Annotated in this window: 56 protein-coding genes, 1 tRNA gene and 3 pseudogenes (2 of these 60 cut by a window edge); 42 read left to right on the top strand and 18 right to left on the bottom strand. The window is 63.9% G+C overall.

Features of this window, described 5'->3' with window-relative positions:
• From FE851_RS10430 to FE851_RS10420, 3 genes and pseudogenes are all read left to right on the top strand, one after another.
• Positions 1-134: pseudogene (locus tag FE851_RS10430) on the top strand (transposase zinc-binding domain-containing protein) (its annotated part extends 316 nt beyond the left edge of the window); the annotation flags it as partial.
• 75 nt (positions 135-209) lie between these two features.
• On the top strand, positions 210-1,256 hold the full coding sequence (locus tag FE851_RS10425) for an IS110 family transposase (protein ID WP_066521554.1): 1,047 nt from the start codon (positions 210-212) through the stop codon (positions 1,254-1,256).
• Positions 1,257-1,521: 265 nt separating this feature from the next.
• Positions 1,522-2,277 (top strand): annotated as a pseudogene (locus tag FE851_RS10420) (transposase); the annotation flags it as partial.
• 983 nt (positions 2,278-3,260) lie between these two features.
• Here the strand turns inward: FE851_RS10420 and FE851_RS10415 are convergent.
• The 3 genes from FE851_RS10415 to FE851_RS10405 all read right to left on the bottom strand — a co-directional run bounded on the left by FE851_RS10415 (position 3,261) and on the right by FE851_RS10405 (position 5,235).
• Entirely contained in the window at positions 3,261-3,548 is a 288-nt protein-coding gene (locus FE851_RS10415; RefSeq protein WP_130752241.1) for a hypothetical protein, read from the bottom strand.
• Positions 3,549-3,762: 214 nt separating this feature from the next.
• Positions 3,763-4,731 carry a diacylglycerol/lipid kinase family protein gene (locus tag FE851_RS10410; protein ID WP_017181533.1) on the bottom strand — a complete coding sequence of 323 codons (969 nt, stop codon included), beginning with the start codon at positions 4,729-4,731 and terminating at the stop codon, positions 3,763-3,765.
• 9 nt (positions 4,732-4,740) lie between these two features.
• A complete protein-coding gene (locus FE851_RS10405) occupies positions 4,741-5,235 on the bottom strand; it encodes a DUF2141 domain-containing protein (RefSeq protein WP_130752078.1) in 495 nt (164 codons plus the stop codon).
• 128 nt (positions 5,236-5,363) lie between these two features.
• Between FE851_RS10405 and lptF the strand changes: the two genes are divergently transcribed.
• Positions 5,364-6,575, top strand: a complete 1,212-nt coding sequence (gene lptF / locus FE851_RS10400; RefSeq protein ID WP_017181531.1) for an LPS export ABC transporter permease LptF — start codon at positions 5,364-5,366, stop codon at positions 6,573-6,575.
• 3 nt (positions 6,576-6,578) lie between these two features.
• Positions 6,579-7,679, top strand: coding sequence for an LPS export ABC transporter permease LptG (gene lptG / locus FE851_RS10395; RefSeq protein ID WP_145202208.1), 1,101 nt, complete (start codon positions 6,579-6,581; stop codon positions 7,677-7,679).
• Between the two features lies 1 nt (position 7,680).
• Here the strand turns inward: lptG and FE851_RS10390 are convergent, their stop codons facing one another.
• A complete protein-coding gene (locus FE851_RS10390; RefSeq protein ID WP_145202205.1) occupies positions 7,681-8,748 on the bottom strand; it encodes a fatty acid desaturase family protein in 1,068 nt (355 codons plus the stop codon).
• Positions 8,749-8,892: 144 nt separating this feature from the next.
• Between FE851_RS10390 and FE851_RS10385 the strand changes: the two genes are divergently transcribed.
• Positions 8,893-10,050, top strand: a complete 1,158-nt coding sequence (locus tag FE851_RS10385; RefSeq protein WP_145202202.1) for an N-acetyltransferase — start codon at positions 8,893-8,895, stop codon at positions 10,048-10,050.
• On the opposite strand, the gene FE851_RS10380 is transcribed toward FE851_RS10385, so the two are convergent.
• Entirely contained in the window at positions 10,051-10,959 is a 909-nt protein-coding gene (locus tag FE851_RS10380) for a diacylglycerol/lipid kinase family protein (RefSeq protein ID WP_145202199.1), read from the bottom strand.
• 68 nt (positions 10,960-11,027) lie between these two features.
• Between FE851_RS10380 and FE851_RS10375 the strand changes: the two genes are divergently transcribed.
• Both FE851_RS10375 and FE851_RS10370 read left to right on the top strand, forming a co-directional pair.
• A complete protein-coding gene (locus FE851_RS10375) occupies positions 11,028-11,891 on the top strand; it encodes a metallophosphoesterase family protein (RefSeq protein WP_107125476.1) in 864 nt (287 codons plus the stop codon).
• 76 nt (positions 11,892-11,967) lie between these two features.
• Positions 11,968-12,747 carry a helix-turn-helix domain-containing protein gene (locus FE851_RS10370; RefSeq protein ID WP_261370982.1) on the top strand — a complete coding sequence of 260 codons (780 nt, stop codon included), beginning with the start codon at positions 11,968-11,970 and terminating at the stop codon, positions 12,745-12,747.
• Between the two features lie 20 nt (positions 12,748-12,767).
• On the opposite strand, the gene FE851_RS10365 is transcribed toward FE851_RS10370, so the two are convergent.
• Positions 12,768-13,619: a class I SAM-dependent methyltransferase gene (locus tag FE851_RS10365; RefSeq protein WP_145202196.1), complete on the bottom strand. Its 852-nt coding sequence runs from the start codon at positions 13,617-13,619 to the stop codon at positions 12,768-12,770.
• A 41-nt stretch (positions 13,620-13,660) separates the two neighbouring features.
• Here FE851_RS10365 and FE851_RS10360 point away from each other — a divergent pair.
• The 5 genes and pseudogenes from FE851_RS10360 to FE851_RS10340 all read left to right on the top strand — a co-directional run bounded on the left by FE851_RS10360 (position 13,661) and on the right by FE851_RS10340 (position 16,209).
• Positions 13,661-14,469 (top strand): annotated as a pseudogene (locus FE851_RS10360) (ComF family protein).
• Between the two features lie 51 nt (positions 14,470-14,520).
• On the top strand, positions 14,521-14,778 hold the full coding sequence (gene grxC, locus FE851_RS10355; RefSeq protein ID WP_017181522.1) for a glutaredoxin 3: 258 nt from the start codon (positions 14,521-14,523) through the stop codon (positions 14,776-14,778).
• A 5-nt stretch (positions 14,779-14,783) separates the two neighbouring features.
• Complete coding sequence (locus tag FE851_RS10350) at positions 14,784-15,614, top strand: carbon-nitrogen hydrolase family protein (RefSeq protein WP_145204322.1); 831 nt, start codon at positions 14,784-14,786, stop codon at positions 15,612-15,614.
• Positions 15,611-16,096: a DUF1178 family protein gene (locus FE851_RS10345; RefSeq protein WP_145202193.1), complete on the top strand. Its 486-nt coding sequence runs from the start codon at positions 15,611-15,613 to the stop codon at positions 16,094-16,096. Before FE851_RS10350 ends, FE851_RS10345 begins: the two co-directional genes overlap by 4 nt.
• A 36-nt stretch (positions 16,097-16,132) precedes the next feature.
• Positions 16,133-16,209: transfer RNA gene (locus FE851_RS10340), tRNA-Arg, on the top strand.
• 43 nt (positions 16,210-16,252) lie between these two features.
• Here FE851_RS10340 and FE851_RS10335 read toward each other — a convergent pair.
• Together FE851_RS10335 and FE851_RS10330 are read right to left on the bottom strand one after the other, a co-directional pair.
• Positions 16,253-16,474 carry a hypothetical protein gene (locus tag FE851_RS10335; protein ID WP_145202190.1) on the bottom strand — a complete coding sequence of 74 codons (222 nt, stop codon included), beginning with the start codon at positions 16,472-16,474 and terminating at the stop codon, positions 16,253-16,255.
• On the bottom strand, positions 16,465-17,433 hold the full coding sequence (locus tag FE851_RS10330; RefSeq protein WP_145202187.1) for a magnesium and cobalt transport protein CorA: 969 nt from the start codon (positions 17,431-17,433) through the stop codon (positions 16,465-16,467). The genes FE851_RS10335 and FE851_RS10330 overlap by 10 nt, the downstream gene beginning before the upstream one ends.
• A gap of 178 nt (positions 17,434-17,611) precedes the next feature.
• Here FE851_RS10330 and FE851_RS10325 point away from each other — a divergent pair, with 178 nt between their 5' ends.
• The 7 genes from FE851_RS10325 (at position 17,612) to FE851_RS10295 (ending at position 24,680) form a co-directional block, all read left to right on the top strand.
• Positions 17,612-18,142, top strand: a complete 531-nt coding sequence (locus tag FE851_RS10325) for a hypothetical protein (protein WP_145202183.1) — start codon at positions 17,612-17,614, stop codon at positions 18,140-18,142.
• 163 nt (positions 18,143-18,305) lie between these two features.
• Positions 18,306-19,022, top strand: a complete 717-nt coding sequence (locus FE851_RS10320; protein ID WP_145202180.1) for a response regulator — start codon at positions 18,306-18,308, stop codon at positions 19,020-19,022.
• Between the two features lie 144 nt (positions 19,023-19,166).
• The gene (locus FE851_RS10315; protein ID WP_017182201.1) at positions 19,167-19,865 is read left to right on the top strand and encodes a carbonic anhydrase; all 699 of its coding nucleotides are present in this window, start codon (positions 19,167-19,169) and stop codon (positions 19,863-19,865) included.
• Between the two features lie 3 nt (positions 19,866-19,868).
• Positions 19,869-21,365, top strand: coding sequence for a SulP family inorganic anion transporter (locus FE851_RS10310; RefSeq protein WP_145202177.1), 1,497 nt, complete (start codon positions 19,869-19,871; stop codon positions 21,363-21,365).
• A gap of 266 nt (positions 21,366-21,631) precedes the next feature.
• On the top strand, positions 21,632-22,462 hold the full coding sequence (locus tag FE851_RS10305; RefSeq protein WP_107123749.1) for a TorF family putative porin: 831 nt from the start codon (positions 21,632-21,634) through the stop codon (positions 22,460-22,462).
• 188 nt (positions 22,463-22,650) lie between these two features.
• On the top strand, positions 22,651-23,361 hold the full coding sequence (locus FE851_RS10300) for a response regulator (RefSeq protein WP_006961535.1): 711 nt from the start codon (positions 22,651-22,653) through the stop codon (positions 23,359-23,361).
• Complete coding sequence (locus tag FE851_RS10295) at positions 23,358-24,680, top strand: ATP-binding protein (RefSeq protein ID WP_019051561.1); 1,323 nt, start codon at positions 23,358-23,360, stop codon at positions 24,678-24,680. Before FE851_RS10300 ends, FE851_RS10295 begins: the two co-directional genes overlap by 4 nt.
• Before the next feature lie 60 nt (positions 24,681-24,740).
• Here the strand turns inward: FE851_RS10295 and FE851_RS10290 are convergent, their stop codons facing one another.
• Positions 24,741-26,369, bottom strand: coding sequence for an alkaline phosphatase family protein (locus FE851_RS10290; RefSeq protein WP_145202174.1), 1,629 nt, complete (start codon positions 26,367-26,369; stop codon positions 24,741-24,743).
• A gap of 76 nt (positions 26,370-26,445) precedes the next feature.
• Here FE851_RS10290 and FE851_RS10285 point away from each other — a divergent pair, with 76 nt between their 5' ends.
• From FE851_RS10285 to FE851_RS10240, 10 genes are all read left to right on the top strand, one after another.
• On the top strand, positions 26,446-28,470 hold the full coding sequence (locus FE851_RS10285; protein ID WP_145202171.1) for a protein-disulfide reductase DsbD family protein: 2,025 nt from the start codon (positions 26,446-26,448) through the stop codon (positions 28,468-28,470).
• Complete coding sequence (locus FE851_RS10280) at positions 28,470-29,207, top strand: TlyA family RNA methyltransferase (protein WP_145202168.1); 738 nt, start codon at positions 28,470-28,472, stop codon at positions 29,205-29,207. Before FE851_RS10285 ends, FE851_RS10280 begins: the two co-directional genes overlap by 1 nt.
• Before the next feature lie 89 nt (positions 29,208-29,296).
• A complete protein-coding gene (locus tag FE851_RS10275) occupies positions 29,297-30,340 on the top strand; it encodes an efflux RND transporter periplasmic adaptor subunit (RefSeq protein ID WP_017182194.1) in 1,044 nt (347 codons plus the stop codon).
• Positions 30,341-30,349: 9 nt separating this feature from the next.
• Positions 30,350-30,520, top strand: a complete 171-nt coding sequence (locus FE851_RS10270) for an efflux RND transporter permease subunit (RefSeq protein WP_145202165.1) — start codon at positions 30,350-30,352, stop codon at positions 30,518-30,520.
• A 16-nt stretch (positions 30,521-30,536) separates the two neighbouring features.
• Complete coding sequence (locus FE851_RS10265) at positions 30,537-33,635, top strand: efflux RND transporter permease subunit (protein WP_145202161.1); 3,099 nt, start codon at positions 30,537-30,539, stop codon at positions 33,633-33,635.
• A 24-nt stretch (positions 33,636-33,659) separates the two neighbouring features.
• The gene (locus tag FE851_RS10260; protein WP_145202158.1) at positions 33,660-34,208 is read left to right on the top strand and encodes a TspO/MBR family protein; all 549 of its coding nucleotides are present in this window, start codon (positions 33,660-33,662) and stop codon (positions 34,206-34,208) included.
• Positions 34,209-34,250: 42 nt separating this feature from the next.
• Positions 34,251-34,550 (top strand): accessory factor UbiK family protein, encoded by a 300-nt coding sequence (locus FE851_RS10255; protein ID WP_026149389.1) that lies wholly within the window; start codon positions 34,251-34,253, stop codon positions 34,548-34,550.
• Between the two features lie 42 nt (positions 34,551-34,592).
• Positions 34,593-35,099, top strand: coding sequence for a YbjN domain-containing protein (locus FE851_RS10250; protein ID WP_017182190.1), 507 nt, complete (start codon positions 34,593-34,595; stop codon positions 35,097-35,099).
• A 7-nt stretch (positions 35,100-35,106) separates the two neighbouring features.
• Positions 35,107-35,919 (top strand): pyrroline-5-carboxylate reductase family protein, encoded by an 813-nt coding sequence (locus FE851_RS10245; protein ID WP_145202154.1) that lies wholly within the window; start codon positions 35,107-35,109, stop codon positions 35,917-35,919.
• A gap of 17 nt (positions 35,920-35,936) precedes the next feature.
• Positions 35,937-36,440 (top strand): asparaginase domain-containing protein, encoded by a 504-nt coding sequence (locus FE851_RS10240; protein ID WP_017182188.1) that lies wholly within the window; start codon positions 35,937-35,939, stop codon positions 36,438-36,440.
• Positions 36,441-36,510: 70 nt separating this feature from the next.
• On the opposite strand, the gene FE851_RS10235 is transcribed toward FE851_RS10240, so the two are convergent.
• Positions 36,511-37,457 (bottom strand): IS630 family transposase gene (locus FE851_RS10235; RefSeq protein ID WP_145202151.1). Its coding sequence is split into 2 segments (ribosomal slippage): positions 36,511-37,121 and positions 37,121-37,457, totalling 948 coding nucleotides; the frame shifts between segments, so codons are not numbered across the junction.
• Positions 37,458-37,569: 112 nt separating this feature from the next.
• Here FE851_RS10235 and FE851_RS10230 point away from each other — a divergent pair.
• The gene (locus tag FE851_RS10230) at positions 37,570-37,809 is read left to right on the top strand and encodes a hypothetical protein (protein WP_145202147.1); all 240 of its coding nucleotides are present in this window, start codon (positions 37,570-37,572) and stop codon (positions 37,807-37,809) included.
• 73 nt (positions 37,810-37,882) lie between these two features.
• Here the strand turns inward: FE851_RS10230 and FE851_RS10225 are convergent, their stop codons facing one another.
• The 4 genes from FE851_RS10225 to FE851_RS10210 form a co-directional block, all read right to left on the bottom strand.
• The gene (locus tag FE851_RS10225) at positions 37,883-38,410 is read right to left on the bottom strand and encodes a CarD family transcriptional regulator (RefSeq protein ID WP_017182186.1); all 528 of its coding nucleotides are present in this window, start codon (positions 38,408-38,410) and stop codon (positions 37,883-37,885) included.
• Between the two features lie 245 nt (positions 38,411-38,655).
• A complete protein-coding gene (fdxA, locus tag FE851_RS10220; RefSeq protein WP_145202144.1) occupies positions 38,656-38,994 on the bottom strand; it encodes a ferredoxin FdxA in 339 nt (112 codons plus the stop codon).
• 95 nt (positions 38,995-39,089) lie between these two features.
• Positions 39,090-39,386, bottom strand: coding sequence for an RNA-binding S4 domain-containing protein (locus tag FE851_RS10215; protein WP_145202141.1), 297 nt, complete (start codon positions 39,384-39,386; stop codon positions 39,090-39,092).
• Positions 39,379-42,027, bottom strand: a complete 2,649-nt coding sequence (locus FE851_RS10210) for a helicase-related protein (RefSeq protein WP_145202138.1) — start codon at positions 42,025-42,027, stop codon at positions 39,379-39,381. The genes FE851_RS10215 and FE851_RS10210 overlap by 8 nt, the downstream gene beginning before the upstream one ends.
• A gap of 223 nt (positions 42,028-42,250) precedes the next feature.
• Between FE851_RS10210 and FE851_RS10205 the strand changes: the two genes are divergently transcribed.
• Together FE851_RS10205 and FE851_RS10200 are read left to right on the top strand one after the other, a co-directional pair.
• Positions 42,251-43,780, top strand: coding sequence for a M23 family metallopeptidase (locus FE851_RS10205; RefSeq protein WP_145202135.1), 1,530 nt, complete (start codon positions 42,251-42,253; stop codon positions 43,778-43,780).
• A gap of 40 nt (positions 43,781-43,820) precedes the next feature.
• The gene (locus FE851_RS10200) at positions 43,821-44,606 is read left to right on the top strand and encodes a molybdenum cofactor guanylyltransferase (protein ID WP_145202132.1); all 786 of its coding nucleotides are present in this window, start codon (positions 43,821-43,823) and stop codon (positions 44,604-44,606) included.
• Positions 44,607-44,644: 38 nt separating this feature from the next.
• Here the strand turns inward: FE851_RS10200 and FE851_RS10195 are convergent, their stop codons facing one another.
• Together FE851_RS10195 and FE851_RS10190 are read right to left on the bottom strand one after the other, a co-directional pair.
• A complete protein-coding gene (locus tag FE851_RS10195) occupies positions 44,645-46,957 on the bottom strand; it encodes a putative bifunctional diguanylate cyclase/phosphodiesterase (RefSeq protein ID WP_145202129.1) in 2,313 nt (770 codons plus the stop codon).
• On the bottom strand, positions 46,954-47,568 hold the full coding sequence (locus FE851_RS10190) for a methylamine utilization protein (protein WP_145202126.1): 615 nt from the start codon (positions 47,566-47,568) through the stop codon (positions 46,954-46,956). Before FE851_RS10190 ends, FE851_RS10195 begins: the two co-directional genes overlap by 4 nt.
• Positions 47,569-47,713: 145 nt before the next feature.
• Here FE851_RS10190 and FE851_RS10185 point away from each other — a divergent pair, with 145 nt between their 5' ends.
• The 3 genes from FE851_RS10185 (at position 47,714) to FE851_RS10175 (ending at position 49,301) form a co-directional block, all read left to right on the top strand.
• Positions 47,714-48,556 (top strand): DUF3034 family protein, encoded by an 843-nt coding sequence (locus tag FE851_RS10185; RefSeq protein ID WP_186378852.1) that lies wholly within the window; start codon positions 47,714-47,716, stop codon positions 48,554-48,556.
• A 7-nt stretch (positions 48,557-48,563) separates the two neighbouring features.
• The gene (locus FE851_RS10180; RefSeq protein WP_145202121.1) at positions 48,564-49,040 is read left to right on the top strand and encodes a group I truncated hemoglobin; all 477 of its coding nucleotides are present in this window, start codon (positions 48,564-48,566) and stop codon (positions 49,038-49,040) included.
• A 78-nt stretch (positions 49,041-49,118) separates the two neighbouring features.
• Positions 49,119-49,301 (top strand): CsbD family protein, encoded by a 183-nt coding sequence (locus FE851_RS10175; RefSeq protein WP_017182177.1) that lies wholly within the window; start codon positions 49,119-49,121, stop codon positions 49,299-49,301.
• 36 nt (positions 49,302-49,337) lie between these two features.
• Here the strand turns inward: FE851_RS10175 and FE851_RS10170 are convergent, their stop codons facing one another.
• A complete protein-coding gene (locus FE851_RS10170) occupies positions 49,338-50,717 on the bottom strand; it encodes an alanine/glycine:cation symporter family protein (RefSeq protein ID WP_145204319.1) in 1,380 nt (459 codons plus the stop codon).
• Positions 50,718-50,840: 123 nt separating this feature from the next.
• Between FE851_RS10170 and glmM the strand changes: the two genes are divergently transcribed.
• The 5 genes from glmM to FE851_RS10145 all read left to right on the top strand — a co-directional run bounded on the left by glmM (position 50,841) and on the right by FE851_RS10145 (position 54,747).
• Positions 50,841-52,181: a phosphoglucosamine mutase gene (gene glmM, locus FE851_RS10165; protein ID WP_017182175.1), complete on the top strand. Its 1,341-nt coding sequence runs from the start codon at positions 50,841-50,843 to the stop codon at positions 52,179-52,181.
• A 114-nt stretch (positions 52,182-52,295) separates the two neighbouring features.
• Positions 52,296-52,520, top strand: a complete 225-nt coding sequence (locus tag FE851_RS10160) for a DUF1272 domain-containing protein (protein ID WP_017182174.1) — start codon at positions 52,296-52,298, stop codon at positions 52,518-52,520.
• Positions 52,517-53,284, top strand: coding sequence for a bifunctional hydroxymethylpyrimidine kinase/phosphomethylpyrimidine kinase (gene thiD / locus FE851_RS10155; RefSeq protein WP_017182173.1), 768 nt, complete (start codon positions 52,517-52,519; stop codon positions 53,282-53,284). Before FE851_RS10160 ends, thiD begins: the two co-directional genes overlap by 4 nt.
• On the top strand, positions 53,277-53,876 hold the full coding sequence (locus tag FE851_RS10150) for a ribonuclease HII (protein ID WP_186378797.1): 600 nt from the start codon (positions 53,277-53,279) through the stop codon (positions 53,874-53,876). The genes thiD and FE851_RS10150 overlap by 8 nt, the downstream gene beginning before the upstream one ends.
• A 223-nt stretch (positions 53,877-54,099) precedes the next feature.
• On the top strand, positions 54,100-54,747 hold the full coding sequence (locus FE851_RS10145) for a L,D-transpeptidase family protein (RefSeq protein WP_145202115.1): 648 nt from the start codon (positions 54,100-54,102) through the stop codon (positions 54,745-54,747).
• A gap of 193 nt (positions 54,748-54,940) precedes the next feature.
• On the opposite strand, the gene FE851_RS27270 is transcribed toward FE851_RS10145, so the two are convergent.
• Positions 54,941-55,276: a flotillin domain-containing protein gene (locus FE851_RS27270; RefSeq protein WP_409994482.1), complete on the bottom strand. Its 336-nt coding sequence runs from the start codon at positions 55,274-55,276 to the stop codon at positions 54,941-54,943.
• A 352-nt stretch (positions 55,277-55,628) separates the two neighbouring features.
• Here FE851_RS27270 and FE851_RS10140 point away from each other — a divergent pair, with 352 nt between their 5' ends.
• Positions 55,629-55,761 carry the 5' end (the start) of a hypothetical protein gene (locus tag FE851_RS10140; protein WP_145202110.1) on the top strand. Its footprint extends 179 nt past the window's final position, so only the first 133 of its 312 coding nucleotides appear in the window; its start codon is at positions 55,629-55,631; the stop codon falls past the right edge of the window.

Below are 55,761 nucleotides of genomic sequence, written 5' to 3'. Positions count from 1 at the left end.
GTGCCATCGCCTTTTACAACAAGGCGCTGATCTACGATCTGCTGTTCCGCGCAGCGTCGGAGACGATGCAGATCATCGCCGCGGACCCGAAGCATCTCGGCGCACGGATCGGCATCACCGCCGTGCTCCACACCTGTTGGAGTGGACGACCCCCAGCGGCATCGAATGTGCCAGAATGAGTTGTCAACGCTCAAACAAGGGAGCCGCCCGTGGAACAGCTTATCAGAATCGGAATGGATACGTCGAAGAGTGTTTTTCAGCTTCATGGAGTGAATGCGGCCGAGGAGGTCGTTCTTCGTCGCAAGCTGCGTCGGAAGGACATGGTGACGTTCTTCGAAAAACTGCCGCCGACCGTCGTGGCGATCGAGGCGTGCGGTGCCTCGCATCACTGGGCGCGCCTGCTCACCTCATTCGGTCACGAGGTGAAGCTGATAGCCGCACAGCTGGTTAAGCCGTACGTCAAGCGTGGGAAGAATGACGCAGCCGACGCCGAGGCCCTGTGCGAAGCAATGAGCCGACCGACTATGCGGTTTGTGCCAGTAAAGACGGCCGATCAGCAGGCCGTGTTGATGCTGATGGGTGTGCGTGACCGGTTGATCCGCAACCAGACGCAGCTCTCGAACGCTATCCGCGGCTTTGCTGCAGAGTTCGGGCTGACGGCCGCCCGGGGTATCGATCATCTCGGTCGATTGCTTGATCAGCTGCAAGCCGACAACAGCCTTCCTTCATTGGCCCGCGAATTGTTCGCGGCCCACGCGGAAGAATATAAGCAGCTTCAGGCAAAAATCGCGGAGGTCGATGCCAAGCTGGCAGCCTGGCAGAAAACTGAGCCTCACTGCAATCGCCTAGCGAAGATCCCCGGTATCGCAGCGATCGGCGCCGCATTGCTCGTGATGAAGACGCCGGCACCAGAGAGGTTTGCCTCAGGGCGCCAGTTCGCTGCCTGGATCGGCCTGACACCGAAAGATCACTCCACCGCCGGCAAAGTCAGGCATGGCGGCATCACCCGCGCAGGCGATGAAGGGTTGCGCAGCGTCCTGGTGGCGGGCGCCACAGCGGTCGTCAGGCACGTCGCCGCGGGCACCAGCAAAAATGCCTTCGCGCCTTGGGTGGAACAGTTGCTCAAGCGCAAGGCTCCCAAACTCGTCGCCGTTGCTCTCGCCAACAAGATGGCTCGCATAGCCTGGAAGCTGATGGTTACCGGCCAAAGCTACGCCGGCAAGACTGCACCGGTCGAGATAGCCGTCGCCGCATAGAGGTCAGCCAACGCGGGGAGCAAAGAGATGCAACCGCGCTGAGCCGATGCCCGAACTTGCAAGGAAAAAGCAGATGGTGTGATCGATCGATCCCGACGTAGGAAAATCCGGTAGCCCCAATGGCCTTCGAGGTCGCACACTTGGCTGGAACCGACGTCGCGGAAACCATCTTGGCCAGCGTTCACTCGAGCGCGCAAAAAGGCCGGACATATGGAAGCAAGCGATCTGATCAAATTAATGCCCAAGAAAGACCTTGTAAGAGGGGGTCGTCCACATATGGGGCTCGGCGCTAACCCACCACCCGCACATCCACATGATTGTCCCCGGCGGCGGCATCGCGCTCGACGGCACGCGTTGGGTCTCGGCGCGTCCGGCGTTCCTGTTGCCGGTACGTGTGCTCGGCGCGCTGTTCCGCCGCCTGTTCCTCACACGACTGCTCGCGCTCTACGATGCCGGACAGCTCGCCTTCTTCGGCAGCATGGCGCATCTCACCGAACGGCGCGCATTCCTGCGCCACCTGTCGCCGGTCCGCAAAAAGCGCTGGGTGGTCTATGCCAAGCCGCCATTCGCCGGGCCCGAAGCGGTCCTCGCCTATCTGTCGCGCTACACTCACCGCGTCGCCATCTCGAACAGCCGCCTTCTCCGCTTCGACGAGGACGGCGTTACCTTCCGCTACAAGGACTATCGCCGCGGCGGCGCCGACCGGCAGCAGGTGATGACGCTTGGTGCCGACGAGTTCATCCGCCGCTTCCTGCTCCACGACTTGCCCAAGGGCTTTCACCGCATCCGTCATTATGGCCTGCTCGCCAGCGGTACGCGCAAGGACAGTCTCGAACGGGCCCGCCAACTGCTCGCGGTCGCGCCGCCTGCTGTCGATGACATGCCCGCCGAACCGCCAGATGCCCGGCCGCCGTGCTCGTGCTGCGGTGGACGCATGATCGTCATCGAGATCTTGGAACGCCGGTACCAGCCTCGCGCGCCCCCATGCTTCGCAGCATCATCCGAGAGACAGGCGTCGTGACCCGGCACGGCACATCATCGACAGACCCCGTGACGACCGCGCTCCCGGGAAGGCCGGAGTCTGCTTCCCACCTGTCGAAAAGCGGACGCCAACTGCCCGAAAGCGGACCGTCCGACTGTGAGCGACCTTCGCGACCGCCGGAAAGCAGACCGTCCGCTTTCAAATACGTCCGCTTATCCACCGCGCCCGCCACCGCCCAGAGCCGCCCAAAGTCGAAATCCCCATAGACCATCGCAGGGGGCCCGCGGGTTCGGGCACCGCCGACTTTCCGACGCCTCTCGGCGTCCGAAACTCTAAACGATTTCGGAATGTCGCCTTACCGGCGGGTAAGAGGGGATAGCCGCCGGTCCTCTTTAGGGCAGGCGACACGATCGCGGGCGGAAATAGCTGCCTGTCGCCCATCGACCATTTCCTAACCGTGGAGGCTGTCTGCGGCGTTCTTGATTGCGGACGTTACATGCATCGGCCATGACGGCGGATCATCACAAAACGTCGAGATCGGAAATGTGGCAGCGTTACCTAAGTTGGATAGATCGCGATTTAGGAAATGGATGGCCCAGACTGAATGGGCTCTCATCGCTCGTGCCTTTCATCCCGCTGATGTTTGGAGTTGCTTACAGCGCTTGGTTCCATCCTGATGAGAGGCCGGGCACCGTTGAAAGCGCAATTGTTCTGGTTCCGATGGTGACACTGGCGGCTATTTGGGCATGGCGGGTTTCTCGGTGTGCCGTGCGCCAATATCGCACTGTAAAATCGCAACAGCCTCACGATTGAACGACCGCTTTTCAGACATGGGCCCTTTAAGCCGACAGTCCGCTAACCACCCATCCCGGCGATTTGACCTGGTCAAAGGCGTGGCGAGTCGCGCCGGTGCTGCCAGTCCGGTTTATATCCGCATGAAACCGAACGAGAGAACGGCGCTGGCGGGTGGATTGCAGACTGGCGGCTATCTGGACGATCGCGTCTAAAGCAGTCGTCGTCAGTCACATTCCGCCAGTGTAAGTGAAAATATACGGCAGCAGCCCCACAAGACTTAGAATGGAAATAGCAACCAACGGCTGCGGTGATCGCAGACCGTTAAATACCCATGCAAATGCTGCAAGGATTAAAGCTACACAGATCGGAATAACTATGTAGTGGTCGATCTGTTCTGAGTTTGGAAATACGCCTTCGCCATGTGTGTAAACACCGTAGGTCAGGTTTCGTCCTATATAAAACATGCCTAGCCAAAGCGTGCTGGAAAAGACTGCTAATATGTTGGCTGTCCGCATCCAAGCATCCTTACGCCGATAGCTAAAGTCTGCAAGTGGTCGTTAGCGGCGGAACCCATGAGCGGGACTCGAACCCGCCAAACAGGCCGCACCTCAATGCGTCTGCCCACGCCGACCGTGTCAGGGTCCTCAGCCAAAATAGCGTCGGCTACACTGTCTGCAATGGGGTAAGAGCGAAGCGGACCTAGATGGCAAGAAATGGTCGCTTCTCGCCCTACGCCGCCAGCCGCAGGAACGGCACGGGCTGGGTCGATCGCAGCACGATCGGCTTGCCCTCCGACGCTTCGAACAGTTCGCCGTCCAGAATGACGCTGCTGTGGTTGCCCTCGATCCGGATGGTGTCGCCCTGTTCCAGATGGATGCCCTGCATCTGGCTCTTGCCCACGCGCTTGAAAAGGCTTGCAAAGATCAGGCGCAGCAGGGCTGGCAAGCTCTGTTCCACCGCCATCAGCTTCATATTGCCCCGGCGGCTGTCGCCCGGCTGGACGCCGAGCAGCAGTCGTTCCAGCGTGGTGACGATCAGCACGGAGAATCGACCGGCCAGTTGCCCGTCGCGGATCAGGGATATGCTGACCGGCTTGCTGGATGGCGGCAGGAATTTGGCGCGAATGCCGAAAATCAGGGAAACCAGCACCGCCATAGCGGTGAGGAAATGGCTGAGGCCGTTGGACAGGCCCAGCGGATAGATCTGGTTGCGGCAATAGAGCATGTAATCGGCCAGTCCCGCGCCGCCCAAAAACATGCCCAGCACCGGGCGGCTGCCGACCTGCCCGTCCGACAGGGCGATCAGTTCGCGCGCGACGACATGGTCGTCAACGCCAGCCTTGGCCAGCGCGACGATTCGTTCCAGCGCCTTGATGGGATCGCCATGAATGCCAAGGTCGAGCGCGATCAGGTTGGTCTTGCCATTGGGCAGCACGGCGATCGGCGGCACCCGGCCCTTGAAATGTTCGCCCTGGTAAAGCTCGGTCAGCGCCGCCTGCACCGTACCGTCGCCGCCATTGATGACGATGACGACGGGATCGACGCGGGCAATCGTCTGGAGCGCGCGGCCGATCTGGTCGACATGCTCCACTTCATAATGGAAGATGTCCGGGTTGCTGGCGCAATAGCTGCGAACGCGCGGCAGGGTCTGGCGGTTGCCCGTGGACTTGGGATTGGACAGGAGCGCGACGCAGACCATGGCTTTTGATCACATATATTTGAGGGTGATGGTGATTTTCGTCACGCCGGGACCGGCATAGAAAGCGGCCTTTTCGACCCCAGGCTTGCCCAGATTGAAGATGTTGATCGACGGATTGTTGGAAAAACCACCGCCGTCGCGGCTGATGTCGGTCTTGCCATTGCCATCGCGATCATGACGCACGGCGATGCCATATTTGCCCGGCTGCGGCACCGGCATGCAAAAGCGCATCGTGCCATTGGACGGGCGAACCGGAATGTCGATACGATTGAGCCATTCGCCCTTGCTCAACCAGGCGGATTTGGTGGCGGGGTAGGATTGGACGCGCACCTTGCCGGTTTCCGCCGCAAAGCCGCGCACGTCGACCAACACGGCCGGGCCGTTCCGGCTGTTGCCGCAACGTTCCAGATCGTTGGGAATGACCTGACCATGGGCCATTGCCGGGATAGCTGCGATCATCGCTGCCACCGACATCAGACCCACTGCAACTTTTACCATGACCATTAGACTCCTGGAAGCTATAGCCGCCCGATCGGGTCGGACGGCAGCCCCTGTTCGCCCCGCTATTTTCCTGATTCCAATATGGAATGGGTTTGCGGCCAAAACATGGTGATGGGACGACGACTTAGAGAATGCTGACCGCCACCGATCGTTATCTTGCCCGCCTGATCGCGGTGCCCATGCTGGGTACGCTCGTGATCGCCGCGATGCTGCTGGTGCTGGACAAGATGCTCAGCCTGTTCGATTTCGTCGCGGCGGAAGGCGGGCCGGTCAGCGTCGTGTGGCGGATGCTGGCGAACATGCTGCCCGAATATCTCTCGCTCGGCATTCCCATCGGCCTGATGCTGGGCATCCTGCTGGCCTTTCGCAAATTGGCGCTGTCGTCGGAACTGGACGTGATGCGGGGGGTCGGCCTGTCCTACGGGCGGCTGCTGCGGGTGCCGTACATGTATGCGATTGCGCTCGCGCTGCTTAATTTCGGCATTGTCGGCTTCGTCCAGCCGCTGTCCCGCCACGCCTATGAAGCGCTGCGATTCGAATTGCGGTCAGGTGCGCTGGGCGCGTCGATCAAGGTCGGCGAGTTCACCAATCTGGGCAAGCGGATGACGATGCGGATCGAACGCAGCCTGGACGGCGGGCGCAATCTGCAGGGGATTTTCGTCCGCGCGGTCAGCCGGGACGGACAATCGGTCGCGGTCACGGCGGCGCAGGGCATGTTCCTGGCGACGGACGATCCCGACACGATCATCTTCCGCCTGCGCGACGGCGTGCTGGTCAACGACGCGCCCAAATATAAGACGCCGCGAATCCTGTCCTTTTCAAGCCACGACCTGCCGATCGACCTGCCGCAGATCGAAAATTTCCGCGGGCGCGACGTCGACCGGGAAAAGACGATCCCCGAACTGATCGTGATTGGTCGCGATCCGGCCACCCCGGACAAATTGCGCAACGAAGTGCGTGCCAATTTCCACTTCCGCATGGTGGAGGTGGTGATGATGATGCTGTTGCCGCTGGCCGCGCTCGCCTTTGCGATCCCGCCCAAGCGGTCGACATCGGCGCTGGGCGTGTTCCTGTCGATCATCTTCATCGTGACCTATCACAAGGTCAACCAATATGGCGAAAGCGTGGGCGCGCTGGGCAAGGTCGATCCGATCATCGCGCTATGGGGACCATTTCTGCTGACGGCGGGCCTGATCTTCTGGATGTATCATGTCATCGCGCACCGCCCCGGCGGGCAGCCGATCGGCGCGCTGGAAGTCGCCTTTGCCAAGGTGGGCAAGCAGATCGTGCGCCTGTTGCGGCTGGGCCGTCGACGCCCGCCCGCGGCGGAAGGAGCCGCCTGACCCATGCAATTTGCTTTCTTCCCCTCGCGCCAGATCAGCTGGTACATGGCGCGCCTGTTCCTTACGCGGACGCTGGCGGTGCTGGCGCTGCTGGTGCTGGTGCTACAAACGCTCGACCTGCTGGGACAGTCAGGCGACATCCTTGCTTATCCCGGCAATGGCGACGCGCAATTGTGGCATTATGTCGGCCTGCGCGTGCCGCAGATCGTGGCGCGCTTCCTGCCTTTTTCGGTGCTGCTCGGCACGCTGGTGATGCTGGCGACGCTGAACCAGAATAGCGAAATCATCTCGATGAAGGCGGCAGGCCTGTCCGCGCACCAGATATTGGCTCCGCTCGTGGTGTCCGCACTGGGCGTGGCGATCATCAGCTATGCCTTCAACGACCGGATCGTCGCCCGGTCCACTGCGGCGCTCAGTGCCTGGCAGGCGGTCGATTACGGCCCGATCCCGCGCGACAGCGGGGTCAAGAGCAACCCCTGGGTGCGCGACGGCAATAATCTGGTCAACGCTGCCATCGTCGCCGGGCGCGGTACGCAGGTGCAGCTGCGCAAGGTGGAGATTTTCAACCGCATCAACAACAGCCTGACGACCATCATCCAGGCGCCGCGCGGCCATTATGACGCGGCGGACAAGAGTTGGGTGCTGGAAGAGGCGCGCCAGTTCGACGTGGCGCGTGGCACCGTGACCAATGTCGGCACGGTGCGTTTTGGCCGCGACATTCGCCCCGACCAGTTCACCCTGGCCAAGGTCGATCCCGATGCCCTGACCTTCCGCCAGCTTCAGGCCGCGATTTCCGACCTGCATGATGCCGGGCGACCCACGGCGGAGTTGGAGGCCAATTTGTGGCACAAGCTGTCCGGCCCGCTTTCGGCCCTGCTGATGCCGATATTGGGGTCGGTCGCGGCGTTCGGGCTGGCGCGATCGGGCCAGTTGTTCGTGCGCGCAGTGATGGGCATGGCGCTGGGCTTTGCCTATTTCGTCGCCGACAATTTCTCGCTGGCGATGGGCAGCCTGGGCGCTTATCCGCCGTTTCTGGCGGCTTGGGCGCCCTTCCTGCTGTTCCTGCTGGTCGGTGAGACTGTGCTGTTCAGGACGGAGGAATAGCCTAGCGCGCCACCATGGTGCTGCGGGCGATCTTGCCGACCAGCGGCATCATCCCGCGATAATTGCCGCGATGATAGGGCGATTGCGGGTCCAGCGTCGCCACCAGCTTGCGGTGCGCGGCGGCCAGATTGTGATAGGGCACGCTGGGCAGCAGGTGGTGCAACGCATGATAGCGCAGGCCGACCGGCGCCCACAGCGCAGGCAGGCTGCCGGGCGGGGGCACATTGACCGAATCGAGATATTGCGCCGTCACGGTCATCGGTTCGCCTTCATTCTCCCACAAATGCGCGACCAGGGTGCGCAGCTGGTTGATGACGGTCATCGCCGAATGGACGGCCATATAGACCAGCAACGGCTTCCACCCGACCACGAACACGCTGCCGACCAGCGTCAGCGCGAACAGGGACGCGCCAGCCTCCTGCCACGCCCACATGCGGGCGAAGGCCCCTTCGGGCTTGCGGCGGCGATAGGCCGGATTGATCGACAGCGCGGACAGTTCACCGACCATCTTCGCGCGGAGCGGCGGGATGATCAGGGACAATGGCGTCAGCACAGCAAAGCGCAGGATAAGGCCGACCGGCGCCAGCGCGGCGACGAGGATGAACAGCGGCAGCGACCAGGGCTTCATGAGCGCCAGCGGCAGATATTCCGGATCTTCCGCCGTGCCGTAGCGGGTGCGGGCGTGATGCTGGGTATGGACGCCTTCATACATGAAGGACGGGATCATCAGCGGAATGCCCACGATCAGGTTCCACGCGGCGCGGAAACCGGGCAGCGCGCCAGCGCGGATATGGGTGAGTTCGTGGATGAAGCTGGCCGCCCGATACAGCGCCAGCATCGCAATCACGCCGCAGGCAATGGCCAGCGGCACGCTATCCACCAGCATCGCACCCGCCAGCGCGCCCCAGCCGATCAGCGCGGACGCCAGCATGTCGGGCCAGTAGATGCGCGGATTGGCAGTGGACAGGTCGCGCGTCAGTTCGGCCGCCGCACGCAGCATCGCCACGTCATCGGGAATGGTCGCACGGGCGCGCTGCGCGGCGGCAAGGATGGGATCATGCACAGTCATGGCAGGCGTCCTAATCTCCAAATGCGCTGACATCGTGGCAGCACGATGACATTATCCGCCCAATAGCGGGCTGGCGGCGGGCTGTGATTGACAATCCGCAAACAAGCGGCGAACTGCTGCCATCTTTTGGTGAAAGCGGCAGCCGTGGCACATTCTGATCTGGTGATTACGCCCGTTTCGGGCAAGGGCGACCTCAAGGCCTTTATCGACCTGCCCTGGTCGATTTACGCCACGGACCCCAATTGGGTGCCGCCGCTGAAGGCGGAAATGTACGAATTGCTGACGCCCGGCAAAAATCCCTTTTTCGAACATGCCAAGGCGCAATATTTCCTGGCTCGCCGCAACGGCCGTGTCGTTGGCCGCATTTCGGCCCATTATGACAAACTGGCGCTGTCGATGCCGCCGGAACAGGGCATGGGGCCAGGGACCGGCAATTTCGGCCTGCTGGAGGCGGAAGATGACGCGATTGGCGCGGCGCTGATCGCGCAGGCCGAGCAATGGTTGCTTCAACAGGGCATGACCCGCGTGGTCGGCCCGATCTCGCTGTCGATCTGGGAGGAGCCTGGCCTGCTGATCGCCGGGCATGACCATCCGCCGACGGTCATGATGGGGCACAACAGCCCGGCCTATCAGGCGATGGTCGAGGGGGCAGGGTATCAGCCGGTCAAGACGCTCAACTGTTTTGAGCTGGACATCACCCAGAATTTCCCCCCGCTGATCCAGCGGATCATCGCATCGGGCCAGAAGAACGAGCGCATCCGCATTCGCAAGGTCGACAAGTCGAAATTCGACGCGGAGGCAGCGATCATCCTCAACATCCTGAACGACGCCTGGGGCCGCAACTGGGGCTTTGTGCCGATCACCGATGCGGAGATCGCGCATACCGGCAAGAAGCTGAAACCCATCGTGTTCGAAGATCTGATCATGATCGCCGAACTGGACGGTGAGCCGGTCGCCTTCATGATGACGCTGCCGGACCTTAACGAGGCGATCAAGCCGCTCAACGGCGCGCTGTTTCCCTTTGGCTGGGCCAAGCTGCTCTGGTGGCTGCGCAAGCCCAAGGTGCGTACGATGCGGGTGCCGCTGATGGGCGTGCTGCAACGGCTGCAATCGTCCCGGCTGGCCAGCCAGCTGGCCTTCATGATGATCGAGGCGATAAGGCTGGAAGCGATCGCCCACTATGGCGCGACCCGTGGCGAGATTGGCTGGGTTCTGGATGACAATCAGGGCATGAACGCCATCGCGCAGGCGATCAACAGCAAGGTCAACAAAGTCTATCAGCTGTACGAAAAGCCGCTCTGATCATGGGTTGGCGGGCACGGCGACATCGACCGCGCCCGCCGCAATCCGCGCCACGACCGGCGTTTTCGCCAGCACTTCGCCGTCGATGGATATGCGCTGGCGCGGGCGGGTGGTGATGGTGAAAGCCTTGCCATGCCATTCCTGCGTATGCGCGTCGCGATCGCGCAGCTTGACGAATTTCGCGTACCAGTCCCACGCCAGCCGCGGCTTGCTGCGCCCGACGACCGCCTGGACTACGATTTCGCCGCTATCGACGTCGGCATGATCGGACAGTTCGACCCCGCCATGAAAGGGGCCGTTCAGGATGCGTACTTCGGTGGACCATAGCCGCCGTTCCTGCTGACCATCGTCGATGATCAGGCGGAAGGCGCGGAAGCCGACCGAACATTTGATCGCCCATAGCAGATAGCCGATCCGTCCCAGATAGCGTTTCAGCTTGTGCGGCACCGTCCGGCCGATCATCGGCGACAGGCCGAGCGAGGCGGCGTTGACGAAATAATCTTGGTCGATCATGCCCAGGTCCACCCGGCGTCGGCGTCCGTTGGCGATGGCCGCGATCGCGCCGTCCAGATCGAGCGGCAGGCCCAGCGTTCGCGCAAAGCTGTTGGCGGTGCCCAGCGGCAGGACGGCGAACACGCAATCCTTGCCGACAAACTGGTCGACCGTGCTGGACATGGAGCCATCGCCGCCACCCACGATCACCATCGGCGCGCCATCGGCAATCGCCTTCCCCACGGTTTCTTCCATCAGTGCGGGGTTTTTGACCGCATGAGCGGCGAGCAGGTCGATGCCCGCCTCCTCCAGTTTTTCCTTCGCCTCCGCAAAGAGCGCTTCGCCCTTGCGGCTGTGCGCGTTGACGATCAGCGCGGCCTGACGCGGGAGGGGGCGATTGGAGGATTTCGTTATCATGCCACAACAACTCGCGAAGGCGGGTTCGGCTCCGGGGAAACCATGTCCCGCTGGATCGTTACCTGATCATGGCCCGTATCGCTCATCTGTCCGACATTCATTTCGGCGCGCACGATCCGCGCATAGTCGACGCCGCCACAGCCTGGCTGGAGGAGCGTCGGCCCGACCTGGTCATCATCAGCGGCGACCTGACCCAGCGCGCGCGGGTCGAGCAGTTCCGCGCGGCGTCCGCATGGCTCAACCGGCTGCGCGCGGCGGGGCTGAAATTGCTGGTCATCCCCGGCAATCATGACATTCCGCTCTATGACGTGGTGCGGCGCTTCGCTGCCCCGCTCAAACGCTACAAACGCTATATCAGTCACGACCTGTGCCCCTGGTATGAGGATGAGGAGGTCGCGATCCTTGGCCTCAACACCGCCCGCTCGCTGACCATCAAGGACGGGCGGATCAATCATGACCAGATGGACATGCTGCGGGACTATTTCGCGCCGGTCGCCAGCGGCAAGACGCGCATATTGGTGACGCACCATCCCCTGTTCGCCATGCCGATCGGCCGGGGCGGGGAACTGAGCGAGGCTGTCGGCCAGCATGACGACGCGGTCCAGGCGGCATGCGAAGCAGGTGTCCATCTGGCGCTGGCGGGCCATTTTCACCGCACCTATGCGCAGGCGGCACGCAAGATGGTGGAACGGGCGGGCGGCGCGTTGATCATCCAGGCCGGCACCGCGACATCGACCCGGCTGCGCAACGCCGAACCGCAAAGCTTCAACTGGCTGCACGTCCGGCGCAACAATGCGATGGAGTTGCAAGTGATCGTCTGGGACGGCGCAGGCTTTCGCCGGGCGAGCCATGTGGAATATGTCCGCGACGGGCAGGATTGGACGCCACGGGACTTGGCGGACGCTCCAAGGATCGGTGAGATCGTGGAGTGAGGATATGGCGGCCCGACTACACTACAAATTTTTGGGGGTAGCTGCTTTCCTTAGCGTAACCTAGGCCGTCAACATGATGGACACGCAAAGGACGGATATGGGCTGGGCGTTGACCGAGAAGGAGAAGCAGACGCTGCGCCTGATCGTTCGCGGTCATGACGCGAAGTCGGTCGCGCGAAGTCTGGGCCTGTCGGTCCATACAATTAACGAGCGGTTGCGCGATGCGCGGCGGAAAATGGCGGTGTCGAGCAGCCGGGAAGCGGCCCGGTTGCTGCTGGAGGTGGAGGGGGACGGTGCGGGACCGTCCCCCAATTATGTGGGGGACAAGGAAATCCGGGCAGACGCGCCGGATAGTCCGGTGGATCAGGACAGCGCGCCGATTAGCGGCGCAGGGCGGGCCATCCGCCCTTACTGGATCATCATCGGAGTAGCTCTCATGACGCTTGCCCTTGGCCTGTTGGCCCTCACCGCTCTGCCGCAACTCACTTCTGCCCCTTCTTCCCCGGTGCCAGTTGCCAGCACAGCACAAAATCCGGCAGTGGTGGATGTAGCGCGTCGATGGCTGGTGCTAGTTGACGAGGGGCGTTGGGACGAAAGCTATCGCGAGACTACCGTGACCTTTCGCCGGATGAACACGGCAAAGGTGTGGGCCGACACTTCGGAAGAGGTGCGCGTGCCTTTGGGCGCAGCATTATCCCGCATTTTCCTCAGTCAGGAAAATCTGCCCGCGCCGCCTTCCGGTTATGAAGTGGTGAAATTCCGCACCCGTTTCGCCAACAAGGGAGAGGCGATCGAGACGGTCAGTCTGGATCGCGAGGATGGGCAGTGGCGCATAGCAGGCATCACTATCGAATGAAGTGGGGCAGGGGGCAGGCGTTATCCCGCCTTCCCCTTCAACGCCTCCGCCAGCGATACTGTCGCGCTGCCGCGTCGGGCCGGGGCGGCCTGGCTGGGGTCGGGTTTCCAGCCTGACAGATAGAGGATCGCCATCTGCTCCGCCGTCCGGCCATCCGGGTCCGCTGCATCGGCAAAATGGCGTGCGGCGGCGACAAGCGCGTCCCGACGCAGCGCGGGGGGGCGCGCCGTCAGTACATTGCCCGCGCCCATGCCGCGCAGGTCATGCATCAGGCGCAGCAGATGGCCATAACGGACGCTCAGCGTCTCGCCATCGGCCACGGGCATCGCAAAGCCCGCGCGGCTGAGCAGGTCGCCTGCCGATCGCACATCGACCTGCGGGTGGATATGCTGGCCCGGCCGGTCGCCTTCGCCCGCCATCAGCGCGGCGCGCAATCGCGGCAGGCTGCCAGCGCCGGTGAAGGTCGCCAGCATCAGCCCGTCGGGCCGCAGCACCCGCCGCATCAGGATCAGCGCACCGGGCAGGTCATTGACGCTGTCGAGCGTGCCGCAGGCGATGACCAGATCGAAACTATTGTCGGCAAAGGGCAGGGCGTCCTCATCCCCCTGCACCCCATCGCTGGCACGGGCGGCGCGGAAGCCGGGATCGATGCAGGCGACCCGCTTGCCCATCGCTTCCAGAGCGGCCCTGGCGCTGCCGTCCGGGCAGCCGATCACCAATGCTTCGGGCAGGTCGCGCTGCACATCGCCCAGCCGGTCGAGCAGTTCGTCCAGCATGGCGCGATAGAGAAAGTCATGGGCCGCAAAATCGGCCAGCATCCGGTCCCGCCGGATGCTGCGCAGGGAACGGTCGAATATGTCGGGGCTGCTCATGCCGGGCCTTGTGCAACGGGCGGGAAGGGGGGACAAGGCAGATGATGCCTTTCCTGCCGCTTCTCAAGAGCGCGATCCGCCCCGCGCTTGATTATGCGCTGCCGCCGCGCTGTCCCGGTTGCGGCGTGATCGTGGGGGAAGATCATGGTTTCTGCCTGTCCCTGTCTCTTATACACATCTAGATGTGTATAAGAGACAGGATCATGGTTTCTGCCTGTCCTGCTGGGGCGGTATGGAATTTTTGGGCGAACCCTGTTGCGCGCGCTGCGGCATACCCTTTCCGCATGACATGGGGGAGGGCGCGGAGTGCGGCGCCTGTCTGGCCGATCCGCCGCCCTTCGACAGCGCGCGGGCGGTGCTGGCCTATGGCGATGTCGCGCGCACGGTTGCGCTGCGGCTGAAATATGGGCGGCGCATCGGCCTTGCCCGGCTGGTCGCGCGGCAGATGCTGCGCCAAGTCCCCGCAATCGGCGAAGATCCGCCGCTGATCGTGCCGGTGCCGCTGCATCGCTGGCGATTATGGGGGCGGGGGTTCAACCAGTCGGCGCTGATCGCGGATCATCTGGGGCGGCTGACGGGGCTGGCGGTGGACAAACATGGTCTGCTGCGGGTCAAGCGGACGGCGCCCTTGCGCGGCATGCATCCGGGGCAGCGGGCAAGGGCGGTGCGCGGCGCCTTTGCGCTGGCTGCCGGGCATCGGATGACGGGACGACGCATCCTGCTGATCGACGACGTTCATACCAGCGGCGCGACGGCGGCCGCCTGCACCCATATTCTCAAGCGCGGCGGGGCTGGCGAGGTGCGGCTGCTGTGTTGGGCGCGGGCCTTGCCACGCGAAAGCGCTGATTGACAATATAGAGCAAAGCCCCAATTTCAGGGAATAAGGAGCAATGACGGACAGATGGCAAAGGTCGAAATCTATACCAAGGCGTTTTGCGGCTATTGCGCGCGGGCCAAGGCGCTGCTGAACGACAAGGGTGTCGCGTTCGAGGAATATGACATCACGATGGGCGGGCCCAAGCGCGCCGAGATGCTGGAACGCAGCCGGGGCGGCAGCACCGTGCCGCAAATCTTCATCGACGGACAGCATATCGGTGGCAGCGACGACATGGCGGCGCTGAACCGGCAGGGCAAGCTCGACCCGCTGCTGGGGCTGTGACCACGATGCGCGCTGCGCTGTTCCAGATGACCAGTGGCATTGATCCTGCCGCCAATGCCGCTGCCATCGTGGCGATGGCGGCGCGGGCCAGGGGGGAGGGGGCGGACATGCTCTTCACCCCGGAAATGGCGGGCTATCTGGACCGCGACCGCGCGCGTGCTGCCGCCACATTGCGATCCCAAGCCGATGATGCGGTGCTCGCCGCCGTGCGCGAAGCGGCGGCCAGGGAGGGCCTGTGGATTCATATCGGATCGCTGCCTCTGAAAGATGAGCGCGCCGACGGTCGCTGGGCCAATCGCAGCTTCCTGATCGACGACACCGGCGCGATCCGGGCGCAATATGACAAGATCCACCTGTTCGACGTCGATCTTGCGACGGGCGAAAGCTGGCGCGAATCGTCGGTCTATGGACCGGGCGAACAGGTGGTCGCTGCCGATACGCCCTGGGGCCGTATGGGTTTTTCGATCTGCTACGACATGCGCTTTCCCGACCTGTATCGCGCACTGACCAATGCCGGGGCGACGATCCTTCTGGCCCCGGCTGCCTTCACCGTGCCGACCGGACAGGCGCATTGGCATGTGCTGTTGCGCGCCCGCGCGATCGAGGCGGGCTGCTTCGTCATTGCGACGGCGCAGGTCGGCGCGCATGCGGACGGGCGCGTGACCTATGGCCATAGCCTGGTGGTCGATCCATGGGGCGAGGTGCTGCTCGACATGGGGGAGGCCGGGGGACTGGGGCTTGTCGATATTGACCTGACGCGGCTAGGGGATGTGCGGGCGCGTGTGCCCGCCATCGCCAACCGCCGTGCCATTGCGCAGGAAGTGCAAATTTCGTGATCGTGTTCGACCTTAAATGCCAGTCGCAGGGCCATGTGTTCGAAGCCTGGTTCGGTTCCAGCGCCGACTATGCGGACCAGCAGGAACGCGGGCTTCTGGCCTGCCCGACATGTGGCGACCCGCAGGTGACCAAGGCGGTGATGGCGCCCGCGGTGGCGGCCAAGGGTAATAGCCGCTCGGTCGTGGTGCAGGACGCCGCCGCGCCCACGCCCGACGCCCCCGTCGCAATCAGCACGGGCGACGCGGCCAAGATGCGCGCGATGGTCGAAGCACTGGCGCAGGCCCAGCAAAAGCTGCTGGAAGGGTCCACCTGGGTTGGCCGCGGCTTTGCCGAACAGGCGCGCGCCATGCATTATGGCGAACAGGCCAGCGGCAGCATCCATGGCGAGGTCGCCCCGGCAGAAGCGAAAGCGCTGATGGAAGAGGGCGTGCCGGTCGCGCCGCTGCCTTTTCCCGTCATTCCCCCCGAAGCGAAGAATTGACCGCGTCGCCCGCCCATAATAGAGGCCAAGCGATGGGCACCCGTAGCTCAGCAGGATAGAGCATCAGATTCCTAATCTGAGGGCCATGGGTTCGAATCCCGTCGGGTGCACCATTTTTTACAGCCTCAGGCGCCAGCGCGGGCATGCGTTACCCGTTCAGCCTTCTGCCAGCATGGCGTCGATGATCGCCTGCCAGGCGGCAAGCGCGGTGCTATCCATCGACAGGTCAGGATCGCGGATTGTGGCCAGCACGACGCGGGCATTGTCGCGATACATGCGCCGCATCGGTTCTGCATCGGGATCGTCCCAGTCCCAGTCGGGTACGATATTGGCGTACATGGCGCGGGCGGCGCGTTCCAGGGCGTTGGTTACAGCCATTTGAGTTTCCTGAAGCGAACATAGAGCAGGGCGCAGACGATGCTGATCACGCCCAGCACCACGAAATAGCCATAGCGGGTGCGCAGTTCGGGCATATTCTCGAAATTCATGCCGTAAATGCCCGCGATCGCGGTCGGTACGGCCAGGATGGCGGCCCAGGCCGCCAATTGGCGGGTGATGACGCCGGTGCGCTGTTGTTCCAGCAAATTGCTGAATTCGAACACGGACGCCAGAATCTCGCGCAGATCCTCCACCATCGTCTGGACCCGGCGCACATGGTCGCGCACGTCGCTGAAATAGGGGCGGGCCTCCGCATCGATGCAGGGCAGTTCCTGCTTGACGAATTTGGTCGCGACTTCGTGCATCGGCGTCAGGATACGCTGGAAACGCAGCAGCTGGCGGCGCAGATTGAAGATGCGGGTGATGTCGTCATGCCCCAGGAACGTGTCGATGGTATGCTGTTCCATCGCCAGCACCTCTTCTTCTATCCCCTCGATGATCGGCAGATAGCCATCGACCACGAAGTCGAGGATGGCGTGCAGGACATAATCGACCCCCTGGGCGAGGCGGGCGGGCACCGCTTCCAGATCCTGCCGCAGGGCAAGGTGCGCGCGGGAAGAGTCGTGGCGGACGGTGATGATATGGCTGTGCCCCACGAAGATCGCGGTTTCGCCGTAGCAGATGCTGTCATCTTCGACATGGGCGGTCCGGGCGACGACGAACAGCTGGTCGCCATAGAGGTCGACTTTGGGCAGCTGGTTGGCCTTGACCGCATCCTCGACAGCCAGCGGATGCAGATCATAGGCGCGCTGGAGCGCCTGCATCTCCGCCAGCGTGGGGTCGGCGACGCCGATCCAGACAAATTCGGATTTGTCGTGGGCGCAGTCGATTCGCTCGTCGATCGACACCGACCGGACACGGGCGCCGTTGCGATAGAGATAGGCAGCGATGACAGTCATGAACAGGTCCGGCTTGGGGCAAGGCGAGGTTCGATTAGCAGATGGCGGGGATGGCGTCCTATCCCAATCAGGCCACGGCCCGCATGATTTTTCGACGAAGCGGTGGCAGGTGACTTCGCCCTGACATAGTTGGGGGCGAGAGGGGGATTGGAAATAGCAGGCGAAGGCGGTCCCCATCATGTTGGCCATAGATTTCGAGGCATCCTGCCTGCCGCGCCACGGGCGGTCCTTTCCGATCGAGGTCGGACTGGCGGGAGCGGATGGCGCGCGCAGCTGGATCATAAGGCCGCATCCCGACTGGGCAGGCTGGGGCTGGACGGCGGAGGCCGAGGCTTTGCACGGGCTGAGTCGGGCGCGGATCGAACGGGACGGGCTGCCTGCCCATGTCGTGCTGGATCAACTGGTCGAGGCGGTGGGTGGCCAGCGCGTGGTCGCCGACAGCCTGATCGATCCCTATTGGCTGGAGACGCTGGCGGCTGCGGCCGGTCGGGCGGCCCCGTTTGCGATCGATCATGTCGCAACGCTGCTGGACGAACGGCAGGTCGATGAAGCGCAAATCAGTGCGTCCGTGCGGATCGCCGACCAGCGCTGTCCGACGCGGCACCGAGCAGGCAGCGACGCCCTGTGGCTGGCATGCGTCATGGCGCAGCTCTGGCCCGACCTTGCCGCTGCTCCGCCGGTGCGGATGCCGCTGATGTCCTGCTACTGATCCAAATCTGCCGTCGGCCATTAGCAACAATTTGTTACCTCCGGCAAATTTCGGAGACATTCGCCTGCCCTAATTCGGGCGCGCCGGCTTCGCAGGGGCCGGATGCTTTCGCCTGAGCAGGAGTTGCGATGATGACGCACAATGCCGCGCCGAATGGTCCGCGATGCCGGTAACCGCGCCGTTGATCATGGTCGCCGAGACGCAGCCGGATCTGCGCCGGACGATCCGCGAATTTCTGGAGGAAAGCGGCTTTCGCGTCCTGCCTGCCCAATCGTCCGACGATGTGTTTCAGGCGCTCGGTAAAGTGCCTGTGGGCGTCGTGGTGCTGGATTCGGCGTTGCGCGGGGCGGATGGGCTGGACCTGTGCCGCGACGTACGCGAACGCAGCGACGTGCCTGTCATACTGGTCGGCGCCAACAGCAGCGAAGTGGACCGGGTGGTCGGGCTGGAACTGGGGGCGGACGATTATATGGCCAAGCCCTATTCGGGGCGGGAACTGGCTGCGCGCGTGCGGGCCGTGCTGCGCCGCGGGAGGAGCGATCGGTCCCCAGGCCTCAATCGCCAGACCCAGGCGGTGTTCGACGGCTGGACAGTCGATTTCGGACGGCGGACGCTTCTTGATCCAGCCGGCGCGCCGGTCGATCTGACGGCGGCGGAGTTTACATTGCTGACTGTGTTGCTGGACCATCCCCAGACGGTGATCGCGCGGGCGCGGCTGATGGAACTGGCCGGCGTGCGCGACGCGCCATCGTCGGATCGCAGCGTCGACGTGCTGATCAGCCGCCTGCGCCGCAAATTGCGCCATGGCGACCAGCCCGCGCCGATCGTGACCGCCCGCGGCATCGGCTACATGTTCAGTGCCACCGTCGATCGTTGCTGAAATATGCTTTCGCCGCACTGCAACATCGATTCAACGTTCAGACATACTATTTAACAAAGCCGCTGCGACCTAGCAAAGCCGCTCTCCTATCTAACGTGACAGGCCGGTCCGTTCCGACTGGCAAAACAACGAAGGAGAGACTCCATGAACGAGCTCATCGGTCGCGTTTTCAACTTCGAAAAGCACACTTTTCCGAACGAAAGCGCGCTTTACAACCGACTCGCCAGTGACGGTCAGAGCCCCAAGGCGCTGATGATCTCCTGCGCCGATTCGCGAATCGTTCCCGAACATATCATGCAGGCGCAGCCGGGCGATCTGTTCGTATGCCGCAATGCAGGCAACATCGTCCCGCCGCACGCGACGCAAAATGGCGGCGTCACCTCCACGGTCGAATATGCCGTCATGGTTCTGGGCGTCCGCGACATCATCGTTTGCGGCCATAGCGATTGCGGCGCGATGAAGGCTTTGTCGACCGAGGCCGACCTGACAGCCATGCCCAATGTCGCTGCCTGGCTGCGGCACAGCCATGCCGCACAGCAGGTCTGCAAGGCAAGCTATCCCGCCGATCTGAGCGACGCGGAAAAGCTGCGCAACATGGCGCTGGAAAATGTCGTGGCGCAACTCGCCCATCTGCGCACCCATCCATCGGTCGCATCGGGCATCGCCCGTGGCGAAATTGCGCTGCATGGCTGGTATGTCGACATTCATGCCGGTCTGGTGATGGGCCTTGATGGCGAAACCGGCCGTTTCTCGCCGCTGCGCGAAGGCCAGCCGCTGCCCGTAGCGCTCCCCCACGCCCGTCGCCTCGCTGGCGAAGGCGAATATGCCCTGGCGGCGGAGTAAGCCATGTTGAAAGCCTTTTCCGGCGGCACATTCAGCCGCGATTTCGTAGCGTCGATCGTTGTCTTTCTGGTGGCGATGCCGCTGTGCATGGGCATTGCGGTTGCTTCCGGCGTGCCACCGGAAAAGGGCCTGATCACCGGCATCATCGGCGGCATCGTCGTTGGCCTGATGGCCGGTTCGCCCTTGCAGGTCAGTGGTCCGGCGGCGGGCCTGGCCGTCATCGTCTTTGAAATCGTCCGCGAACAGGGGCTTTCCGCCCTTGGTCCCATCCTGATCCTGGCAGGCGCGATCCAGGTGATCGCCGGGCTTTTGCGGGTCGGCGGCTGGTTCCGCGCGATTTCGCCCGCGGTCGTACACGGGATGCTGGCTGGCATCGGCGTGCTGATCGTGGTCGGCCAGTTCCATGTGCTTTTCGACGACAAGCCCTTGTCGAGCGGCCTGCACAATCTGATCGCCATGCCGGGCCAGATTTTCGGCCTGACCAACGGCGATGCGGCGACGGCCTTCGCGGTCGGCCTCATCACCATTTTTGGCATGCTGGGTTGGGAGAAATTCCGCCCCGCCTCGCTCAAGCTGGTGCCCGGCGCACTGGTTGGTGTGGTTGCGGCCACGCTGGTCGCCTTCCTGCTCGCCCTGCCGGTTGCACGGGTCGTCGTGCCGGAATCGATTGTCGGCGCCATCACGCTGCCCGAAGGCGGATTGCTGGCGCAATTGCTCAATCCGACCGTGATCACCACCGCCGTTGCGATCGCCTTCATCGCCAGCGCCGAAACCCTGCTGTCGGCCGCTGCCGTCGACCGGATGCATGATGGCGTACGCACCAATTATAGCCGGGAACTGAGCGCGCAGGGCGTTGGCAATCTGCTTTGCGGCTTTGCCGGGGCGTTGCCGATGACCGGCGTTATCGTGCGCAGTTCTGCCAACGTGCAGGCGGGGGCCAAGACCCGGATGTCCACCATATTGCATGGCATCTGGATTTTGGGCTTCGTGGCGCTGCTCCCCTGGTTGCTGCGTGAAATTCCGATGGCTGCGCTGGCGGGCATATTGGTTGTCACCGGCGTCCGTCTGGTCAGTGTCGATCATGTTCGCCATCTGCTGCACCGCTATGGACCGTTGCCGGCCATCGTGTGGGCCGCGACGCTGATCTGCGTGGTCGCGACGGACCTGTTGACCGGCGTGCTGGTCGGCATTGGCCTGTCGATGCTGGAACTGATCCCGCATCTGAGCCGTCTGCGGCTGAAGATGGAGGAAGAAAGCCGTGGCGACACGCATGAAGTGGCGCTGCGCGGTTCGGCCACCTTCCTCAACCTGCCCAAGCTGTCGGCCAAGCTCGACTCGCTGCCTGCGGCCGGCCTCGTCATCCTGAATGTCGAGCGGCTGGGGCATATCGACCATACCTGCGCCGAAATGGTGCGGGAATGGGTCGATCGCCGCCGCGGTGCCGGTTCCCCCGTGGAGTTGTTCGGCGCAACCGGACGGATGCGCCAGCTCGTCGCCTGATCATCCCCCCCCTCGATCAGGCGACCAAAATGCCGCCGTGTTCCTCCCGACACGGCGGCATTTTGCCGTTTCAGAGCGGCGAGGGCGACAGTCAAATCGTTACTTTTATGTCACAGCAATTTCCAACATCTCGCATATGCGAGAAAAACCTGTTTGCCTGCCGGGCATTTGAGAATTAGTCAGACGTCGACCACAGGCACTGGAAGCGGCAGCAACAGACTTTCGGGCCAGTGGACGCAGGACGGAACATTCTTTCGTAAAGGGGAATGTTCATGAAGTATAAGATCGCTACCGCCGCCCTCGCCCTTATGTCGAGCGTCCCGGCTTTCGCGCAGGAAGAACCTGCCGGTCCCGTCACCATATCGGGCAGCGTTGCCCTGGTTTCCGACTATCGCTTCCGTGGCGTGTCGCAGACGGACAAGGGCATGGCCGTTCAGGGCGGCATCACCGCCACGCATGAAAGCGGCGCCTATGTCGGCACCTGGGCATCGAACCTGTCTGGCTGGGGTACTTTTGGCGGTTCCAACATGGAACTCGACCTGTTCGCCGGTTACGCCATTCCGCTGGGCGGCGCGACGCTCGACGTTGGTCTGACCTGGTACATGTATCCGTCGGGCGCCAACACGACCGATTTCGCCGAACCCTATGTCAAGCTGTCCAGCACGCTCGGCCCGGTCAATGGTCTGATCGGTGTCGCCTACGCACCCAAGCAGGAAGCGCTCGGCAAGGTTTGCAGCGACGCGGCCTGCACCATCTTCAATCCGGGCGCCAAGGAAGACAATTTCTATGTCTGGGCTGACGTGAACGGTGCGGTGCCTAACACGCCGCTCACGCTGAAGGCCCATTTGGGTTGGTCGAAGGGCAATTCCGGCCTTGGTCCGAACGGCACGTCGATCGCCCCGACCGGCAAATATCTCGACTGGCTCGTCGGTGCCGACGTCGCCGTTCCCGGTACGCCGCTGACGCTGGGTGTTTCTTATGTCGACACCGACATTGCGCGCGTCGAAGAAAACTACCTCCGCCCGAACTTCTCCGATGCAGACGGTTCGTCGATCGCTCGCGGCAAGGTCGTCTTCTCGCTGACCGCAGCCTTCTGATCCAGATGCGCCGGGCCTGTCACGCAGGCCCGGCGCAACCTGTCCCGCCGCGCCAACCCGCCGATGTCGCGGGCATGACAAATTGTTGCTGTCGCGCTTGCAGTTCGTTTCCCAAGCGTCTCATGGTTGACCCCTGTTACGGGCGACCTTATCCCTGCTGACATGACCAACGTCCTGTCGTTCCCATCATGACCGCCCCCACCATCATCCTGGTCGAGGACGACCCGCCACTGCGTACGCTGACCGCGCGGGCGTTGCAGGAACATGGCTATCAGGTTCGTCCTGCCTCTTCGGGACCGGAAATGTGGGTGGCGTTCGATGCCGGGCCGGTCGATCTGGTCGTGCTGGACGTCATGTTGCCGGGCACCAACGGCATAGACCTGTGCCGCCAGATCCGGCGCAAGAGCGATGTTCCCATCATCTTCATCAGCGCCAAGGGCAGCGAGACAGATCGTATCGTCGGGCTGGAACTGGGCGCGGACGATTATCTGCCCAAGCCGTTCGGCACCCGCGAACTGATTGCCCGCATCCGCGCCATCCTGCGCCGTGTCGGGCTGGAGCGCGGGCCGGACGATCATCGCGAAAATGAAGCGCGCTTCGACGATTGGGTGGTCAATTTCCCCCGCCGCGAACTGCGGTCGCCCACGGGCGCGATCGTCGACCTAACGGGCGCGGAATTCGACCTGCTGGGCAGCTTCCTCAGCCATCCGCAGCGGGTGATCGCGCGTGAGCGGCTCATAGAATTGTCGCGCACCCGCATGGGCGACAGCAGCGACCGCAGCATCGATGTGCTGGTCAGCCGCTTGCGCCGCAAGCTGACCACAGAGGATCGGCCAGCGCCTATCACCACCGTGCGAGGCGTCGGCTATATGTTCAATGCCGAGGTCAGCCGCGCTTGAAACGGCATTTCAAAGGATCGCTGGGGCTGGTCGGCCGCATTTTCGCGATCCTTTTGCTGACGGTGACGCTGGAATTTGCCGTCGGCACGCTGATGTACGAGCGGGCCAGCCAGCTATCCTTGCAGGATGACGAGGCGCGGCGGCTGGCCGAGCATCTGGTGATCGCGCGCAAGCTGCTGACCGAACAGCCGGTCGAGGAGCGGCGCACGATGGGCGTCCAGCTGACCACGGACCGCTATGACGTGCATTGGTCGCCTGCTGCGCCACCGCCGCCGCCCCTGTCGCCCGAACTGGAGCGGATGCGCCAGCAGATCATCGCCTGGGAACCCAGTCTGGAACGATCCCGCCTTTGGCTGCGGCTGGCATCGCCGGGCCGCCATTCGGAAATCAATGGCGGGCTGCAATTGCCCGATGGCAGCTGGCTCTATTTCGGCATGCACCATGGCGGGGGCAAATGGGCCTTCACCATCGGACGGATGGGGATGGCGCTCATTCCCGTGCTGGCGCTGTTGATTGCGGGTTGGGTTCTGATCCGCAAGACGCTGGACCCGCTGCGCGACCTGACCCGCGCGACCGAGCAGATCGGCCTGGGGCGCGAGGTGATCCTGCCAGAAGCGGGCACCAACGATGTGCGCAACCTGATCCGCGCGTTCAACGTGATGCAGACCCGCATCCATCGCCTGATCGATGAACGGACGGAGACGCTGGCGGCGGTTGGGCATGACATGCGTACGCCGCTGGCGCGGCTGCAATTGCGGCTGGAGACGGTGCCCGACGGGGAAACGCGCGAGGCGATGGATGGCGACCTGGAGGAAATGGGGCAGATGATCGAATCGCTGCTCGATTTTCTGGGCGGTGAGAAAGACCCCGAACCTGCGGTGCGTACGGACCTGGCGGTCACGGTCGCGACGATCGTCGATTCGTTTCAGGACCATGGCCATGATGTCGAATATGCCGGGCCGGATCATCTGGAACTGGCGGTGCGGGCGCTCTCGCTCCGCCGGGCGGTGCGTAACCTCATCGAAAATGCGCTGCATTATGGCAAGCGCGCCCGCGTGAGCCTGGAGCGCAAAGGGAATGAGGTGCTGATCCGCGTCGATGATGATGGTCCCGGCATCCCGCGCGACCAGCTTGACGCCGTACTCAAACCCTTTGCCCGGCTCGACACCGCGCGCCAGCGCAATACCAGCGGATTGGGGCTGGGGCTGGCGATCGTGCAGAAGGCGGTCGATGCCGAAGGCGGCAAGCTGACGCTCGCGAACCGGCCCGAAGGGGGCTTGCGCGCTGAAATCTGCCTGTTCCTGCCTTCGGGCAAATGAGAAACCGCGGTCGCGAGCGATATTCGCGGCGCGAACCGGAATAGCCCGGCCAAAGCCCCGTCATTGCGCGGGGCAACTGCTCCCTTCACCCGCCACCAGATCCAGGCAACGGCCATCAATCTCGCTCTTGGGGACGGGCAGGCCGATCAGAGCCGCCAGCGTCGGCATGATGTCGACCGTTTCCACGCCCAGCGGCTGCTCGAAATGGGTTAGCCCCTTGCGCCAGAAGAGGATGGGCACGCGGCGATCATAGTCCCACGGGCTGCCATGGGTGGCGACATAGCCCTTGGTCGGATCGACGATCGGCGTGATCCGGGGCTTGAGCAGCAACAGGATGTCGCCCGACCGCGCCGGATCGAAACTGGCGCGCGCTTCCTGTAGCAGCGACCAGCTTTCCGGCGGGCCGGACGGGGAGGGGACGGCGGCGATCTGCGCCTTGGTAAAGGCTGCCTCGACCTGCGGATGCGCGCGCAGCAGCTTGAGCGTCTCGGCCTCCACCTTCGCGCGCTGGGCGGCAGTCAGCCCCTTGTCGATATAAAGGTCGCCCGCCGGGCCGTCACCCCAGATCAGCGTCTTGCCGGACAGGCCGGTGATGGCCCCGATCGTCGCGCTCAGCGCCTTGGGCGTCAATGCCGCGTCGACGCGGTTTTCCATCGGCATGGCATTTTCGCGGTGACGTTCGGGCAGGTCGTGGCCGCCATGGTCGGCGGTCAGCACCACCGCATAGTCGATGCCATCCTTGTCGAGCCGGTCGAAGAAAGCGCCCAGTTCGCGGTCCAGACGGTCGATCTGGATGCAGCTTTCGGTGCCTTCGGTGCCGTAGGTGTGGCCGACATAATCGGTCGCCGACAGGCCGATCGAGATGATGTCGGTCTGCGCCTGCTTGCCCAGCGCCATGCTTTCAATCGCACCAGCAGCCAGCACCAGCGTCATCGCATCCTGTTCGGGCGAGGCGCGGAAGGCCTTGAAATCACCGGCTGCGCGCGCGAAGCGGCCGGTGCCAACGCTCTTGCCAGCGCCGATCGCGACCGGGAAATCCTTGGCCACGCATTGCTGCGGCAGGTCGAATCCCGCATTGGGCTGGGCCAGTCGCGCGGCAAAGGCTTCGTTGATCTTCGCCACCAGTGGCGGGGTGCCGACGCCCTTGTAGCTGACGAAGCCTTGCGCGCCGCCGATCCACCATGTCTGGTCGGCGGTGGGTCCGCCCATCATGATCGCCGCGCGATCCTTCCCCGCGACCGATACGACGCGGGTGGCGGGGTTGGCGATCTTCATCCGGCCGCCCAATGTGGGGACTTTCAGGTGAATGGGGGAGGCGACATAATTGCCGCTGTTGCTGCCCGGCTGACTTTCATCCTCGGCGCAATAGACCGCCTTGTCCTCGCGCGCGGTCGACAGGTCGAACCATGTGTTGGCGATGATCCCGGTGCGCGACGGGCGGCTGCCGGTCAGGATGGTCGAATGGCCGGGGCAGGTTTCGGTCGCGGCATGGCTTTGATAGCCCTTGGGAAACACAACCCCTTGCGTCAGCCGCTTCAGGCCGCCGCTATAATATTGGCGATATTCGCTGAACAGGTCGGCGGAAAACTGGTCGACCGATATGGCGACGATCAGCTTGGGCGGCGTCGTCTGGGCCGTGGCCGGGATCGCGGTGGCGAGCAGCAGGGCGGTGGCGACTTTTCTCAACATCTACTCTACCTTCTCCAGCCTTGACGGCGAACGTCACCCGACCTAGCCCGCTGACACCCACGCGACCAGAGGCCCGATGCGGATTTTTCATGTCATATTGATGACGCTGGCTTTGCTGGCCGGGGTTTCAGGCGCGCAGGCGCAGGGCGCGTTCGGGGGCGGTGCGCCGCATATTTCCGCGCATCTGGTGGCCGAAAGCGCCACGCCCGCACCGGGCAAGACGACGAACATAGCCTTTGCCATGGTGCCGGAGGCGGGATGGCATGGCTATTGGGAAAATCCGGGCGACGCCGGCCTTGGCATGACGGTGAGCTGGACATTGCCCAAGGGCGTGAGCGTCGGTCGCCTGCGCTATCCGGTGCCCGAAACGCTGCTGATTTCGGGCCTGATGAACCATGTGTATGAAGGCCCCTATGGCATATTGGCGACCCTGACGGTTGCGCCCGATGTCGCGCCAGGCACGCGCCTGCCGGTGCGGGTGAAGGCGCAATGGCTGGCCTGCACCGACAAGGTGTGCGTGCCGGAAAGTGGCGAGATGGCGCTGGATCTGGTCGCGGGCGACGGGCAGGTGGCGACAGCCGATCGGGCGCGGTTCGACGCCTGGCGCAGCCATCTGCCGAGGCCGCTGGGGTCCGAAGCGACCTATGCGATTGCCGATGGCAAGCTGCGCCTGTCCGTACCCTTTCCCGCCGATGCGCAGGCGGATCAGGTGCATCTGTTTCCCTTGGGCGAAGGGCTGGCGCGCTATGCCGCGCCGCAGAGCGTGACCCGCGATGGCGACCGGCTGCTGGTCGAAACCGATGCGGGCGAGGGCGGCAAGGGCGGCGCGGTGCAGGCGGTGCTGGCCACGGGCGACCATGTCGGCTTTCTGCTGACGGCCCGTCCCGGCCAGGTGGCGGCATCGGGCGGCGGCGTGACCGGCGCGATCCTGATCGCGCTGGGCGGGGCGCTGCTGGGCGGGTTGCTGCTCAACATCATGCCCTGCGTCTTCCCGATACTGGGCCTCAAGGCCATGAAACTGGCCAAGGCCGGGGGCGATGAACGGACCGTGCGGCGCGAAGCGATCGCCTATGCCGCCGGGGTGATCGCCACCTGCCTGGCGCTTGGCGCGGCGCTGCTGGCGTTGCGCGCGGCGGGGGCGGCTGTCGGCTGGGCGTTCCAGTTGCAGGACCCGCGCATCATCCTGACGCTGCTGTTGCTGGTCGGCGCGATCGCTTTCAACCTCGCGGGCCTGTTCGAATTGCAGGCGGTCGGCGGGGGCGAGGGGCTGGCGGGCAAGGGCGGCATGGCGGGTGCCTTCTGGACTGGGGCGCTGGTCGCCTTCGTCGCGACGCCCTGTACCGGGCCATTCATGGGCGCGGCGATGGGCGCGGCGCTGGTGCTGCCGCTGGCCGCCGCGCTGGCGGTGTTTGCCGGGCTGGGGCTGGGGCTGGCGCTGCCCTTCCTGCTGCTGGCCTATATCCCCGCGCTGCGCACACGGCTGCCGCGACCGGGGCCGTGGATGGGGCGGTTCCAGAAGATATTGTCGATCCCGATGTTCCTGACCGCGCTGGGCCTAGCATGGCTGCTGGGGCAACAGCGCGGCGTGACGGGCATGACGATCGGGCTGGCCGCGATGCTGGCGCTGGTGCTGCTGCTCTGGTGGCTGGGCAACCGACAGCGGGCCGGGCGGGGCGGTGGCTGGATCGTGGCGCTGGCGGCCCTTGCAGTGCTGGGCGGGGCGGCGGCGCTGCTGCCGTCGCGCGCGCCTGCCGCCGCCGCGCAGGAGGGGGCGGCGCTGCCGTTCGACGAAGCGCGGCTGGCCAGCCTGCGCGCGGCGAACAAGCCGGTATTCCTCTATTTCACCGCCGACTGGTGCCTGACCTGCAAGGCCAATGAAGCCGCCGCGATCGACCGCGCCGAGACCCGCGCCGCCTTCGACAAGGGGGGTGTGACGGTGATGGTCGGCGACTGGACCAATGCCGATCCGGCGATCACACGCTTTCTGGAAGGCCAGGGCCGGTCGGGCGTGCCGCTCTATCTGTGGTATGCGCCGGGCAAGGAGGCGCAGACGCTGCCGCAATTGCTGACGCCCGCGACGCTGACGGCGCTGGTGGGCTGATGGCGAAGATTCGCGCCGACCAGTTGCTTGTCGACAATGGCCTGGCGGAAAGCCGCGCGCGCGCGCAGGCGCTGATCCTGGCTGGCCTCGTCTTTCTGGGCGACAGGAAGATCGACAAGGCCGGGCAGCAGGTCGCGCCCGATGCCGAACTGGACGTACGGGGCCGGGACCACCCCTGGGTGTCGCGCGGCGGCATCAAGCTGGCCCATGCGCTGGCCGAATATGCCATCGATGTGACCGGCATGGTGGGGCTGGACGTGGGCAGCTCGACCGGCGGCTTTACCGACGTGCTGCTGACCAATGGTGCGGTTCGCGTCTATGCGGTGGACAGCGGCACCAATCAGCTGGCGTGGAAGTTGCGCAGCGATCCGCGCGTCATCGTTCATGAACAGACCAGCGCGCGCATCCTGACACAGGCCCATATTGTCGAGCCGATCGACATCATCGTGTGCGACGCCAGCTTCATCGCGCTGGCCAAGGTATTGGAACGGCCGCTGACCTTCGCCCGGCCCGGCGCGTCGCTGGTGGCGCTCATCAAGCCGCAGTTCGAGGCGGGACGTGAGGAGGTCGGCAAAGGCGGGGTGGTGCGCGATCCGGTGATCCATGATCGTGTCTGCCAGGACGTGCGCGCGTGGATAGAGGGGCAGGGCTGGACCACCATCGGCATCACGCCCAGCCCGATCACGGGACCGCAGGGCAATGTCGAATTTTTACTCTACGCCCGGCTTGGTGGATAAGCGTCCTGTATTCGTTATTTGCGACGTTGTTACATCTTGCGACAAAAGGCCATGTTGTGTCGCATCGAAAGGCCCGATAGCCCTCCACCATGCGCAAATCCCTGTTTCTTATCACCGCCCTATGCCTTGCCGGTTGCAGTGGCGACAAGACATCCAAGCCACGCCAGGCTGCGCTGGTCGAGGCAGCGCCGATTGCGAAGGCGGATTTTGCCGATACGCTGGATGCCGTCGGCACGGCGCTGGCCAATGAACAGGTGATCCTGTCCGCGCCCGTGACCGAACGGGTCACCTCGATCAACTTCGCCGATGGCGGCTATGTCGCCAAAGGGCAGGTGATCGCGACCATGGCGATCGCGCAGGAACAGGCCGAACTGGCCGCGGCGCAGGCGCAGGCATTGCAGGCGGGACAGCAACTGCAACGGGTACAGGCGCTAAAGGCGCGCGGCTTTGCCACGGCCGCCTTGCTGGACCAGCAACTTGCGCTGGCCAACGCAGCCAAGGCCAGTGCCGACCAAAGCCGAGCCGCGATCAACGACCGGGTGATCCGCGCGCCCTTTGGCGGCTGGCTCAGCCTGCGCACCGTGTCGCCCGGCGCAATCGTGACGGCGGGCACGGCCATCGCCACGGTCAGCGACATTTCACGGATAAAGCTGGACTTCACCGTGCCTGAAACCCGCCTGTCGACCATTCGCGAAGGGCAGACGATCCGCGCCGTGTCCGCCGCCTGGCCCGACCGGCCATTCAACGGCACGATCGCGACCATCGACCCGGTGATCGACCCCGCCACGCGCGCGGTGCGCGTCCGCGCGATCCTGCCCAATCCTGATCATGCGCTGAAACCGGGCATGTTGCTGACCGTCAGCATCGTGTCGCGCCAGCGCCAGTCGCTCGCGCTGCCCGAACTGGCGGTGGTGGGCGATGGCGAGGATCGCTTCGTGTTCGTGGTGGAGGATCGCAAGGCCAAGCGGGTCAAGGTCGATACCGGGCTGCGGCAGAACGGGCTGGTCGAGATATTGGGCGGGGTGAAGGCGGGCCAGCAGGTGGTGACCGATGGCGTCGTCAAGCTGAGCGATGGCGTGCCGGTGCGCCTGGCGGGGGACAAGCCCGCGCCGTCCTCCAAATCGGCGGGGTAGGGCACCGCCATGCAATTGTCCGACCTGTCCGTCCGCCGCCCGGTATTCTCCGCCGTTATCGCGATCCTGCTCTGCATCGTCGGGGTGGTCGGCTATCTCAGCCTGTCGGTGCGCGAATATCCTGACACCGACCCGCCGATTGTGTCGGTGGAGACCATCCTGTCTCTTATACACATCTAGATGTGTATAAGAGACAGTGTCCGACCTGTCCGTCCGCCGCCCGGTATTCTCCGCCGTTATCGCGCTCCTGCTCTGCATCGTCGGGGTGGTCGGCTATCTCAGCCTGGCGGTGCGCGAATATCCTGACGCCGACCCGCCGATTGTGTCGGGGGAGACCATCTACACGGGTGCGGCCGCGTCGGTCGTCGAAACCCGGATCACCCAGCTGATCGAGGATGCCGTCGCAGGCGTTCAGGGCATCCGCACCATCACGTCGACATCCCAGGACGGCACGTCCGACATCAGCATCGAATTCGACCCCTCGCGCGACATCGACACTGCGGCGAACGATGTGCGCGATCGGGTCGGATCGGTGGTGGAGGATTTGCCGGAAGAGGCACTGGCGCCCGAAATCCGCAAGGTCGACGCCGATGCGCGGCCGATATTATACCTGTCCTTTTCCCGCCCCGGCTGGAGCGAAATCCAGCTGAGCGATTATATCGACCGCAACATCGCCGATCGCTTTTCCGCCATTGACGGGGTGGCCCGCGTCACGATCGGTGGCGAGGCGCGTCCATCGACGCGTGTGTGGATGAACGCCGAACGGCTTGCGGCCTTCGGCCTGACGCCGGCCGACGTCGAAAATGCGCTGCGCACGCAGAATGTCGAACTGCCCGCCGGTCGATTTGAATCGAAGGATCAGAACCAGACGCTGCGCGTCGAGCGGCCCTTCGCCACGCCCGACGAGTTCGCCCAGTTGGTGGTTGGCCGGGGCGCGAATGGCTATCAGGTCAAGCTTGGCGATGTCGCCCGGATCGAGGAAGGGGCGGAAAATCCCTATAGCAGCTTCCGTTCCAACGCGGGGACGGCCATCGGCCTGGGGATCGTGCGGCAATCGGGCGCCAACACGCTGGAGGTGGCGGACAAGGCCAAGGCACTGGTCGAACAATTGCGCCCGAACATGCCGCAGGGGATGCGGGTGGCGGTCGGCTCCGACGAGTCGCTGTTCATCAGCCGGGCGATCGACAATGTCTATGACACGCTGCTTGAAGCGGCGCTGCTCGTCATCCTCGTCATCTTCCTGTTCTTAGGCTCGGTGCGGGCGACGATCGTTCCCGCCATCACCGTGCCGATCTGCCTGCTGGCGACCTGCGCGGTCATGTGGCTGCTTGGCCTGTCCATCAACCTGCTGACCCTGCTGGCCTTCGTGCTGGCGATCGGGCTGGTGGTGGATGACGCCATCGTCGTGCTGGAAAATGTCTATCATCGGATCGAGCAGGGAGAAGACCCGCTGGTCGCCTCCTATCTCGGTACGCGGCAGGTGGGTTTTGCGATCATTTCTACCACATTGGTCGTGTGCGCGGTGTTCGTGCCGGTGATGTTCCTGGCGGGGCAGACCGGGCTGCTGTTCCGCGAACTGGCGGTCGCGATGATCGCCGCCATCGCTTTTTCGGGCTTCATATCGCTCAGCCTGGCGCCGATGCTCTGTTCCAAGCTGCTCAACAATGCCGAACGCGGGCGGTTGGCGCGCTGGGTGGATGCCCGGTTCCAGCGGCTGGAGGGCCGCTATTCCCGCTGGCTGGACCATGTGCTGCGCAAACCACTGCTGCCGTTGATCGGCGTCGGACTGTTCCTGGCGCTTGCCGGGGGGATGTTCACCCTGCTGCCGAACGAACTGGCGCCGGCGGAGGATACCGGCGTCGTCGACAGCCAGATCAGCGCGCCGGAGGGCACCGGCTATGACCGGATGCTGGCCTATATGCGCAAGATCGAAGCGGCGCTGGCGCCGCTGCGGGAAGACGGGACGCTCCAGAATCTGGTCGTCCGCACGCCCGCCGGTTTCGGCACGTCGGACGATTTCAACAGCGGCAACGTGATCGCCTTCCTGCGCCCATGGGAGGACCGCACGATCACGACGGCGGAAGTCGCGACCATCATCAACAAGGTGATTGCCGAGCAACCCGGCGTGCGCGGCAACGCCGCCCCCCGGTCGGGCCTGGGGCGCGGGCGCGGGCTGCCGGTCAATATCGTGCTGGCTGGTTCGACCTATGAAGGGCTGGTGGCGGCGCGCGATCGCGTCTTTGCGGCGGCGGCCAACTATCCGGGGCTGATCAACCTGGACAGCGACTATAAGGAAACCAAGCCGCAGATGCGGATCGACGTCAACCAGCAGCGCGCGGGCGATCTGGGCGTGTCGGTGAATGACATCAGCCAGGCGTTGCAAAGCCTGCTGGGGTCGCGGCGCGTGACCACCTATGTCGACCGGGGCGAGGAATATCGCGTGCTGGTGCAGGCGGAACAGGAGGGACGCCAGACGCTCGCCGATCTGGAGCGGATTCAAGTGCGCGCGAACAATGGGGCGCTCGTCCCGCTATCGGCGCTGGTCACGGTGCGCGAAGTCGCCGGGCCGCGCCAGCTCAACCGCTACAACAAGCTGCGCGCGATCACTTTGTCAGCAGCGCTGGCCCCCGGCACGTCGCTGGGGCAGGCGCTCGCCTTTCTGGAAAATGAAGCGCGCCAGTCGCCCGAAGTGCTGGCGATCGGCTATCGCGGCGAAAGCCAGTCCTTGCGCGAAACCGGCGGGTCGATCTGGCTGATCTTCGGCCTCACCATATTGATCGTCTATCTGTTGCTGGCCGCGCAGTTCGAAAGTTTCATTCACCCCGGCGTGATTATCGCCACGGTGCCGCTGGCGGTGGCGGGCGGTGTGCTGGGGCTGATCGTTACGGGCGGATCGGTCAATCTCTACAGCCAGATCGGCATCGTCATGCTGGTCGGGCTGGCGGCCAAGAACGGCATATTGATCGTCGAATTTGCCAACCAGTTGCGCGACGAGGGGATGGAGGTGGCGCAGGCCATTCGCGAGGCGGCGACCCGGCGTTTACGGCCGATCCTGATGACGTCGATCGCCACGGTCATCGGCGCGGTTCCGCTGGTGATTCGCGGGGGCGCTGGCGCTGCTGCGCGCAATTCGATCGGCGTGGTCATCGTGTTCGGGGTCAGTCTGGCGACGCTGATAACATTATTCCTGATCCCCATATTCTATTCGCGTGTTGCGAAGCGGACCGTTTCTCCGCAAACCGTTGGTCGCAAGCTGGATTCGGCGTTGAAGGATTCGCCCGATCCAGCCGAATAGGATGAGCGTGGAGAAGCGTTGCCGATGAACGAAATCGCGTCCCCCGGCCAGTTGCGCCTTGCTTATCTGCGCTGGGCGCTGGTGACTGTGCCGGTCATCGTCCTGCTGGGCTTTCTGTCGGGCCAGCTCGCCAATAGCGGCTTTGGCAATCGCTGGTTCGACGCGCTGGAAAAACCGGCGCTGATGCCGCCGGGCTGGGCGTTTGGCGTTGCCTGGACCATCCTCTACATCGCCATGGCGCTGGCGCTGGCAATCGTGCTGCATGCACGCGGGGCCAAAGGGCGGGGCACCGCCATCGCCCTGTTCGTCGTGCAGTTCGTCCTGAACCTCGCCTGGTCACCGCTATTTTTCCGCGCACATCAGGTCGGCAGCGCGCTGGTGCTGATCCTTGTCCTGATTGTGCTGGTCGCCATCACGACCTGGCTGTTCAGCCGCATCCGCCGTGTCGCGGGCTGGCTGCTGCTGCCCTATCTGGCATGGCTGGCCTTCGCGTCTTTCCTCAATTTTGAGATTAATCGCCTGAACCCGGACGCGGAAACCCTTGTCGCGCCCGCGCTCCAGACCCAGATATGAGTTTTGGCGCGGCTTTCCGCGCCCGTTGAGAGGATGAGCATCATGCAGAGCGAGAACCGCTTTTTCGACGATCTGGCCAAGCTGGTGAACGGCGCAGCCGGGACCGTGGCGGGCATGAGCCGCGAGTTTGAAGCCAATGCGCGCGAGAAGGCGCGGGAATGGATGGGCGGCGCAGACTTTGTGTCGCGTGAGGAATTTGACGCGGTCAAGGCGCTGGCCGCCAGTGCGCGCGAAGAGGTCGAATTGCTCAAGGCGCGCATCGACGCGCTGGAAGGCAAGACCCCTGAACCTGTCAAGAAAAGCGTCAAGGCGACCAAGCCCAAGCCCGGCGAGGTGGACTGATCCTGTCTGTCCTTTCATCCTTCACGGTGTTAAGGCGCGCCGATGATGGACAGTGACGAGTTTGAACATGGCGGCCAGGAAGCCGCGCCGATCGACATGCTGGCGGCCTATTTCGAGGCGCATGGCTGGACCTACGAGCAGGTCGGCGAGGATGAGATCGTCGCCAATACGCAAGGGTCGTGGGCGCAATATGAACTGCGCGGCATCTGGCGTGACGAAGATCAGGTGCTGCAACTGCTGGCGCTGCCGGACATTCGCGTCACCGACGAAAAGCGGGGCACGATCTACGAGGCGCTGGGGCTGATCAACGAACAGCTGTGGCTGGGCCATTTCGAGCTTTGGTCGTCGAGCGGCATCATCCTGTTCCGCCACGGCGCGCTGCTGGGCGTTGGCGGAACGCTGACGCTGGATCAGGCGCAGTTGCTGGTTGAAACCGCGATCGACGAGTGCGAGCGTTTCTATCCGGTGTTCCAGTTCGTGCTGTGGGGCGGCAAAAGCCCGACCGAGGCGATTGCGGCCAGCCTGATCGAAACCCGCGGCGAGGCCTGAGCGCGCGATGACGATCTGCTGGCCCGATCATCTTTTCCTTGTCGGCTGCGGCAATATGGCCGGGCAGATGCTGGCGCGCTGGCTCGACTGCGGGCTTGATCCCGCGCGGGTAACGGTGCTGCGGCCAAGCGGGCGGTCGGTTGCCGATGGCGTGGCAGTCGTGATGACCTACCCCGCCACATTGCCGGCCGGGACGACCATATTGCTGGGCATGAAGCCCTATCAGATTGCTGATGTCGCCACGGCGCTGGCGCCCTTGTGCGGGGCGGACGTGCGGATCGTCTCCATCCTGGCGGGTACGCCGATCGCCGATTTGCGGGCGCGCTTTCCGGCCGTGCGCGACATGGTGCGGGCGATGCCCAACTTGCCGGTGGGACTGGGAGAGGGCGTCACGGCGCTGTTTGCCGACGACGGGACATCCGTGCAAGCCAAGGCCGATATTGGCGGACTGATCGAGCCGCTGGGCCTGGCCGAATGGATTGGCGACGAAGCGCTGTTCAATCAGGTGACGGCGCTATCGGGATGCGGCCCTGCCTTCCTGTTCCGCTTCATCGACGCGCTGGCGCGGGCTGGCGAAGCGCTGGGCATCCCCGCCGATCAGGCCGCGCGGATGGCGCTGGCGACGGTGCAGGGTTCGGCCAACATGGCTGCGCGGGCGAGTGACAGTCCCGGCGTGCTGGCCGACCGGGTCGCCAGCCCCGGCGGGATGACGCGCGAGGGAATGAATGTGCTGGACGCCGACGACCGCCTGCTGACCCTGATGACCGACACGCTGGCCGCTGCCCGCGATCGTGGCGAAGCCATGGCGCGCGGGGCTTGAACCTGACCGGAGCCATTATGCTGACCCCCGACACGCCTATCCTGATCCTCACCACTGGCGGCACGATCGACAAAATCTATTTCGATGCGCTGTCCGACTATCAGGTCGGCGAAACCGTCATGGCCCGTTTGCTGGATGTGGCGCGGGTCAAGCGGCCCTTCCGCGTCGAGGAAGTCGTGCGCAAGGATAGTCTGGAACTGGACGATGCCGATCGGGCGCTGATCCGTGCCCGCGTCGCCGCTGCGCCGGAAAGCCATATCGTCATCACCCATGGCACGGACACGATGACCGATACGGCCAAGCTGCTGGCCGATATTCCGGGCAAGACGGTGGTGCTGGTGGGTGCGCTGGCTCCGGCGCGATTTGGCGAGAGCGACGCGAGCTTTAATCTGGGCATGGCCTTTGCCACCGTTCAGGTGGCGGAGCCCGGAATCTATATCACGATGAGCGGGTCTGTATTCCGGGCCGACGCGGTCGTGAAGGACCGCGCGAAGGGCGCCTTCGTTCCGATCGGCCAATAGGTCCGACCCTGCCGGGCGGGAACCTCCCTCAACAGCCGCGCATTATGCGGCCATCTAGAGCAGTTTGTGATCATACGGCAGCATATCCGGCATGTCGGAAGTAGTTTTTGCATTGCTGTGGAGGGAAGTCGTCGAGGAGTGACCCGACGCGGTTCCACAGACCTTCGCGTGATCGCTCACCAGCTTTTCGCAGGAGGTGTTTGAGCTTGGCGAAGACCATCTCGATTGGATTGAGATCGGGGCTGTATGGCGGCAGGAAGAGCAAGGTTGCGCCGCACGCCTCGACCAGAGCAGCAACTTCGAGCCCTTTGTGGCTGGAGAGATTGTCGAGGATGACAATGTCGCCGGTTTTGAGCTGGGGAACCAGATACTGGCGGACATATTGGGTGAAGATCGCTCGGTTCATCGGCTCATCGACCACGAAGGGTGCCACGATCCCTTCGCTGGAAAGTCCTGCAAGGAAGGTCGTCATCTTCCAGTGTCCCGCTGGCGCGTAGCCGCGGACTCGCTTGCCGCGCGGACCACGTCCATAGCGGCGGACCATGTTGGTGGTGACGCCGGTTTCGTCGAGGAAGATCAGGCGACTGGCGCTCAAGACCGGTTGCATGGCGCGCCATGCCTCTCGCCGGACTGCGACGTCAGACCGCAGCTGCTCTGAGGCATACACGCTTTTTTTTTGAAGCTGATGCCGTTGCCGGTGAAGAAACGGCTCAGCATCCCGGCGTCCGCCTTCACGCCATGCGCGGCCAGCAATCGCTCCGCGACCGCGAGCAACGTCAGGTCCGGCTCCGCCTCGATCAGCGCCAAGAGCCAGGCCCGATGCCCCGTCAGGCGTGACCGTCGGTCGCCGCCCTGCGCCAAGGCCCCGCGCCGCCCTTGCCGCAATGCCTGGAGCCACCGCACCGCCGCTGCATCGCTGATCCGGTAACGCCGCGCGGCCTCCCGCCGCGACAAACCTTCAACCTCAACCGCTGCGATCACCCGATCGCGCAAATCCTGGGAATAAGCTCTGGTCATCCATGCCAACCTCCAACAGCCAGCACAGTGAATCAGAAATCCCGCGCCTTGGAAATCCACCACGATTCCGTCAGATCACAATCAGCTCTATCATGTTGAGGAGGAGAGGATCATGGCCGATTATCAGGAGCGTCCGGCAACGACGACGACAGTGATCGAAAAGCGCGGCGGTGGCGGCATGACATTTGCGATCCTGCTGCTGGTCGTCGTGGTGGCGGTCGCCGCCTTCTTCCTGGTCAGCAGCGAGACGAGCAAGGATAATGCCGTGACGAGCGCCGCGACGCAGGTGGGGCAGGCCGCCAGCGATGTCGGCGACGCGGCACAGGATGCAGTTGGCAGCAAGGGCGAATAAGCCCGCATTGCGCTCATAAAAAAGGGGCGCGCCTTGCGAAAGGCGCGCCCCTTTTTTGCGTCAGTGGCTGATGTCAGCCTTCGACCTTGGCATATTTCGGCGCGGCTTCGTTGAGGATCGCGAGGATCTTCTTGAGCGCGGCAGGCTCGTCCGTCTCTTCCATCGCCGCCAGTTCGCGGGCGAGGCGGCTGGACGCAGCCTCGAAAATCTGGCGTTCGGAATAGCTTTGTTCCGGCTGGTCATCGGCGCGGAACAGATCGCGCGTCACTTCGGCGATCGACACCAGGTCGCCCGAATTGATCTTCGCTTCATATTCCTGCGCGCGGCGCGACCACATGGTACGCTTGACCTTGGGCTTGCCCTTGAGCGTTTCCATCGATTCTTCGAGCGTCTTGTTGGACGAAAGCTTGCGCATGCCCACGCCTTCCGCCTTGTTGGTCGGCACGCGGAGCGTCATGCGCTCTTTTTCGAAGCGGAGCACATAGAGCTCCAGCTCCATACCTGCGATCTGCTCCTTTTGCAGTTCGATCACACGGCCCACGCCATGCTTGGGGTAAACGACATAATCACCAACGTCAAAGGACAGCGCCTTGGCAGCCATTTGGAACCTTTCCAATCAACCGGGGAACGGGGCCGTCGCGGAACATATGCGCTAGGGGCATATGCATGAGGGGTCCACGGCGCCACCGTCAGGACATGAAGCTAATTCTCCAGGGACGGACAGGAGGGTGTCCGACCGTTGCGAAGGTACATAGCAGATTCGTAACAAAATTGCCACCCCCGGACATAATCGCCGGGCGCGGTTGGCAAAAGGAACAAGAGGGCAGCGGCGTGGGGCCGCCCGGATCAGTCGCCTGAGCCGGGTTCGGGAGAGAAATATTTCTCCAGCTTGTCTTCAACACCCTTCATTTCGTCGGCGTCGGCGGGCGCTTCGCCCTTGACCGTGATGTTGGGCCATTCAGCCGAATATTTGGTGTTGAGTTCCAGCCATTTTTCCAGGCCATTCTCGGTATCGGGCAGGATCGCTTCGGCCGGGCATTCCGGCTCGCACACGCCGCAGTCGATACATTCGCTTGGATTGATGACCAGCATATTCTCGCCCTCGTAGAAACAGTCCACGGGGCAGACCTCGACGCAATCCATATATTTGCAGCGGATGCAGTTGTCGGTCACGACATAGGTCATTGTCAGGGCACTCTTGGTTGGAAAAGCGCGGTCCTGCTATGCGCAGGCACGCTCAAGGTCAATGAGGATAATCTTGGCAGCCGACAGCTTGGGCTTCATCCCCCGACCGTCAATTCCTCATAACAGCGCTGCGCTTCCAACGCGGGGCCACGGCGGACCGGCAATTGCGCCACGCGCACCACGCGCACGCCCTGCCCATGGGGGAAGGTGATGAGGTCGCCCACGCGGATGGCGGCGTGGGCGCGTTCGATGCGGCGGCCATTGACGCGGATATGGCCGTCCTCCGCCAGTTTCTGCGCGCTCGACCGGGTGGGGCACAGGCGGACGAACCACAGATATTTGTCGATGCGCAGCGTGGGGCCATGGCCGCCCACCGCGACCGGATCAGCCATTGCGGCCAAGCAGCGCGGCAAGACCGGCAAAGGCGTTGTTGGCAGGCGCTGCGGGCGCTCTGGCGGGCGTTGCGGCGGCAGGGCGGGGCGCTGGCCTGCCGCCGCGTGGCTTGCCCTCGCGCGCCGGGGCGGGCTGCTGCTGGGGTGCGCGCGCTTTCTGGCGGCCCTTGAATATCCAGTTGGGCTTGCCTTCTTCCGCGCCTTCGACCGGGCGGAAGCCCGCCGCGCGCATCAGCGCCAGGAAGGCGGGTTCGGACAGGCCGAGCGAGACGATCTGCGGACTGGCGACGGTGAAGGCTTCGCCCTTGGCAATGGCTTCATGCGCGGTGCGGGCCATGCGTTCGGCCATGTCGATGCGCAGCATCTGTTCGCCAAAGGTGCGGAAGCCCGCGATCCGCGCGCCCATCTGGTCGAATTTCTCGCCCGCCGGGATCAGCGTAAGGCCGGGCAGGGGCAGCGGCAGGCAGGGCTTGCCGATCCGCGCCGCCAGCAACGCGCCGCGCCAGCGTGCCGCGCCGGGCTTGAGCAGGCCGGGATGATACAGGTCGAGCACGCCAATATCGATACCCGCCCGGCGCAGCAAATGGCGCTGATCCTTGTCCAGATGGCCCAGCGCCGAATCGAGATCGGTGCGCGGGCTGACCCCGCCAGCGTCGCCCAGTTGCGCGAACACAGCGCGCACCACGGGCGGAACCTGCGGATCGGCGGCGCTTTCGGCCATCTTGACGAGCGGCAGCAGATGCTTCTGCTTTTGCGCATCGACCCAGTTGGTCAGGCGCGCCGATACCTGCTTCTGCACATCCTGATCCAGCGCCAGAATCGCGCGATCCAGCCGGATTTCGGGAGTCAGCAGGGTTGGCCCGGCCAGCAGCGTCGCGACCGGCGTGCCGTTCCACGCGATGCAGGGCGCGTCGCCCGCTGCGTCCAGAAGCGCGAAATCCACGTCCGCCGCGCCGATCAATTCGTCTGCCTTCACCCGTAATACCTTTCCAAGGCGCCTTTCCGCCGCAGCCAACAGCAATTTCCTGTCCTGATGGCGCGTAGCGGGATCGACCGAGAATCGGAAGCCGTCAAGTCGTCCTATCGTTTCGCCATCTACACAGACATTGCCGTCGGCCTCCACGGTTACGGGCAACTGGTTCACATTTTGGCCGATGTCGCGCAACAGAACGGTGGTGCGGCGGTCGACGAAACGCTGCGTCAGCGCGGTGTGCAGCGCGTCGGACAGTTTTTCCTCCAGCGCGCGCGTCCATTCGGCCATTTCGGCGGGTTGGGCCAGCCAGTCGGCGCGATGGGCGATATAGGCCCATGTCCGCGCCGCCGCGATCCGGCCCGACAGCGTGTCGATATCCCCCTGCACCGAATCGAGCCGAGCGAGTTGCTGGGCGAACCAGTCGCGCGGAATATGGCCGTTTCCTTCCGACAGAAACTGCCAGATGCGATTGACCGTGCGGGCATGATGATCCGCGCCCAGTTTCTGAAAGTCGGGCAGGCCGCACGCATCCCACAGCCGGGCGACCTGTCGCGGGCCGCGCACCCGGTCGATGACTTGCGGGTCGGCGGCCATGCGCTTCAGCACGGCAAGGTCGACCGCTTCCGGCGCGGCGCGCAGTTCGGGGCGGTCGGGCCGCGTCTCCAGATCGGCGATCAATATCGCCAGACTGTCGAGCCGGGGTGCGCCGTCGCGCCAGTATAGATGCTCGATGGGCGGAAAGCGGTGCGCTTCTATCGCCTCTATCTCTTCCGGGGTGAAGGCGGCATGGCCATCTTCCCCGCCCAGGCTGCCAAATGTGCCGTCCTTGTGATGGCGGCCTGCGCGCCCGGCGATCTGCGCCATTTCCGCGACGGTCAACCTGCGGCTGCGGCGGCCATCGAACTTGCGCAGCGAGGCGAAGGCGACATGGGCGACATCGAGATTGAGGCCCATGCCGATCGCGTCGGTGGCGACCAGATAATCGACTTCGCCATTCAGGCACATCTGCACCTGCGCGTTGCGGGTGCGGGGGCTGAGCGCGCCCATCACCACCGCCGCGCCACCGCGAAAACGGCGCAGCATTTCAGCGACGGCGTAGACTTCTTCGGCGGAGAAGGCGACGATGGCCGATCGTTTGGGCAGGCGGGACAGCTTCTTTGCGCCCGCATAGGACAGGGTGGAAAAACGCGGGCGGCCGATAATGTCGACATCGGGGATCAGCGATTTGACCAGCCGCGCGATGCTGGCCGACCCAAGGATCATTGTTTCTTCCCGCCCGCGCGCGCGCAGCAGCCGGTCGGTGAAGATATGGCCGCGTTCCGGGTCCGCGCCGATCTGCGCCTCGTCCAGAGCGACAAAGGCGTAATCGGACTGGCCCTGAGTTACGGCTCCGGCCTGTCGGCCTATGCCGAGCGGCATGGATTCGGCGGTGCAGAGGAAATAGCGGGCCTGCGGCGGGACGATCTTTTCCTCGCCCGTGATCAGCGCAACCTGGGCCGGTCCCTTGATCGCCACCACCCGGTCATACACTTCGCGCGCCAGCAATCGCAGCGGAAAGCCCATCATGCCGCTGGAGTGGCCGCACATGCGTTCGACGGCCAGATGCGTCTTGCCGGTATTGGTCGGGCCCAGAACGGCGGTAACGGGCGAACGGGTGAACTGGACCATGGCCCATTCTGTCGGGCAGGACGGGTTCGGGGGCAAGCGGATTCCGTGGTTCCATGGTCTGCCGCGATCCTGTCGGACCGCTGGCACCGTTCGTCGCATGGATGCGTGTCGCGGCCCCGTCTTAAATTGACTTTAACCTTGGGCGTTCACAACAGTCGCGCTCGACGCACGGCGCGCGGGGCCGTTGCGGACGCAATGAGAAAATGCCCTGGGGGTCGCGGGTTTGTTTCAGGAAAGCCAGTTTGGATCGCAACAGGGCGGCGCGTCCGTGTCGCTGTGGCTGGCCGATTCGATCGCCCGGACGCCGGTAGCCCAGCCGCCGCAGGACTGGCGCGCGCGTTTGCGCGAATGGTCGGACGCGGTGGAACTGGTCCCCGATCTTGGCCAGCGCGTCGGCAGCCTGACCTGGTTTCGCGGCCTTGCCACCTGTATCGGCCTGTGCGCCACGGCCATCTATCTGTCACCCGGTTTTCAGCCGGTGCCCGGCGCGCCCGGTGCGCTGCTTGGCGAAAAGCAGTTCGACGAAGTGCGCAGCCAGATGATCACGCCATTGGCGCTGGGTGCGGACAGTGGCCATCGCATGGGATCGACCGATGCGGTCCAGCCGTTGCGCCAGACACCCGAACGCCCCCAGATCGAATTGAACGCCCAGGTCGGCAGCAGCGATACGCTGTCGCGCGCCTTGTCGCGCGCTGGCGTGAGCAGCGGTGACGTGGCGACGATCAACGCGCTGGTCGGCAGCGATATCGCTGGCGGGGTGAAGCCGGGCACGCGGCTCGACATCATATTGGGCCGCCGCGCCAGTCGCGACCGGCCCCGGCCGCTCGACAGGCTGGCGTTCCGCGCCCGGCTCGACCTGGGGATGGAACTGACGCGCGCAGGTGGCGTGCTGTCGGTCAAGCGCATCCCCATTCGCGTCGACGATACGCCGCTGCGTATTCAGGGCGTGGTTGGCGACAGCATCTATCGCTCGGCCCGCGCAGCCGGTGCGCCGCCCAAGGCGGTGCAGGCTTTCCTGCGGGTGATTGCGGGGCAGGTCGATCTGGGCAGGATCGGGGCGGGGGACCGCTATGACATCGTCACCGCCTATCGCCGCGCCGAAACCGGCGATGTCGAGGTGGGCGATCTTCTCTATGCCGGCCTCCAGCGCGCCAGCGGCAAGTCCATCGACATGCTGCGCTGGACCAAGGATGGCCGCACCGAATGGTTCGAGGCGTCGGGCGTGGGCGAACGGCGCGGCGTGCTGTCATCCCCGGTCGCCGGGCGCATGACGTCGGGCTATGGCCAGCGTCGCCATCCGATATTGGGCTATACGCGCATGCATGCCGGTATTGATTTTGCCGCGCGCTACGGATCGCCCATCTATGCCGTGACGGACGGGGTTGTCGCCTTTGCCGGGCGGCATGGCGGGCATGGCAATTATGTCCGCATCCAGCATGGCGGGGGCCTGGCCACCGGCTATGCCCATATGAGCCGCATCGCCGCCGCGCCGGGCCAGCGGGTGCGCCGTGGGCAGGTGATCGGCTATGTCGGGTCCACGGGCCTGTCGACCGGACCGCACCTCCATTATGAACTGTATCGCAATGGCGCGACGATCAATCCGCTGTCGGTGAAGTTCACCACAACCGCGCAACTGGCCGGGGCCGAACTGTCCGCATTCCGCGCCAAGCTGGCCCAATATAAGGGGCTGCATGTCGGTGAGCAGGACCGCTTTGCGCAAAAGGCGCTGGGGCCGGTGACGAGCGGGAAATAAGCCGCTTTCCGCGCTGCCCCTGCTTGGGTAGAGGGCGCACATGACCACGCCCATCACCGCCATCCTGCTTGCCGGATCACGGCCAACGCCCGATCCTCTGGCGGTCGCTGCTGGCGTGGCGATCAAGCCGCTCGCCCCGGTCGCGGGCGAACCGATGATCAATCACCCCGCGCGCGCGCTGCTGGCGCATCCGGCGGTGGGACAGGTCATCATCCTGACCCAGTCGTCCGCCCCCTTTGCCGCTGATCCCGCGACGGCTTGGCTGACGACACACAAGCAGGTCCGGTTCGAGCAGAGCGGGGCGGGCATAGCCTCCTCCCTGCTGGCGCTGCTGGAGCGGGGCGATGTCCCCTTTCCGATCCTGCTCACCACTGCCGATCATGTGTTGCTCGATAGCGCGATGCTCGATCAGTTTACGCAAGAGGCCGCAGGCGCCGATATCGCCGTGGCGATGGTGGAGCGGCGCATATTGCTGGCGCGCTATCCTAGGTCGCGCCGCACATGGCTCAAATTTCGCGATGGCTGGTGGTCGGGCGCCAACATCTTCTGGTTCGGCAGCGACCGGGCGCGGTCCATCATCGCCTTGTGGCAGGAGGTCGAGCAGGACCGCAAGAAGGGGTGGAAGATCGTATCGGCCTTTGGCCCGGTGGCGCTGATCGGCACGCTGCTGCGCCTGCTGACGCTGCGCGGCGGGATCGCGCGGATCGGGCGGCGCTTCGGGCTGACCGCGCGGCTGGTGGCGATGGAGAAGGCCGAAGCCTGTATCGACGCCGACAAGCCGGACGATGTCGTGCTGATCGAACGGATCGTCGCTGCGCGCGGTTAGGCGAACGGAGGTAGGTTCAATCTGGCGCGACGATGCGCTTAGGCCGCCTTGCGCGCGCCGTCCAGCTTGTCCAGCAGCGCGTCGACATCTTGCGCCGGGATCGGGCGGCTGAACAGATAGCCCTGGATCTGGCCGCATCCTTCGGCGCGCAATATGTCGAGCTGGTCGCTATGCTCCACGCCTTCCGCCGTCGTTTCGATGCCCAGCGCGTCGGCCAGCGTCGTAATCGCGCGGATGATGGCGGTTGCGCCCTTATGTTCCAGCAGATCGACGATGAAGCTGCGGTCGATCTTGAGCTTGTCGAACGGGAAGCTGCGCAGATAGCTGAGCGAGGAATAGCCGGTGCCGAAATCGTCGAGCGCCACGCGCACGCCCAGCGCCCGCAGGCTATGGAGCGAGGATAGCGTCGCCTCGACATTGTCGATGAACAGGCTTTCGGTGATCTCCAATTCCAGCCGGTTGGGCGCAAGGCCCGACCGCGCCAGCGCCTGAAGTACGACAGCGGCCAGATTGGGGCTGCGAAACTGGATGGGCGATATGTTGACGGCCACGCGGATATGGTCGGGCCAGGTCGCGGCGATCCGGCAGGCTTCATGCAGCGCCCATTCGCCGATCGGGATGATGAGGCCGGTTTCCTCCGCCAGCGGTATGAAATGGACCGGCGACACCATGCCGCGCGTGGGATGCTGCCAGCGCAGCAGTGCCTCGAACGCTGTCACGCGATTTTGCGACAGGCCGAACAGCGGCTGGAAATGCAGCGCCAGTTCGCCATTGCGCAGCGCGTCGTGCAGGTCGGTTTCCAGTGCGCGGCGGGCCTGCGCCTCTGCGTCCATGGCGCTTTCAAAGAAGCGATGGCTGCCCTTGCCCTCGCTCTTGGCCCGGTGCAGCGCCAGTTCGGCATTTTTGAGCAGGCTGGTTGCGTCCGCGCCGTCCTGAGGGCTGAGCGCGATGCCCACGCTGGCGCTGACGATGATGCGATGACCATCTATGTCGAACGGTTCGGCCAGCGCCGCGACGATGGCGCGACCCGCCTGATCGGCCGTCTGGCCCCCGGCGCGCAGCTTGATGGCAAATTCGTCGCCCGCCAGCCGGGCGGCAAAGCCGCTGGGGCAGGTCGCCTTCAGTCGTGCGCCGACTTCGCACAACAGGGCGTCGCCAACCGGATGGCCAAGCGATTCGTTGATCGATTTGAAATTGTCGATGTCGATGCAGAACAGCATCAGATTGCCGCCTTCGGCGCGGGTGAGGCCAAGCGCAACCTGTTCGCGCAGCATCGCCCGGTTGGGCAGGCCGGTCAGCGCGTCGTGGAAGGCCATATGCGCAATCTGCGCCTCGCGCGCCTCGACCGCATCGACCATGCGGTTGAAGCTTTGCGCCAGCCGCCCGATTTCGTCGCGCGTTTCGACCTTCACTTGCGCATGTTCGCCTGCGCTCACCTTGCGGGCGGCCGCTTCCAGCGCGACGATCGGCCGCGACAGGCTGCGCGATGCGGCAAATGCGCCAGCCACGGCCAATACGCCGCCAACCGCGCCGAAACCGAACAAGGCCCACAGGATCGGCGCATAGCCAGCCATCGCGCGGGTCAGGCTATATTCCAGCACCAGCATTTCCGGCGCAGTCTCTATAAGCGTTTCCACGGGCCGGGTCTGCACCAGCATCAGTTCGCCGTTCCGCACGACTTCGCGCAGGCCACCATTGGCCGTGTCCGTCCGGGCGACCCGCACCAGCGGCATGAGTTGCGGATGCAGGTCGATCGAGGACAGTTTCGCCAGCGCCTTCAGGTCGGTCGGGCCCATGTTGCGGGCAAAGACGACCCAGCCGGTCAGTATCGGCGCGCGGACGGGCGCGGCTGCGACGATATGGCCCTCGCTGCCCCATCGCACCACGCCCTGCATCCGCCCGGCGTCGAGCGCGTCGTAAAGCTGGTCCTGATCGGTACGGCCAAGATGTTGAAGGTCGCCCACCACCGTGCCATCGACCCCGACGAACAGCGCATGGTCGAGCTGGAAGCGGCCTTTCAGGCTATGCAACGCGGATTCGATCGTCGGGGCGTCATTGGTGCCCACCGCCTCGCGAAAGCCGAAATCGCTGGCCAGCACGTCGGCCCCCTGGCTCAGTTGACGCCGTTGCATCGCCGAAATCCGGTCGAACAGGGCGCTGCCGACATTCATTTCATGCCGGATGGTATTTTCGGCATAGCTTTCGATGGCCTGGCGCGTGCCCAAAAGCGTGAGCGTCGTTACGGCCAGAAACAGCGCGCCGTAGAACAAGGTCATCCTGATCGTCAGGGTCGACTGCACCGCGCGCCGCCAGTGCAGCCACCGTCTTTTCAGGCGAAGGGGTAGGCTCATTTGGACGCGCGCAACGCCAATGGCACGGTCTTGCTCACCATGCCGCTCGCCGGAATGGGCAGGTTGATCAGCAATTCATTATCCTTGCCCTTGAGCAACGGGTGCCAGACCGTGACCCGCGCCGTGCCGGTCGCCAGCCCGTTTATCCGCGCCTGTCCGGCGGCATTGCTCTTGGCGGCGAAGGGGGTGTCGACCACCTTGATGAAGCCGCTCATGGCATCATGAATATTGCAGCCCAGCGCCACCGCGCCCGGACTGGTGAAGGTATAGCTGCGGCTTTCATCCTGTCCGAACAGCTTGATTTCAAACTTGGCCGCCTTGGAGAAGGAATAGACATGATGTCGCACCTTGTCCTTGTTGGGGAATTTGACCGTCGCGCCGACGGGTACGATCAGCACATGGGGTGAAAAGGCGATATTCTGCTGCACCATGGTCGTACCCCATGGGAAGCGGATCGGGCCGGACGGGATGCCCCCGGCGGGACGGACGGTGACGACCGCATCGCTGACCGGGCGGCCAGCGGCATCGACGATCCGAAGATCGATGTCGCCCGCCATGGCCGGGCTGGCGATCAGGGAGAGGACGGCGAGGAAAAGGCGTGGCTCGTTCATGGTTACTGTTGGTAAAAGCAAACATTGAACAAATGTTTAGTTCGTTATGGACCGCATTTTCACGCTGACGGGACGGGAAACATTATTTTAACCATGATTTGCCTATCTGCCGATCATGACCTGTTTCCGTCCTCTCCTGTGCATCATGCTCGCGCTGGCTGCTTTGTCCCCGCAACAGGGCATGGCCAGACCGATCCGCAATGGTGGCAAATTGCTGCTGACCAATGGCATCAGCTCGCTGGAAGGGGCGTCGGGCGGTGGCCTGACGCCCTGGGCGGTGATCGCCGGCAATGAAACATCGGACGGCTTCGGCCTGTCGGCCCATGGCACGCTGGTCGAGGTCAAGGATTATGACTATCAAAGCGCTGGCGTCGCGATCGGCATCCGCGATCGCATCGAGCTGAGCTACACGCATCAGGATTTCAACACGAACGAGATTGGTGCGGCGCTGGGACTGGGCAAGGATTTCGCCTTTTCGCAGGATATTTTCGGTGCGAAAATCCGGGTTGCGGGCGATCTGGTCTATGACCGGCTACCAGCCATCGCGGTCGGCGTTCAGTATAAGAATAATAATCAGGGTGCGATCGTCCGGGCGGTAGGGGCCAAAGGAGACGAAGGCGTCGATTATTATGCGTCGGTCAGCAAATTATTCCTCGCGCGCTCCATCCTGCTGTCGGCGACCGCGCGCCTGACCAAGGCGAACCAGATGGGGCTGCTGGGCTTTGGCGGCGGCAAGCAGGGCAATCATACGCTTCAGTTTGAAGGATCGGCCGCCTGGCAATTGTCGCGCCGCATCGCGATCGGCGGGGAATATCGGCGCAAGCCTGACAATCTGAACATCGCGCGGGAAGATGACTGGTTCGACGCCTTTGCCGCCGTCGCCATCAGCCGCAATGTCACTGCGACCATCGCCTATGCCGACCTGGGCTCGATCGCCACGGTGAAGAAGCAGCGTGGCGTGTTTCTCCAGCTTCAGACCGCCTTCTAAAGGACGCATGCCCATGTCCATCATCCTCTCGCTGCTCTTGTTGCAGGCGCCCTATGCTTTGCCGGGGGAGGCCGCCGTGGACCCTTATGTCGCCGACAATCGCCACGCCGGGGCCGTGCCTTTTACGGGCGACGGCATGGCGAAGGCGTTTGGCGGGCAGGATGGCATCCGCCGCATCGTCGATCGCTTCGTCGCGATCAATTTCGCCGACCCGGTGATTGGCGAGATTTTCGCCAATCATGACAAGGTGCGCCTGAAGCGCACCTTGTTCGAGCAATTCTGTTTCATCCTGAATGCCGGCTGCACCTATAGCGGGCGGGACATGGCCAGCGCGCACAAGGATCTGGGCGTGCAGAAGGCAGACATGAACCGCCTCGTCGAAACGCTTCAGCGCGCGATGAGGGAGGAAGGGGTCAGCTTCCAGGCGCAAAACCGCTTTCTCTCCAAACTCGCGCCGATGCGCCACGATGTGATCGAAAAGTAACGTTACGCCTGCGTTCTGGCTGAAACCCTTTCTCTCCGCGTTGGTTTAACTTGTGGAAATCACGCAAGGAGTATTCACATGGGTGAAGTAACCGACAAGTTGAAGGCCGCTGGCAACAAGGCGGCGGGCGCCGTCAAGGAAGGCATCGGCAAGGCGACCGACAATGAGCGCATGGAAGCCGAAGGCAAGGCGCAGAAGGCCAAGGGCACGGCTCAGGACGTTTCCGGATCGGTCAAGGGCGCCCTTGGCGACAAAATCTGATTTCGACTTGCTCCCAAGCAGGAGAAAGCCCCGCCCTTATCCGGCGGGGTTTTCTTTATCCGCCAGATAGGCGCGCACGTCCCGGCGCAATTCGCCCGCGCACAGATATAGCGCGATGACATTGGGGATCGCCATCAGGAAGAAGCTGCTGTCGACAATGTCGACGACACGGCCAAGGTCGATCGCTGCTGCGGGCGGCAGGGCGACGATGTAGAGGATTTTATAGGTCCATTGCGCGCGCGGACCATGGCCGAACAGATAGCCCCAGGCTTGCAAGCCGTAAAATCCCCAAGCGACCAGCGTCGAATAGGCGAACAGAAACACCACGACCGCCAGCAGCCAGGGGAACCATGGCGACACCTGCGCAAAGGCGGCGGAGGTAATCGCAATGCCCTCCAGCCCCATATTCCATGTCCCCGCGACGACCAGCGCCAGACCGCCCAACGCGCACACGATCATGGTGCCGAGCAGGGGTTCAAGCAGCGCGACCAGCCCTTCGGACACGGGGTGGCGCGCCCGTGCCAGACTGTGCGCCATCACGGCCGATCCGACGCCCGCCTCACTGGCGAACACCGCGCGGCGCATCCCGGCGACGAACGCGCCCACAGCGCCACCTGTTGCCGCCTGGCCATTCCACGCCCCGTCCCAGATCAGCGCCAGCGCACCGGGGATGGCATCCAGATGCAGGATCAGGATCGCCAGCACGCCAGCCAGATAGACCGCGACCTTGAGCGGGGTCAGCCTTTTGGCGACTTCCCCCAGCCAGGCCGCGCCGCCCAGCGTCACCAGCGCGACGGCCCCGGCCAGAAACACGCCATAGGCCCATCCGTTGGTCAGGCCCGTCACCACCTTCACTTGCGCGAAACTCTGATTGACCTGCACCATCGGTATGGCACCGAACAGCGCGAAAAAGGCGTAGGCACCGCCTAATATCATGCCGATTTTTGGCCATCCGCGCGCAGCGCCGACGGATTTGAGTACATACATCGGCCCGCCATGGACATGACCGGCATCGTCGAAGATGCGATATTTGAGGCCCAGCGTGACCTCCGCCATCTTCACCGTCATCGCGAACCAGCCGATGATGAACATCCACAATATCGCGCCCGGTCCACCCATGGTCAGCGCCACCGCAACGCCCGCGATATTGCCAAGCCCGATCGTGCCGGACAGCGCCGTGCTGAGCGCTGCCCACTGGCTGACATCGCCCTTTGCCTCGCCCTTGTCCGGCTGGGTCCGCAATATGCGGATCGCGCGGCCGACCTGGGTGATATTGGGAAAGCCCAGCCACAGGGTGAAGAACAGCATCGGCAGCGCCAGATACAGCACGATCAGTTCGATCTGCGCGCCTGCCACAGGCACCTTGAAAAACACCGCGCCCGACAGCGCGTCGATAAAGCCATTGAAACTGTCCATCGCGCGGGGATGCCGCGAGGCTGCTGGAAAGTCGATCAAGAAAAACTTGGCTTTCGCTCATCCCGCTCGTCCCGAACGGTTCTGGGGTTGATACCGGGCGTCTCTCCGGTGCATGAGAAACGCATGACCAGACGATATTTCGGCACCGACGGCATACGCGGGCGCACCAACGCATGGCCGATGACGGCGCAACTGGCGATGCAGGTCGGCATGGCGGCGGGCACCCATTTCCAGCGCGGAGACCATCGCCATCGCGTTGTGATTGGCAAGGATACGCGGCTTTCGGGCTATATGGTTGAAAATGCGCTGGTCGCTGGCTTTACCGCGGTGGGCATGGACGTGGTGCAGTTCGGGCCGATCCCGACGCCCGCTGTCGCGATGCTGGCCCATTCGATGCGCGCGGATTTGGGCGTCATGATTTCCGCCAGCCACAATCCCTATTTCGACAATGGCATCAAATTGTTCGGCCCGGACGGCTACAAGCTGTCGGACGAGGATGAATTGAAGATCGAGGCGCTGATCGAGCAGCAGGTGCCGCTGGCTGCGTCCAAGGATATTGGCCGTGCCCGCCGGGTCGAGGATGCGCGTGGCCGCTATATCCATGCGGTCAAATCCAGCTTTCCCGCCGACCTGCGGCTCGATGGCCTGAAAATCGTGATCGATTGCGCCAATGGCGCCGCCTATCAGGTCGCGCCGTCCGCTTTATGGGAACTTGGCGCGACCGTCGTGGCGGTTGGCGTCAATCCCAATGGCACCAACATCAATGACGGCTGCGGATCGACCGCGCCCCTGCTGTGCCAGGAAACCGTCGTATCGTCGGGCGCGGACATTGGTATCGCGCTGGATGGCGACGCGGACCGGCTGATCGTGGTCGATGAGAAAGGCCAGATCGTCGATGGCGACCAGATCATGGCGCTGATCGCCGCCAATTTCGCGCGCGCGGGCACGCTGCGCGGCGGCGGTTTGGTGGCGACGGTCATGTCCAATCTGGGGCTGGAGCGTTTCCTGACCGGGCAGGGCATTGCCCTCGAACGCACCAGCGTGGGCGACCGCTATGTGCTGGAGCGGATGCGCAGCGGCGGCTTCAATGTCGGCGGTGAGCAGTCGGGCCATATGATCCTGTCCGATTATGCGACCACCGGGGACGGTACGGTCGCGGCGTTGCAGGTGCTGGCTGCGCTCGTCCGGTCCGGCAAGCCCGCCAGCGAGACGCTGCATCAGTTCGATCCGGTGCCGCAATTGCTCAAAAATGTCCGCTTTTCCGGGGGCAAGCCGCTGGAGCATGACGATGTCCGGCGCGTCATTGCGCAGGCGCAGGCGGAACTGACCGGCGTTGGCCGGCTGGTCATCCGCCCGTCCGGTACGGAACCTGTGATCCGGGTGATGGCCGAAGGCGACCGGGAGGAACAAGTGCGCGACGTTGTCGATCGCATCTGCGCCGCGGTCGAGAAGGCGGCGGCGTGAGGCCTGTTGCCAACCGTCATCCTGACGAAAGTCAGGATCCAGAGTCTCTCTCGCAGCGCCCGGCGCTCTTGATCCGGGATCAGGTCCGGCATGACGAGGATGGGAGGTGGCTCCATGCTTGAAATGCGCCCCGATTGCGAACGCTGCGGCACGGACCTGCCCGCCGATGCGCCCGGCGCGTTCATCTGCTCGTTCGAATGCAGCTTCTGCGCGCCCTGTGCCGAGGCGCTGGACGATCGCTGCCCCAATTGCGGCGGCGAACTGATGGACAGGCCGACCCGCACCGGCAAGGCGCTGGCGGGCAATCCCGCGTCCACCGTGCGTTACTTCAAGGGATGAGCATCGCGCGCATTTTGATCATCGCCGGGTCCGACAGTGGCGGCGGCGCGGGCATACAGGCGGATTTGAAGGCCGTGACGATGCTGGGCGGTTTCGCTATGACCGCGATCACCGCGATCACGGCGCAAAATACGCTGGGCGTGCAGGGCGTGCATCCGGTGCCCGCCGACATGGTGCTGGCGCAGATGCGCAGTTGCATCAGCGACATTGGCGTCGATGCGGTGAAGATCGGCATGATCGGGTCAGCGGAAACGGCGATGGCGGTGGCCGATCTGCTGACAGGTTTGCGCGATGTGCCGATCGTCTTTGATCCGGTGATGGTGGCGACCAGCGGGTCGGTGCTGGCCGATGCGGAAACGATCGCGGCGTTCGAGAAACTGATGGCGATCGCCACGCTGGTGACGCCCAATATCCCCGAACTTCTGGCGCTGGGCGGGGAGCGGGTTGCCGCCCGCTTTGGCACGCATGTTTTGGCCAAGGGCGGGCATGGCGTCGGCCCGGTGCTGGTCGACCGGCTGCTTGGTCCCGATGGGCTGGTCACCGACTGGACCGATCCGCGCATCGACACGCCGCACACCCATGGCACCGGCTGCACCCTGGCCAGCGCGATCGCGACCGGGCTGGGGCAGGGGATGGCGCTGCCGGGCGCGATCGCGCGGGCGCGGGCCTATGTGCGCGCGGCGTTGACGATCGCGCCGGGGCTGGGTGGCGGGCATGGGCCGATGGGCGCGCCGCGCGGGTTCGAAGCGCCCTTCCGTGCCTGATTTCGCCCATGAACTGCGCCACCATCCGGGGCTGGTCGCCGGAGTGGATGAAGCGGGCAGGGGGCCGCTCGCCGGGCCGGTGGTCGCGGCGGCGGTGATTTTGCGGGCGGAGGATTGCCCGGAGGGGCTGGACGACAGCAAGGCATTGTCGGCCAAGCGCCGCGCCGCGCTGGAGGCGGAGATCAAGGCGCGGGCGCTGTGCTGGGGGCTGGGCGTCGCCAGTGTCGAGGAGATCGACCGGATCAACATATTATGGGCCACGATGCTGGCCATGACCCGCGCGGTCGAGGCGCTGGGGCGCGATTGCCAGCATGTCCTGGTCGATGGCAACCGCGTGCCCGACTGGCGCTGGCCCGCCACCCCGGTCGTGGGCGGGGACGCGCGGTGCCTGTCGATCGCCGCGGCCTCCATCTTGGCCAAGGAAGCGCGGGACCGGATGATGCGGGAGGCGGCCGCCATCCACCCCCATTATGGCTGGGAAAGCAACAAGGGCTATGGCAGCGCGCAGCATCTCGCCGCGCTGCGCACCCATGGGCCAACGCCGCTGCACCGGCGCAGCTTTGCCCCCGTGGCGCAGATGCTGCTGATTTAAGGGCACTGTCCCACACAAGCTCCGTTCGTTTCGAGCGTAGTCGAGAAACAGGGCGCACCGTTTCTCGACATAGTTTATCCAGAGCATCTGCCGCAGGCGGGCAATCGAAGAGCTCGAAACGACCGGGGAACGCTGTTCTCTCCCCTGTCCCAAGTCGGGACCAATGCGGCAAAGCGCAGCGTCCCCCTCTGGCGCGACGCTGGCATATGGTTAAGAAAGGCTTATGCTTTTCGCCCGGTTGTTCGTCCTGTCATGCTGTCTGATCCTGGGCATGCCGTCCGCGCGGGCGGAACTGGCCGACCTGCCGCTGGCGCCGGGGGCGTATCGTTGGGCCGATGATGCCGCCGCCAGCGGGCCGCTCTACCTGATCATCAGCCTGGAACGGCAGCGCGTCCATGTCTATCGCGGCGACCGGCTGATCGGCGCGGCCAGCGTGTCCACGGGGACGAAGGGCCACCGCACCCCCACCGGCAGCTTCCCCATCCTGCAAAAGCGCCAGTGGCACCGCTCCAACCTCTACAGCAATGCGCCCATGCCTTTCATGCAGCGGCTGACCTGGGACGGCATAGCGCTCCACGCCGGGCATAATCCCGGCTACCCCGCCAGCCATGGCTGCATCCGCCTGCCCTATGCCTTCGCCCGGCAACTCTTCGCCCTGACGCAGATCGGCACACTGACGCAGGTGACCGCCAACCGTCTGAACGCCGCGATCCTGCTCGACCCGCTGGTGCTGGGCGACAAGGGGAGCAGCGTGGTGACGTTCGGGATGGAGGGCGGCATGGGCGGCAGCGCCATGCGGACGGGCGCGGCGACGCGGGTGCCGCTGCTGGAGATCGACCCGGATATTTTCGGGGTCTGGGGTCGGCGTTGAGGGGGCGGGCGGGGATTGGCCGGTAGCGGAATTTCGGGTTTCGGCTGTTGGATGAGGATAGCGGCCTGTCCGCTGGCAGGCAGCACATCAAGCAGCCAAGCAAATAGCTGCCGGTCGGCCCCGACCACAGTATGAAGATAGAAGTGCTGTGGAGATCGTTCGCCAAGGCTCTTCCAAAAATTTCCTGGCGGTATTACGCGTCTTTGGATGTTACGATAGTTTTGCCGCCCGCAGCAGGTGCTGATAGTGCTGGCGCGCCTCCCAACATTCCGTTCAGTCTCCCGCCAGACATCCCAAGTTCCGCAATCAAGGCATCGATCAACGGCCCACTAGCCCGGTAGAGCATTACCGCCGAAACTGCGGCATCGGCTAAGTTTCCATCGCCAGCGCTATCTTCTACGCTAACTTGACCGCCATGGAGGCCGCGAGCATTCAGAATAGCGACCCTTTCCTTGCGCCACTCAGCAGCGCCGTGATTCCAGCGAGCGGTGGAACAGACGCCTGATTGACTGATCCAGTCTGCCCTCAAAGACGAAGGCCGGCCACCGCCTGATCCGCTCGAAGAGTTTGGGAAGGATTTGAAAACCAGAGGTTACGCGGCGCGATGATGAGGCATAATCAGCTTCGCATCCGATTGGGATCATTCGCATCCAACGCTGTGACGCTTCCAACCTGCACGAACAAAACAAGATCCGACGCTGATTGCTCGTGTTCAACGTAGATTGCGCCGGCATCTAGAAGAAATCTGTCCATAATAGAGTAAAAAAATTGTTCATGATCATTAAACGCAAAACAAGAAAATTTTCGCCATTGACTTTTAAAACGATAAAACAAATAATAATAAAACCTGCTGTATTTATATTTATTACGGAGATTTTACAATGAAGATGATGAAAATTGCTTCTGTTGCTTTTGTCTCTTTTATTCTATCGGCGTATAATACGGCATATGCATATAATAATTTGGAAGAGTGCCTTAATGAGGCGGGGGAACAATATTATGAACAAATAAACC

The organism is Sphingobium sp. B2, assembly GCF_007693735.1.
GTDB classification, from domain to species: domain Bacteria; phylum Pseudomonadota; class Alphaproteobacteria; order Sphingomonadales; family Sphingomonadaceae; genus Sphingobium; species Sphingobium xenophagum.
This window is presented reverse-complemented; position numbering and strand designations above follow the sequence as displayed.

Excerpts from the sequence above, each read along its gene's own strand:
- FE851_RS10305 (WP_107123749.1), top strand. The coding sequence starts at position 21,632 with ATGTTCATGAAGTATAAGATCGCTACCGCCGCCCTCGCCCTTATGTCG.
- FE851_RS10260 (WP_145202158.1), top strand. The coding sequence starts at position 33,660 with ATGAACGAAATCGCGTCCCCCGGCCAGTTGCGCCTTGCTTATCTGCGC.
- FE851_RS10215 (WP_145202141.1), bottom strand. The coding sequence starts at position 39,386 with ATGGCTGATCCGGTCGCGGTGGGCGGCCATGGCCCCACGCTGCGCATC.
- FE851_RS10415 (WP_130752241.1), bottom strand. The coding sequence starts at position 3,548 with ATGCGGACAGCCAACATATTAGCAGTCTTTTCCAGCACGCTTTGGCTA.
- FE851_RS10170 (WP_145204319.1), bottom strand. The coding sequence starts at position 50,717 with ATGGACAGTTTCAATGGCTTTATCGACGCGCTGTCGGGCGCGGTGTTT.
- FE851_RS10270 (WP_145202165.1), top strand. The coding sequence starts at position 30,350 with ATGCAATTGTCCGACCTGTCCGTCCGCCGCCCGGTATTCTCCGCCGTT.
- FE851_RS10335 (WP_145202190.1), bottom strand. The coding sequence starts at position 16,474 with ATGGCTGTAACCAACGCCCTGGAACGCGCCGCCCGCGCCATGTACGCC.
- FE851_RS10380 (WP_145202199.1), bottom strand. The coding sequence starts at position 10,959 with ATGATAACGAAATCCTCCAATCGCCCCCTCCCGCGTCAGGCCGCGCTG.
- FE851_RS10350 (WP_145204322.1), top strand. The coding sequence starts at position 14,784 with ATGCGCGCTGCGCTGTTCCAGATGACCAGTGGCATTGATCCTGCCGCC.
- FE851_RS10315 (WP_017182201.1), top strand. The coding sequence starts at position 19,167 with ATGAACGAGCTCATCGGTCGCGTTTTCAACTTCGAAAAGCACACTTTT.
- FE851_RS10325 (WP_145202183.1), top strand. The coding sequence starts at position 17,612 with ATGTTGGCCATAGATTTCGAGGCATCCTGCCTGCCGCGCCACGGGCGG.
- FE851_RS10330 (WP_145202187.1), bottom strand. The coding sequence starts at position 17,433 with ATGACTGTCATCGCTGCCTATCTCTATCGCAACGGCGCCCGTGTCCGG.
- FE851_RS10230 (WP_145202147.1), top strand. The coding sequence starts at position 37,570 with ATGGCCGATTATCAGGAGCGTCCGGCAACGACGACGACAGTGATCGAA.
- glmM (WP_017182175.1), top strand. The coding sequence starts at position 50,841 with ATGACCAGACGATATTTCGGCACCGACGGCATACGCGGGCGCACCAAC.
- fdxA (WP_145202144.1), bottom strand. The coding sequence starts at position 38,994 with ATGACCTATGTCGTGACCGACAACTGCATCCGCTGCAAATATATGGAT.
- FE851_RS10285 (WP_145202171.1), top strand. The coding sequence starts at position 26,446 with ATGCGGATTTTTCATGTCATATTGATGACGCTGGCTTTGCTGGCCGGG.
- FE851_RS10145 (WP_145202115.1), top strand. The coding sequence starts at position 54,100 with ATGCTTTTCGCCCGGTTGTTCGTCCTGTCATGCTGTCTGATCCTGGGC.
- FE851_RS10370 (WP_261370982.1), top strand. The coding sequence starts at position 11,968 with ATGGACACGCAAAGGACGGATATGGGCTGGGCGTTGACCGAGAAGGAG.
- FE851_RS10195 (WP_145202129.1), bottom strand. The coding sequence starts at position 46,957 with ATGAGCCTACCCCTTCGCCTGAAAAGACGGTGGCTGCACTGGCGGCGC.
- grxC (WP_017181522.1), top strand. The coding sequence starts at position 14,521 with ATGGCAAAGGTCGAAATCTATACCAAGGCGTTTTGCGGCTATTGCGCG.
- FE851_RS10245 (WP_145202154.1), top strand. The coding sequence starts at position 35,107 with ATGACGATCTGCTGGCCCGATCATCTTTTCCTTGTCGGCTGCGGCAAT.
- FE851_RS10280 (WP_145202168.1), top strand. The coding sequence starts at position 28,470 with ATGGCGAAGATTCGCGCCGACCAGTTGCTTGTCGACAATGGCCTGGCG.
- FE851_RS10255 (WP_026149389.1), top strand. The coding sequence starts at position 34,251 with ATGCAGAGCGAGAACCGCTTTTTCGACGATCTGGCCAAGCTGGTGAAC.
- FE851_RS10200 (WP_145202132.1), top strand. The coding sequence starts at position 43,821 with ATGACCACGCCCATCACCGCCATCCTGCTTGCCGGATCACGGCCAACG.
- FE851_RS10410 (WP_017181533.1), bottom strand. The coding sequence starts at position 4,731 with ATGGTCTGCGTCGCGCTCCTGTCCAATCCCAAGTCCACGGGCAACCGC.
- FE851_RS10275 (WP_017182194.1), top strand. The coding sequence starts at position 29,297 with ATGCGCAAATCCCTGTTTCTTATCACCGCCCTATGCCTTGCCGGTTGC.
- FE851_RS10225 (WP_017182186.1), bottom strand. The coding sequence starts at position 38,410 with ATGGCTGCCAAGGCGCTGTCCTTTGACGTTGGTGATTATGTCGTTTAC.
- FE851_RS10175 (WP_017182177.1), top strand. The coding sequence starts at position 49,119 with ATGGGTGAAGTAACCGACAAGTTGAAGGCCGCTGGCAACAAGGCGGCG.
- FE851_RS10180 (WP_145202121.1), top strand. The coding sequence starts at position 48,564 with ATGCCCATGTCCATCATCCTCTCGCTGCTCTTGTTGCAGGCGCCCTAT.
- FE851_RS10190 (WP_145202126.1), bottom strand. The coding sequence starts at position 47,568 with ATGAACGAGCCACGCCTTTTCCTCGCCGTCCTCTCCCTGATCGCCAGC.
- FE851_RS10390 (WP_145202205.1), bottom strand. The coding sequence starts at position 8,748 with ATGACTGTGCATGATCCCATCCTTGCCGCCGCGCAGCGCGCCCGTGCG.
- FE851_RS10375 (WP_107125476.1), top strand. The coding sequence starts at position 11,028 with ATGGCCCGTATCGCTCATCTGTCCGACATTCATTTCGGCGCGCACGAT.
- FE851_RS10250 (WP_017182190.1), top strand. The coding sequence starts at position 34,593 with ATGATGGACAGTGACGAGTTTGAACATGGCGGCCAGGAAGCCGCGCCG.
- FE851_RS10310 (WP_145202177.1), top strand. The coding sequence starts at position 19,869 with ATGTTGAAAGCCTTTTCCGGCGGCACATTCAGCCGCGATTTCGTAGCG.
- FE851_RS10160 (WP_017182174.1), top strand. The coding sequence starts at position 52,296 with ATGCTTGAAATGCGCCCCGATTGCGAACGCTGCGGCACGGACCTGCCC.
- thiD (WP_017182173.1), top strand. The coding sequence starts at position 52,517 with ATGAGCATCGCGCGCATTTTGATCATCGCCGGGTCCGACAGTGGCGGC.
- FE851_RS10240 (WP_017182188.1), top strand. The coding sequence starts at position 35,937 with ATGCTGACCCCCGACACGCCTATCCTGATCCTCACCACTGGCGGCACG.
- lptG (WP_145202208.1), top strand. The coding sequence starts at position 6,579 with ATGCAATTTGCTTTCTTCCCCTCGCGCCAGATCAGCTGGTACATGGCG.
- FE851_RS10320 (WP_145202180.1), top strand. The coding sequence starts at position 18,306 with ATGCCGGTAACCGCGCCGTTGATCATGGTCGCCGAGACGCAGCCGGAT.
- FE851_RS10405 (WP_130752078.1), bottom strand. The coding sequence starts at position 5,235 with ATGGTCATGGTAAAAGTTGCAGTGGGTCTGATGTCGGTGGCAGCGATG.
- FE851_RS10365 (WP_145202196.1), bottom strand. The coding sequence starts at position 13,619 with ATGAGCAGCCCCGACATATTCGACCGTTCCCTGCGCAGCATCCGGCGG.
- lptF (WP_017181531.1), top strand. The coding sequence starts at position 5,364 with ATGCTGACCGCCACCGATCGTTATCTTGCCCGCCTGATCGCGGTGCCC.
- FE851_RS10300 (WP_006961535.1), top strand. The coding sequence starts at position 22,651 with ATGACCGCCCCCACCATCATCCTGGTCGAGGACGACCCGCCACTGCGT.
- FE851_RS10290 (WP_145202174.1), bottom strand. The coding sequence starts at position 26,369 with ATGTTGAGAAAAGTCGCCACCGCCCTGCTGCTCGCCACCGCGATCCCG.
- FE851_RS10210 (WP_145202138.1), bottom strand. The coding sequence starts at position 42,027 with ATGGTCCAGTTCACCCGTTCGCCCGTTACCGCCGTTCTGGGCCCGACC.
- FE851_RS10185 (WP_186378852.1), top strand. The coding sequence starts at position 47,714 with ATGCTCGCGCTGGCTGCTTTGTCCCCGCAACAGGGCATGGCCAGACCG.